The organism is Sphingomonas sp. H160509, assembly GCF_024124765.2.
Lineage (GTDB): Bacteria > Pseudomonadota > Alphaproteobacteria > Sphingomonadales > Sphingomonadaceae > Sphingomonas.
Genome location: NZ_JAMXSR020000005.1, coordinates 1 through 45830 on the forward strand (window position 1 = coordinate 1; position 45830 = coordinate 45830).

Below are 45830 nucleotides of genomic sequence, written 5' to 3' on the forward strand. Positions count from 1 at the left end.
GCAATCACTGATCCGGCAGCAGGCCGCAACTATGACCGGGGAGGCTTGAGGGTGGCGGGGATCGGGCACAACCGGCCACCGGAGCCGATTACGGCCCCTTCCCCCCCTCTTGCCCGCTGGCGCAGCCTGTTGCCGCTGTACGCACTGGAAAGCGCCCTGTGACAGCGACGTGCGGGACTTCGATTATTGGAAGGCTACGGGCAAAGGGCGGCGCGTGAAGCAACCCACCGGGGCCTGTGACCGGGTCCGCATGAACGAGCGCAGCGCCCCCGCATTTTCGGCCACGTCGGCTAATAGCCAGTGTTTCAACTATCAGGCCCCGCCGATCGCGCCTTGCGCGCCGACCGGGCGCGGGTTCGTCACGATCTACGAAGCCGGGCGGATCGTCTGGCAAGGGACCGAGGGCGAGGAACCGGCCGAGTTCCGGCAGGAGGAATTACAGCTATGATCGGGACCGCTACTAGATCGCAAACACAAAGCCCTGTAGTGTTTACCTCTATTGACGCCCGGTTGATGGAGCATGAGGGACCGAACATGGACGGCGAGCAGAAGATGACAGCGGCCGAGTTCGACGCCTTGTTACCGCGTCTAGGCCGGTTGACCGTCGATACCGTCACGATCGCGCGTAGCGTGCTGGTGGACGGTCAACGACCGTTTGAGGCAGCTACACAGTTCGGGACCAGCCGCCAGCGCGTCAATTCGATCCTAAAGCGCGTTGAGCAGGCCGTTCGTGAGATTCCCGCGAATTGGAAGCGCGTTGACGTTTGGCTTCCGCCTGAATTGGCGGCGCAGGTTGAGGAATGGGCGCAACGCGCCCGCGCAGATCACGCCGGGACGGATAGCGGCAGTTCTGGCGCTTCCGCCTGATCGCGTTTGCGCCCGCCAAGCGTGCTCGCGGGGAAATAGTTGTAAAGGGTCGCACTGGCGACCTTGAGGCGTCGCGCGACTTCCGCGATCGGCACGGGCGGTTCGGCATCGAGCAGCGCCCGCGCAATCGCTAGATCCTTTTCACCCAGCTTGCGCGGCCGACCGCCCTTCCTCCCTCTGGCCCGAGCAGCATCGAGGCCCGCGCGTGTTCGATCGCGGATCACGTCGCGCTCAAACTCGGCAAGCGCGCCGAACAGATTAAACATGAGCCGACCGTTCGCGGTCGTCGTGTCGATCGCTTCGGTCAGCGATCGAGATCCCGATGCCGCGCGCTTCCAGCGCCCGCACTGTTTCGATTAGCTGGGATAGCGATCGGGCGAGCCGATCGAGCTTCCAGATCACCAGCGTATCGCCTTCGCGCATGTAATCGAGCGCGGCAGTCAGCACCGGACGACCGGCACGCGCTCCCGACGCGGTTTCTTCAAACAGCTTCGCGACACCGGCCGCGTTTAAGGCGTCAATCTGGAGGGCCGACGTTTGATCGGCCGTCGAGACGCGCGCATATCCTACGAGTTGACCCATACGGCTAGAACCCTCGTAAACCCGTCGCGTGCCGCACCTTTCTAACGAAAGGTTTGCGGTACGTTTAATGAAGGGTTTTACGCCACCCCCGAGCCGAAACCAAGGTGTAGATATCAGCGCTAATTGGCACGGTTCTGTCAGGGGTAAATGTCACCCTACATCCGCTTCGTCTGCCCTCTCACTCGCAGGAAAATGACGGTAAAAGGTCGAGAGGCCGACTTGTAACACCTTCGCGACCTTGGCGGGCTTGTCTCCCGCCGCCAGGAGTTTGCGTGCCGTATCTACCTTGTCCGGCGTCAGCGCCGATTTCCGGCCACTACCGATACCACCCTTCTTCCGAGCCGCAGCCAAACCGGCGATCGTCCGCTCCTTTATCAACTCGCGCTCCATTTCGGCTACGGAGGCGAGAATATGGAACAGTAGCCGTCCCGAGGCCGTGGACGTGTCGAAACCGTCTGTGAGTGATCGAAAGTCGATTTTCCGTGCCGACAGGTCCGCAGCCAGCGTAATAAGGCCCTGGATCGAGCGGCCGAGGCGGTCGAGTTTCCAGACTACGATGCAATCGCCGGCACGCGCGAAGCGCAGGGCTTCCATCAGCCCCGGCCGATCGGCTTTCGCGCCACTCGCCTTATCGGTGAACAGCTTTTCGCACCCGGCTTTGTTCAGGGCGTCGGTTTGCAGCGCCAAGTCCTGATCGGCCGTTGAAACGCGCGCATAGCCAATCAGCATCTTTCCCGTTTTCCCATCGAAATTGGCAATTTCGAGAATCTTAAATCGGGAACAGATTTTGGGAAAGCGAAACCCACAGGCGTCCGTCAGCGCGATCGAGGCGGCGAGATTCCCGCCAGACGTTCGTTTTTGGGAAAGGGCGGGTTGAACCGAGGTCCATCGGTTTTAAGCCGATATTCAACAAAACTTGGCAGTGCATGAGTTGAATTGAGGTCGCCATGCTATTTAGATTTTTGTCTTCCTGTACCGTTATCGCCTTGGTGTCATGCAACTCGGCGCCCTCCAGTCAGCCCAACGCCGAGAATGCCGCTCATTGCGTGGCAGCGTTCAACTACGCAGGGTATTGGTATGCTCAAGGCAACAGAGATGAGCGCGGCATAATCGAGATGAAAGCCCGCTCTCTTTTTGAGATGGACAACCTGACCAAGTCTGGTCGGATTGAAATGGCAAAGCTCGAATCTTTCGAGCTTACCAAACGATACGTCAAAGACGGGAAGGCGATGACTCGCCTTTTAGCTGACTGTATGACTAAGCAGAATGGTAGCGCTGATTTTGTGGCGGAGAGGGATCGGCTTTGGGAGCGCGCTTCTCCACCAGTTTAACGCGGTTGCTTAAAACGGAAAGGGACAAAACCAGCTACGGTGAGTTACCTTTCATAAAGCCAACTACAGGCGTAGGATGGCTGTCGTCGTATACCGGGAGCAGTCATGATCGCCGCTATCCTGCTACAATCCGCGTCGGCATCTACACTGCCAAGTGATGCCTGGGTCAGAGTATCGGCTACAGTTGGAAGTTCTCAAAGCGGCACGACCATCGACTTTATTAAAGACCCGTTAGACACCGAGAATCACGAATACACGCTACGTCTTATTATTAAAAATGTCGATGGCTCGACCAATACACGTTGGGCTACAAGCCGTACTTGCAGCGCAGTGCGGAGGCTCGTTGACAATCTAAGCTCAGTTCCATTTCCTACCATCACATCGCCTAGTGACGCGACGGAACTAGTAATCGATGGCGTCGCCTACTCAGTGGTATTTTCTGCACGCTATGGGTCACAGTTTAGCGGGCCGCTTGAATTGCACTCTAACATCGGTACACCACTCGAAGCTTGGGTTAACAACGCCATTGCCACTGCTAAACCGTGCTGGTCGGGCTATCGTGCTCTGAATATGCCGCGATAAGCAGATAGCGAAGATCCCAAATTATCGACTCCAAAAGCCGTCGCGGTGTTGGCTACAAGGCGCGGTCATTCCCATTTCTCGATCCCTCGCGAAAAGGCTGGGTCGGACAGGAGCGCCCAATGTCGGACGCTTGGGTCACAAATAGGGGCTTCCGAAAGCAGCCATTCGTTCAAGACGATCTTTACCATCCCAGTCATTCCTGATGAAAAAATCAAAAGTATTGCATAAACAATAGGGCAAGGCAGTCGGTCGGCTTCCGCCCAAGCTCGGTCGTAGGACGTCGAGCGCGCGCGTTTGGGACTGAATACACGCTGCCTTTCGCTGTGTGCATGACGTGCCTCGTTAGTGTTGATCTGCCAAACGATCAAATATGTCGCTAGGGTAGTTTACCGCACTGTACTGAGCGATCTCAACTTTTGTCACGGTATCTTGGGCGTGCGTTATCCTCACGCCAACAACGCCCAAAAAACCAATTTTTTTCTCGCAAATATACCGGTGACTAACGTTATCTGCCGCAGGGCAAGAAAAGCCTTTTCCACTCAGAGTTTTGTTGAGTTCGTCTAGGCTCAGGCCGGGTTTAACATGTTCGTGAACCCATAGAATGTTTTGCATTATTCCAGACATTCGTTCCCGGTCAGACTCATAGAGTCGATACTGAACCGCGATAGCTACGAACGATACCGCTGCCAAAACGAACCCTAACCACTTCACGCCCAATTCCTTCCGCCTGAACGAAACAGTGATAGCGCGAAAAAGCTAACTCCAGCCCCCTTTGTTGGTGAACGTTTGAGACGGTTGGCAACGCGGCGGCTAACCAGCTTCGCACGTCAAACGCCGCCATTCCACTTTCCTTCCCAACCCGGACATTCCCGAAATTCGATCCCAATCGAGAACGTCTCCACCTTCTCGATTGCCGTTCCTTTTCGAGAACGTCATGTTAGCCGCAAACCTCAATTGTACGCCATTCGTGACTGGTGAGATTGTCTCGATAGCGCAGATTTCTGGGAGGCTCTTTGGCGGGAATCGTATGGCCCGCCTAGCGCCGCTCAATGATGTAATGTCGATTGCCGATAGCTGGGATCAGGAGACAACGTTATCTTGCTGCGTTGAATCCCTCCCCCAAGGAGACGAAAAATGAAGCGGCGTTGGATGATCTCACCTGTGCTGTTGGTAATGACCGCCTGCGGTCAGTCAGGCAGCGAATATGTCGGCAAATGGGAACGAGGCAAAACAAGCCACGAGAATGGCTTCTCCGGCGCTCAAGTTAATGTCGTCAAGGATACCATGACGATCGAACGTAACGGCGATGGTTTCCTTTTAAATAATACTCGGGTCCTCACGCAAGGCGGCGGAAAGCCATTCATCTATCCCGACAATAAGCAGCCAGCGATTTACAAAGACGGTCAGCTACAAGTCGCCGGGGGGCTTGCGGCTTACGTCATAGACAAAGCATCCGGGCATCTTGTCGCACCGGACGGCGGGGGAGAGTTTACAAGGACTAAGTAAGAGAGGGCCTAGCCACGTCCCACACTCCGTTCCCGATCAACAATCGATTCCGAGAATGCCCTCACCGTCTCACTAGCGGTTTTTATGCGGGAAAGCCGGGTCGATCGTCGTTCTCGTAAGAAAGATCGCCACGCCGGACTATGACGGACGGCAGGCTGCGAAAGCTAGTTGCGAGGTCGAGCAAGGGCCGACGATCATCTGTTACGATCCGTTAAGCTTGACTGTATACAGGGTTGAGAAGGTTATGACTGCCGAACTCACGGGGAAGCTTTATGCTAAGCGCTGTCAACGCACGAAACTCGTTTCAGCTTACTAGCGTAAGTAACAAGGTGAACTCGGACAGGTCATTTGGAAATGCGCTGTCGAGCGCGATTGCATCTTCGAACTTGGGCACTGGCGATACTGCTCAGATATCTGCCACGGCGAAAGCGCAAGCGACTAGGCCCGCTTCACCGCAGTTTAATAACAGCTATTTTGAGCGACTGAATGCGATGCCTCGTGCTGATATGGCGGTACTAGTCGGTAAAGACGCCGACGCGCTGAGTGCGTCGCAGGGCCTTCCGAGTGGCCAATACGACTTCACATCTCTTACCACAGGGCAGGCTTGGCTAGTAACCTATAACCTAAAAAATAATCTTGGCGCGCCTCTCGACGCTATAGTAGCCTTTGATACCAATATTCCTACAAACTGTGACGATGCAACTGTCTATAACATGGTCGAGCCGATCAAGAGTTCTGCTCAATATGAAAAGGAAGCTGGCAATGCGGGGACAGCGGATTGGCTAAGGGCGGCACTTACTATGATGGCCACGTTTTCTGCCGATAAGGCGTTAGATGGGCCATACGGACTTTATAACCCAGTCAGCCAATCCAAATAGATCTTACCTAGTTATATTCGGAGTAAGGTCGGGAAGACTCTGCTATCATATTCAAAGCGCAGGTATCGTTCGAGATTACTAAACCATTCCCGAAATTGGATCCTTTTCGGAAAGGACGGATCGATAGCAAACGGCCGATGCCAGACCCGCCGCTAACTTGCGGGCGGTGTCGGGTCCCGTGCATCTTCAAAGGCTTGGATTAAATGGGCGAGCGTGGCGGCGCTGCTGATTGGAAAAGGGTAGTTGAGGAAGGTCCTCTTCAAAGAACGACCAGGAGCTGCGCGCCATTCGACTACAGGCACGGTTCCGCCCCCTCGCGTGATCATGCGATCAAGCTTATGAACCTGTTTCCATGGGAAAAAGCGGTCCCTTAGTCCCGCTCGTATTTGAAAACCGTCCGGTCTGAAACTCAGAACGGGCGGACGCCATGCCTTGAGTAGCAATGACAAAACGAAAATTAGTAAGCCGAGCAGGATCGTGCCGAGAGTGCCGTAAAACGACCAGTCCGACGTTTTTCGACTGAATAACGCTAGGAGGAAGAGCACTGACACAAGGCCGAATGAAGCCGACAAAGCGATGTATGGCCAACGTGGTGCCACCACATTTTGGGGAAGGTCGCGGTTCATAGTGCTTCAACTACGGCAAAGCGCTTAAAGTAAGGTCAAGGACGCGCACCTGGGCCTCAATACTATCCTTAGGTTTCTGCCGCCTGCGACACGGCGCTGCTTCCCAAAATTCGATCCATTGTGGGAATAGCCGAGGTATAAAGTTTTATGACCCCGCCTTGCTATCAGGATCGATCAAACGTCCTTGTAATATCCTAAGCTGTGCCAGCCATATGCAGCCTCTATTTCGGATATCAGGTACTTTATTTTTCACAATTAATTGGTCGATTTCGGACAAACTGAACGGCTTGACGCTTATAAATTCTTCATCCGAATCACACTCAACACGGGCGGTGCAGGTTGATAGATCCGTGGCGATAAAATAGTAGTTATTGCCTGTCATATGAACACTATTCACATGCGTACTGATTAACTCCAGATGGCCGGCTTCTAAGCCGGCTTCCTCTCGTAGTTCCCTAGCCGCTGCTTCATGGGGCGTCTCGCCAAGGTTGATAGCGCCGCTAGGCACTTCAAATGTCGTGCCGAGCAAATGGCGGCGCTGCTCGACTAACACGATCTTGCCATCCGTCGTGACTGGCACGACCAACACGCCCTCGCTAGTTTCCTCGACCACCTCTCGTTCGACAATCACCGTGCCAATTTCTACACGGTCCAAGCGGACATTTATAAAGCGGCCTTGGTAGACGGTGGTGCTGTCTTTTAGCTCATGCGTCATGGGCATCCTCCTAACGGCAAGCGGATTCGAGCAATGACGCCATCTAATGCGGTTTGCCTAGCCAGCGCTGCCTTTCCCGTTTTGCGATCCTTTTGAGAAGCGCGCGGTTAGCCTGCCAGAGCCATATCGATCGCCGCTGCCGCATGGAGGGCGGTTGTGTCGAAGATCGGTACCTGACTATCTTCCGGCCGAACCAGCAGCATGATTTCGGTGCATCCTAAGATCACCGCCTCCGCTCCGCTCTCAACGAGGCGGGCAATGACCGCGCGGTGAGCATCACGCGACGCCGGCAAGATCTTACCAGCGACCAACTCCTCATAGATGATACGATGAACGGTAGCGCGGTCGTCGTCGTCCGGGACGACGACGTTAAGGCCGTGCTGATCGGTGAGCCTTCCCTTGTAGAAGGCGTGTTCCATCGTGAACGCAGTGCCCAGCAGTCCGACCTTCTTGAGGCCGGCCGCCTTGATGCGTTCGGCCGTGGGATCAGCGATATGAAGCAGGGGAATACCTACAGCCGCCTGAACGTCGGCGGCCATCCGGTGCATGGTGTTGGTGCAGATCAGCAGCACGTCCGCACCACCGGCTTCGAGGCGTCGTGCCGCATCGACCATCTGCGTCGTCAGACCCTGCCAATCGCCCTTGTGCTGCAAATCCTCGATTTCCGCGAAATTGAACGACCACAGAAGGCAGCGGGCGGATGCTGTCGGGCCAAGCCGGTCTCGCACGCCCTCATTGATAATGCGGTAGTATTCGGCAGAACTTTCCCAGCTCATGCCTCCGATCAGGCCAATCGTCTTCATGCCCTAGCACCCCCGCTTTCGTGTACCGTCTAATCACCACATATGAGTTTCGAGAACCCCGTCACGTTCTCTTTTTTTCGATCGATTCCGAGAACGCCTGCGCTGTCTCGCCTGCCGTCCTAATCGGGAATGGGACTCGATGACCTATTTTCCAATTCGTTCAGGCACCTATGGTAGAGACACGATCAACACCTAGCGCTGCCGGAGCAAAAATGATCTCGACACGCCGCGAAACTATTGTGGGGCTGGGTACTCTGCTCGCTTTGGGCACACGTGCCGAAGCGGCTCCGTCCGTTACCGCGAGTTTTGAGGGAAGGCAGATTTCAGCGGGTGAGAACCGCCCCGGTGTGCCAATGGGCAGCACGAATGACGCGCTGCTGGCCTTCTATCACCTGCGCCTCCCGCCGGACCAGATTGCGGGCAAACTGAAACTGCCGAGCGCGGAGGTTGAACGGCGAACCAATGCGCTGGTGCAAGAAGGTTTGGCCCGACGACTGCCTAATGGGCAGGCTCGTCCAACTGCCCTTGTCGTGACTAGGGCCGAACAGCCGCGTTTCCTATACGCCCAACACAGCGTCGTACGCGCCGCTGCCGACGCTATCGGTACCATCCTTCCCGTCGTGCGCCGTCGTTATGCGACGCTCCCCGGCTTCGCCCACGTACCTTTCGCCGATGCATCGCTTCTCGTGCTGAGCGACGGGTTGCTCGATAACTGGCAGATCAACCGGGTTGAGGAGGGATACATTAAGGTGTTGCGGCCCCAACGTGGAGGAGGGCGCTACTACTATGCCGTTTTCGAGACGCGTCCTGGCGATCCGGTCGAGTCATTCGGCATCTACGGCAACCATGGGCAGGGTGTTGGTGATACGACACTCTCTCTTTACGGAAATCAACGCTACAGCGGACCTACCAATCTGGTCACGCTTGAGCCCGGTGACCTCACTAGCCGGTTCGGCTTTCCACCCGGCACCGGTGTGCAAGCGGCACAGGAAGAATTGGTCGGTGACCTCTTGCAGCGCTGGCGTGACCCTTCCGCTCCGGTGAACAAAGCGAGGGCTGCTGGACTTCGCTCCCTCGGACTCCTCGCGGCGAACGGGCGAACGGCCATACCCGTGCTGGGGCCTGCCGATGATGCTGGGCTGGATGCGATGGCCGCTGCATTTGCACCATCGCTCCTTGCTATCCTTGAAAAGCACCGGTCGGCGCTGGAAGCGCAGTATCGCAACTCGCCCTATGCTGCCGAGGGGGTGAGCTTTCCCGAATATTTCATCTGGTGGTATCACGTGTTCTACACGGACGTAACGAACGAACTCGCGCTCCGGAGGATGATCGTCATGCCGCGCAATGGGACACTGACCTACTTGGTCACGAGCCGACCGGCGCGGTGTCGCAACCTAACGGTTACGATAGCCGGTATCGACATTATTCCTTCCCATTTCAGCGTTCGGGACGGGTTTCGGGAAGGCTCATGCTTTCCCGATTTACCATCCTTACGAGAAAGGCTGGTCGAGAGTAGCTATCTCCTTGCGACCGGCGCGAGCAGGTATCCCGAGTTGTGGAATTCAAAAGTGCGGCTTCTTCTTGCCCCGGCGCAACGTCTTAGCCGCTACCCAGATGAATAGGATCATAGCGAAAAGAGCTATGCCACCCATTGCCACGATCTGGACCCAGAAGATGGTCGGAGAGCCGCCTACCGTCGCCCCATGCGCTCCTTCTCCTGAATTCAGCGCCCTTGTGATCCAGGCGATGCTGCCGACCAAGATCGTCAAGGCAACAAGGTTCATCGTCAGTCGTGGATGACGCGAGAAAAATCCATCTTGGGTGGCAGGCCGATCGTTCATACGTCGATCGTACATACTGTTAGTAAACGATCAGCTACCCAAACAGCCCTGACAAACAGCGACGGCGGAGGGAACGCAATTCCCACTTCTCGATCGATTGCGAGAACGCCGGTGGCTTCCCGCTGACGGTTCCTTTGCGAGAAACAAGATTGCCTGCTTAAGCCCGCTAGCGAAGATAATTTGGGTCGTGACATCAGGACCCCGCCAAAACATGCTGAAAGCGTATATTAACTTCACGTCGCTAACTCACGTCCGGGTAAAATTGGGCGTCCTATGCATCTCGATTATAGCGACATTACCGATCGGATTTCCGAGGCTCCACGGTGGTGGCTTGATGGCGTCCCACGCTATTGTGAATTCTCGCCGGATCAAGTTTCTATTTACGCAAAAGAGGCAGCTTTGCTTCTAATCGAAGGGCAGAACCCCGAAGGCCGGTTCGAGGTCGGTGTTTCTTCACCTTCATTTACATTTCGTACCAGTTTACGTGCTTCGCTCGTCGCGTATGGCGAACTTTATATTGGCGATCCGCCAAATTACAAAGGCCGGGCTACGCCGCATATGAGCACGGGAACAGTTAGCGTTATACAATATTGGAGAATGGACGATCGTTTCGGGTGGAAGCGGGACAGCACTTTTGAAGTCCGCATGCTGGATGATGATTCAGACACGCCCCTTCTACCAAACTACGTGGCCCTAGCGAGGAATCAGGCGGGGCCGGCGTGGGAGACAGCTATTACAGCACGAGATGCGCTGACGCTTCGTAGTATGTTAGCCAGCGTGGGTTGTCCTCTTTGTGATGAAGCAGCACAGCTGCTGATTATGAAATCCCTAACGGCTCAACTCGACCGAGAGCTGGGGCGTATCTGGTCCGAAATTGTGGTAAAATAACGAGAACCACACGACCTGCACACGGAGGTCAACAGTTCTCGTTTCACCGAACGAGACGGGTTTCGGGAAAGCCTGCGCTTTCCCGTTTCATGATCGATTCCGAGAACGCCTGCGCCGGCTCGCTGGCCGTTCCCTTTTGGGAATGGTGAGTTGGGCACGAAGTTGTCCAGCCGAGACTTAACCCGGAAATAATCTGCCGGTTCTATCGGCATTGAACATGATCGATCGCCAAACGAGAGCAAGCGCGTCAGCGGTCCTCAGCGGATCCTTGGTTTTGGCCGTTGTCCTTCTGGGGGAAGGAGGACCGTTCACTTCCGAATGGATATTTCCCGGATTGCTCATGCTATTCAACGGTTGGGCTGTGACCTTCAACTTGCTGACCTTCGCTATCGGCCGCAGCGAGGAGGCGTTTACGGTCAACCATATGAACGATGGTGACGAGCCCGACCGTCCAATGTCACCTCGGCTAACAACCGCAGTAATGGCCGTTTTTGGATCAACGGCGCGGTTTTGCTAGCAACCGTCACCGGCTGAAACGCAACTTTGCGGTTTTAGTATAAGCAGATCAATCCTCGAATTTTATCACCTCCGAGTGGTGAGTTTCATAATATATTATTTACCGATACTTCATAATACTTGAAAATGCTCAAAATATCATAGAGGCAATATGCGCTTATTTTTTATCTTGGCCTCCATTCTAGCCTCTTCTTGTAGTTCTACTGGCTATTCGTCTGCCGATCGCCAAGTAAGTGACTGCTTTGCTATGTCGATCGTCTACAAAAATATGGCAGAATTCACGAATGCGCCATCGGAACAAAAAAGATCTATGGAAGTCTTAAACCGCCACTACACCAGCGTCTTTCAAAATACCGTTGCAAGACTTAGCGAAAAAGATGGAGACGTGAACGGCTACAGCGCAATGACGAAAAAGACTATGAGGCAGGTTGCGGACGCACCTTTGGAATGGAAGGACCGGTTCATTAACTGCGCACCGCAGCGGACATAATCCTTAACGCAGCCCCTTCTCGATGGCCGCTTTGCTTACACCTATCGTAAAAGCAGTCCATCCGCATTTGTCTCCAACCCGGTGATTCCCGAAATTCGATCGAGATTTGGGAAAGCCGGACCGATAAAAACGCACAAATGCAGGCATTGACGGCACACTCGGCAATCGACAGCTTAGAGCTATGAAGTACCGTTTTGCACCCGAGACATTCCTGATCCTGCTCAGTGCCTGCGTATTGGCCCCAGCGCTGGCAATTAGCGTCGATTCCCAGCCTGTACCGGATCAACAGACTAAGCCACTTCCGCTTTCTAAAAACGAACTTATATCGACTGCCGCTGAAGTTATGCGCGCCTCAAAGCAGATTTCCCAGGTCTGGCCCGGTTACTGGCCTGAAGACCAAGCGTTCATCATCAACGTCGGAGGCATGGGAGCGCTTCTGATCTCTCCAGGTCCGAAGCCTGCATCATTCAAGCCTCTCTCAGCCAGCGAGCTGCCGCCCGAGATCAAGGGGAAAGCCTTCTTTCACGATGGGGGACTCAGCGATGCGCAGAGGCCTTTCGTCCCTGGTTATCCGATTGGGGAGGGGAAGACCGCGATGCTTGTGAATGCGCAAGGTCGAGATGCGGCAAAGACAATGGCGCTTATGTTACACGAGCAATTCCACGTTTATCAACAAACGGCGTTCAAGGGACGTGAGAAGCAGTTCGTCGACCCCTTAGCCGTGAAAGACAGAGTTGCATTCGCCGCTACCGCCAACGTGGAGCGGGGTATTCTTGTGGAAGCCTTGAACACAAAATCTGTTGGTAAAAGACGAGACTTGATTGATCAATATTTTTCAGTGCGTCGGGAGCGAGAGCGCACGGTAAACCCTGATGTAGTAAAGGTCGAACAAGGTTTTGAACGATTGGAGGGAACGGCTAGGTACGCAGAAGATGTAAGCTTTGTTGCCATCAGCGGCGGCGATCAATTAGCTATAAAGCGAGCATTGGTGAGTCAGCTCAAGGAAAAGCTGGCAACTAAGGGTGCCTATACCTCTACTTGGTTTCAAAGCCGCAATTATAGTACGGGAGCGGCTCTCACTTACTTGATAAGCTATTATAACGCGAGAGACTGGCGGACTAAAATCGAGGGCGGCGCCAAGCTCGACGCGTTGCTAGAGTCTCTCAACGGGCCCGTTCCCGCACGGCGAGCGGCGAAGCTGGCTAAGGCGGCGCGGCTGCACTTCGGCTATGAAGCCATGCGCCGCGACCTCGAACCGACCATCCGTTTGGCCGAAAAATCCGAGCTCAAGAGTGTGCCGGAGTTTCTTGCTCTTGACGCCTATCAGGTTGTTTTTGAGCCCGGCGCTGAAGGAGCTGGCGCGGACTCGGGCTTTAGCGCGAGGAACATGGCCGATCTCGGACCTACCACAACGGCATTGCCGCAGGCGATGGTCTTCAACGTGGCCGGTTCTTCGTTTTCGCTTACCGCTCGGGATCGGCCCGTGCTCATTGAGTTCCGGCGTTTTACGGTACTTCTTCCCAGCATGCCTCAGATCGACGGAATCGGCGCCTTATCGCCGGGCGAACATCATTTAAAAAAGCTACGCGTGTTTACTACCGGCTACGAGTTGAAGGTAGACGCGCCGGTGACGGTTAAGGTCGAACCTCACCGCTTGGTCGTCCGCTTAGGCAGCGCGAACTCCTAAGCTTGAGCGCTGAATGCACCGTCCCAGCCGCATGTGATGAAAGCGCCGCACTGGTAAGAACAATCCGCTTCTAACGACCTTTCCCATTTCTCGATCGATTCCGAGAATCCCGCACCGCTCCGCAACGTGCCATTTATCGCTGACAGACCGTGCCAATTAGCGCTGATATCTACAACCAAGGCGTCGAATTGAAGCCTCATTAAACGACCGTTTTATGAAGCTGGAACCGTTGAACCAGAGCTTTGCCCGAGTGTCGCCTTTGGTCGCGACACCGGCACCCAGCGACATTGCATTGCGGAATAGGTGTCGTGGCCTGTAGCCGGGGCATCGCCAGGGCGGGCCGCTGATGTATCGTCGTACATCATCCGACGTTCTTGCATCCGACAGGCCGCGTCGAAGTCTTCCGCCGTGCCAATCGCAGCCGCGAAGGTAACAATTAGAAAGACTGTGCCGACAACAGCGAGCGGCGTTGCAACGATCCAGCGTAGGCGTTGATCTAAGGTAGGTCGCACGTCGAGTTGATAGAATGCGAACGCTGCCGAGGCGATCAAGAAACCTCCCCATGCTAGGCCGGATCGGTTCGCATGAGGGAAAAGGGGTTGAAGGCAGAAGGCGAGAATGATTCCCGCCATCGCTAGCCCTCCGGTACGGGCCTTGAACGTGTCCGCGTTTGCAACTTCACTCATATTTGTACCTCCGTGGACGAAAATGCGGCATGATCCAGAAGTTACAAGAGCAAAACAACAAGATGCATTTTGTATTTTGCTATTAATTGTAAGTCGTCGCGCAAACGGTTTGCCTTACGCAACAAACGTACATTCTGAACATTGTCCAATTATACTTTAGTTTCTATCCGCAAATTGTTGGTTTTGAGTAGGGCTGGCGCATCCCTACGGGACCGTGGCCCCTAGTCGCTTCGCTCCCCAAGCCCCTGCGGGTCTTGGCCCTTCGGGTTTGGACCCACTTGCGGGTGCCGGCGTCGCTGGCAGATCGGCGTTGCCGATCGGGCTGCGGCACGGTCGGGGGTGTAATCTTCTCTCTATGTGATGTGGTAGTTTGGCATGGGTGCGCGCCGGGCCTCAAGGATGCACGGCACCTCCAATTTGCTTCGCAAATCGGTTCCTCCGTGCCCCGCTTCGCGGCCGCTTCGCGGTCCTTGACCCCCGACGCCGGAGCCCATGCCGTTTGGTCACTTCACAAAACGAGAAGGAGAACCAGATGCATATCAAATTGTTCAGAGCGTTGAAGGCGGCTAATGTGTCAGACGACGCAGCAGCCGAGGTTGTGGAAGCTATTGAGGAGTATATCGCGGTGAAGGTGCAGGAAGCGAATAAGGGCCTAGAAAGCAAACTCACGGCGCAGACGTGGGTAATCGGCTCTGTCGGTTTCGTCCTCGCGATTATCGGACTAGCGCCGGGCTTCATCAAACTGTTCCAGTAAGTCCCGAGGGGGAGGCTTCGGCCTATCCCTTTTTTTGTGTCGCTCGATCGGCAGCATTGCCGGTCGCTTCTACGAAGCAAGGCAGACCGGCCAGACCGGGCGCGATCTATCAAAGGTTGGCCCTCGCCATGCTCCCCATGCTCCGCCTGGTCTTCGACTAGGCGTGCGCGTGGGTCCGCGTGGCTCCGGTCCCGGCTTCGCCGCTTTTGACAGATCGCACCCGGCCCGGCTGATCGGTTGGCGTCGGGACGAAGGGCGTCTTTTACGCCCCCTCGCCCTTCGGTCGATGGGTTCTCCTTCGCCTGCGGCGCGCGTCGAACAAAGGGCGGTGCAGGCAGAAGGGGGGTAAATGTCACCGGCCGAGGCTTGCACAGTGCAAGCCCAGCTAGGAGGCGATCGTTACCGGCAGGGGGGGTCTAATTCACACTGGGGGGGGTCCTGATTCACACCGGCAAAGGGGGGTAAATGTCACCGCCCGAGAGTAAATAAAAACGCCGCTAAGTGTTTACGGCTATTGACGCAAACACCGTGCGCGCGTAGTGTTTCTAAGTCGGTTCGATCGAGCCGCCCGGCACCCCGCGACGGCAATCGCGACAGTCCCGGTTCAGTCCATGCAGGGGATACAATCATGTTTGACGCAACCCAGCCCGAAACCCCCCTCTCCGTCGTTTTTTCTTCGACAAGGCCGAAGTGCTGCGCGACTACGAAGCGTTCACCGTCGAGCCTACGACTGTTCGGACGCAGAGCGGCGAGCAATTTCCCGCATGGTCGATCGTCGCAAAGCATCGCTTCACCAGCAATCGCGGCCCCGTCGCACAGTTCGACGTTCAGCTTTACGCCGAGGTGTTCTGCGAAATGGCGGCGATCGTCGCGACCCACGTCTAACCGGGATCGGGGGGGCGGCATCGCCTCCCCGGCCTCGAATGAATTGCAGGGACCGGCTTGCACAGTGCAAGACAATCGCGATCAGCCGGGCAATCCGTCCGTAAATAACAGCCGCGAAAGTGTTGACAGGTGTTGACGATCCCAAGCTATTCCCTTAGTCTTTCTTTGTCGGCACCAACGATCCGGCCCGGTTCAGATGCGACGGCAAACGCCAACGATCCGGCCCGTCCATGCAGGGACACCACACGATGAAAACCCTAGTTGTAATGAACGAAAAGGGCGGGGTTGGGAAAACCAACATCGTCGCACATGCCGGATGGTATTTTTCCGAACGGCTTCGCACGCTTGTTATCGACCTCGACCAGCAGGCCAATTTGACCACAACCCTTGGCGCGAATCTCGCGACGGTTGAGAGCGTCGAATTGTTCGCAGAGGTGACGCAGGTTCCCAGCGTAGGCGCGTTGACTGTGACGCGATCGACCCGCGACCTATTGGGCGTTGAGGGTGCCGACCGCAGTTGCATCGAGACGTTCCGCGACAGTCTGGCGAGCATGGCCGACGACTACGACGTTTGCGTAATCGACACACCCCCGGCCCTCACCAATCGGACCTTTGGCGCGCTCCTATCGGCCGACGCGATCTTGGCACCAATCGGGATCAACGATTATTCCATTCAGGGCGTGGCCGAGTTGCTACGGGCCATTAAGGGCGTGTCGGCACACTACGAGCGTCCCCGAGCCGCTTTTTCTTGGCCTTCTCCCGTCGATCTACGACCGCAAGAGCAAGCGCGAGCGCGAGCTATTCGAGAGCCTTGCCGAGCAGGCGGGAAAGCTACTGTTCCCCGGCATGGTCGCCAAGCGCGACGCCTACGCGAAGGCCGCAAGCGAGAGCGAACCCGTGTGGAGCATGAAGGGCAGCGCAGCCCGTGACGCAGGAAACGAAATCCGCGGTGTGTTCGATCACGTCGCGCAGCAGATGGAGTTGGGCGCATGAACAAGCCAGTTACGAAGCCCACGAAGGCTAAAGCGCAGATCAGTGCCGGGGCGTTCGGCGCGCTTCGCGCAGCCAGCGGTGACGACACCAGCGGCGAGGCAATCCGCATCCTTCTGTCCAACATTGACGAAGACCCGAACCAGCCCCGCAAGCACTTCGACGCCGACGAATTGCAGAGCCTTGCCGACACCATCAAGGAACATGGCGTCGTGCAGGCAATCGTGGTGCGTCCGCCGGTTAATGGCCGCTACACGCTTGTTGCTGGCGCCCGGCGCTGGCGTGCATCCAAACTGGCAGGCGTGGCAGATATTCCCGCTATCATCCGCAAGATCGAGAACGACGACTTCGCCGCCCAGGTCATCGAGAACCAACAGCGATCGAACCTTACCAATTCCGAGTTGGCAGATGCGGTTGAGCGGTTCGCGGGTGAAGGCCGCACGACGAAGCAGATCGGCGCGATTTGCAACTTGAAGGATTATCAGGTTGCCGCGTTCCGTAAGGCTGGCGAGTTTCCGTCCGAGTTACGCGCACGCCTCGACACGTCCGACATGCGCGGCCTGTATGATCTTTATCGGCAGTGGGTGAAGACGCCCGACGCGGTTATCGCCGCCCTCCCCGACGTGTCCGAGCCTTTGACGGTAACGGACGTGCGCCGGATCGTCGGGACCATCACGGGCAAGGTTGAGGGTTTCGCCGCCTATCAGGGCAAGGGCGCAGCGCCAGCAGCCGAACCACAGACGCCAGCCCCGGCCCCGATCGCAACCGAGACGGATACCAACCCCGCACCGGCCAATCCCCCGGCCCCGGCCACGGAGGACGAGGGGCAAACGTCGTTCCTCTCTCCGCCCCCCGGAAAAGGCCAAGGACAGCGAACCGCCCTTGCACAGTGCAAGCCCTGCCCCCGCGCCCGCGTCGTCGTCAGCAGCAGCCCCAGCTACGCCTAAGCCGGTTGCCGAGCAGCAGAAGCCAGTGACCCCCGCGCCGGTTGCGGTTGCCCCGGTGTTCATCGTCAGTGTTGCAGATGGCACCGAGGGGCGGTTGATCGTGGACAAGAAAGCCGAGACGCCCGGTTGGGCTTTGGTCGCTTTCGCAATCCAGACCGAGGAAGTGGACCCGGCCGAAATTACGTTCGTTCGGATCGAGTAGAGGACATGGGGCAGGCTATGGCACGAAAAGGATCTAGCCCGCCCCCGGCCCGCCCCGCTTCGGCGCGGCGGGTTCTTTTGCTTTGTGCTGGCGATCGTCGTCGGGGTGCCGATCTGGCTTGTGATGGTCGCAGCTACCGCGCTCTTTGCGATCATCCGACCTATTGCCGCCCCAGCATCCGGCCTTGTGATGGCGGGTAGCGCAATCGCCATTGCCTACTGTGCCGCAAAAGGGTGGTGGCCCGAGGCCGGGCAAAGCGCGATCATAGCCGTAGTGTCGGGTGCTGTGTTCTTCGCGACGACAGCGCTTGCAGATCGGCTTGGGCTGGAATCACACCCCAGCTTCCCCGCGCCCCCGTGGTGGTGGTGGATTTGATATGCGCGACCCGGAACTGGACGAGCTACGCGCCAAGGTGGATTGCCGCACGGTCCTAGAGCGCGACGGCTGGAAACTGGACGCGCCCGAAAGCACGACACACGCCGTCAAGTTTCGGAACGGCCCGGCGCAGATCATTATCGTTACCCATGAGGGACGCGGGTGGTTCGACCCGATCAACGACCAGCGCGGCGACGTGTTGGCACTCGCCCAGCGTTTGACGGGCGGTAACTTCGGCCATGCCCGCCGCGCGCTTCGCCCGCTGGCAGGGATCGCGCCGACACTCACCCCCCACCTTTCGCGATCGGTCCCAGGTGGCACCGCTAGACGCCGGAAAAACGTGGAGCCGCGCGCAAGCATTGCAGCCGGGTTCGCAGGCATGGCGGTATCTATCTGGCGAACGTGGTTTGCCCGCAGCTACGATCGCACGCGCTAATGATGCCGGGCTATTGCGGGAGGGTATCTATGGGACCGCTTGGTTTCTGCATCGCTTTGCCGATGACGCCCCGGCCGGATGGGAAATGCGCGGCCCGAAATACAAAGGGTTCGCGAAGGGGGGGTGACAAAGCCTTGTTCTGGATCGGCCAGATACGAGCAGCGCGACGGGTAGCGGTGACAGAAAGCGCGATTGACGCCTTGAGCCTCGCGACGATCGAGCAATGGCCCGAGGGCACCGCATACGTTTCGACAGGTGGCGGATTTGGACCCCCGACCGCCGAGACGTTCAGCCGTTTGCTTCCGTCGTCTTGCCGGTTGGTAGCTGCAACGGATCGAGGCCAAGGCGGCGACATACTGGCAGAGCGTTTGCGGGAAATGGCGGCGGGATCATGCGCCGGGTTCGGTCGGGTCAGATCGAGCGCCAAAGATTGGAACGACGAGCTACGAGGTCGGATCGAGTAGCGGAGGCTTGCACAGTGCAAGCCGTGTCATTTTGTGCAGACGACGCCCTCCCCTGTTTTGCCCCTTCCTACGGCCCTCTATGGGTGAGAGCGGTGCGGGGCAAAACGGGGGATGACGACGCGCACCAACAGGGGGAAAAGTACGCGCCGTCGAAATGCGAACGGGCAACGCGGCTAGACGATCCTTGCACAGTGCAAGGCCGAGAGGGTGTCGACGGAAAAGCCCATTGCCTCCCTCTTGCCCAATCCAACCCTAGAACCAGAAGAAGAAGATAGTAGGTATTGGGACTAGGGCAGGATATGTTGGGTGGTAGCAAGTTAGTAACTAAGGCGGGCCGTGGCAAAGCGTGAGGACCAGACAACCGTATCGACGCACATCGACAAGGCGCTTGCCGAACGGTTCGCAGCTATGGCGCGGCAGTCGGATGGCGGTACGTCGGCTGCGCTACGTCGGATTATTACCGAGGCGGTCGAAGGAAAGCCGCCGGTAGCGCCGCGTGGGGCAGGGGCAGGGTTGCAGATCGGAGTACGGTTGAAGCCCGGCGAGCGTGTCGCATTGTCGCAAGCGGCGCGTGAGCGTGGCACTACTCCGGCGAACTGGCTGCGCTCGCTCGCGATCGTTCACCTTGCCCGCAAGCCGCAATGGAACCCGGCCGAGGTCGAGGCTCTACGCGACCTGTTCGGCGGGCTTCGGCAGATCGGAAACAACGTCAACCAGATCGCCAAGGCGTTGAACGTCGCCGTGCAGAGCGGGGTGTTCCCGCCTCACCAGCACATTGCGACGGTAGAAGCGGCCGAGATAGTGCGCGCTGAAATGCGCCGCGTGGTCGCGATCATGACGGGCAATTTTGACTATTGGGGCCTCCCCCTGGACGAGCGCCCGACCGCTTCACCGGGGGCGATCGAGGCCGAGGACGAGAGGGCGCGCGTCGCAGAGGTCAAACGCAGATCACGCCCGAGGAAACGACCTACCCGGTTCAAAGAGGATGAAGCCTGATGTTGCTCCTATGCCTAGCTATCGCCCTGCATGACGTTGACGGGCCAATACGGTGCCAGACAGGCGAGACGATCCGGCTGGCCGGGATCGGTGCAACCGAGTTGGACGGCTCGACACGGCCGGGACAACCCAGCGTGCCCGGCGACCCATTCGCCCAGCGCCGGGCGATGGCGGTTGCGATCGGGGGCGGCGTAGGAGCCGACAATCGGCGGTTAGAGGGCAGCTTGCGCTTCGCGCGGCCCGTTCAGTTATCGTGCGAGGTGACTGGCCGCAGCTATACCCGCCTCGTTGCGTGGTGCCGATTGCCTGATGGGCGGGATGCTAGTTGCGTGGCGATCGGTGCCGGTGTTGCGGCCCGATGGGCGCGGTTCGATCCGCAGCAGCGATTGGCGCGGTGCCGACGATAGCCTTGCACTGTGCAAGGACATTGCCCCTCGCCGGATTGCTAAGTTCGCGTTATGTTCTCCCGCTTAAACAGACGATTATGTTTGCGTAAGAAGGGAAGCCCATGTTGCCGATGTCACGGCCAATTCCGATCGCGGAGGTGCCCGAAGGGCTAAAACTCCGCATCGTGGCATCGGCGGGAGCGGGATTCCCGTCACCGGCACAAGATTACGAATGTGACGCGATAAGCCTTGTTGAGTTGCTACGACTCGACCGGGCAGCGTCGTTCGTTTTCCGCATATCGGGGTGGTCGATGTTCGACGCCGGTATCTACGATAAGGACGTGGTGGTGGTCGATCGAGACACCACGCCGAGCAACGGGCATGTCGTCATAGCGATTGTCGATGGCGGCTTTGTTTGCCGCCAGCTTGTCGTGCGGGACGGTGCGGCGCTGCTAGAGCCGCGCAACAGTCAGCAGACCTACCCGCCGACACCAGCCGACGACGTTGAGATATGGGGCGTCGTCCGCGCGTCCGTCCGCGACTTCCAGAGGTAGCGGCATGTCGTGGGCCATAGTCGATATCACGAATTTTTATGTTTCATCGGAGAGGGTCTTTGACCCTTCGCTTCGCGGCGTGCCGGTGATCGTCCTCAGCAATAACGACGGATGCGCGATCGCACGGAGCGAGGAAGCCAAGGCGCTGCACGTCAAAATGGGCGACCCCGTTTTCAAGATGCGCGATCGGATCGCGCGGCACGGCATCCAGCTTCGGAGCAGCAATTACGAACTCTATGCGGACATGAATAAGCGGTTCAACGCGGTCCTTGCCGAGCATACCGATACGATCGAGATCTACTCGATAGACGAGAGCTTTTTTCGCCTGCCCGTTCTGGCGAACGGCATGGGCGACGTGGCAAGCGCGCACCGTGTCCGTGCCGCTATCCTGCGTTCGGTAGGATTGCCAACCCGTGTGGGGCTTGGTCCTACCCGCACGCTTTCCAAGGTGGCGAACGCCCTCGCCAAAGCGACCGAAAAGGTATGGGGCGGCGTCGTGGACCTGCACGACCAGGCACTACGAACCCGGCTCTTTTCGCAATGGCCGGTCGGGGAGGTATGGGGCATCGGCAAGGCACTTGAGGCCCGGCTGCTACCGTTAGGCGTCCGTACTACGGCAGACCTTGCTGCTTTGCCGCCAGCCGTTGCGCGCGACGTGGGAACGGTAGTGCTGGAAAGGCTGGTGCGGGAGTTGAACGGAATCGAGTGTTCGGACTTCACCGTCGAACCCGAGGCGATGCAAGGCACAGCCGTAACGCGCCAGTTTGGCGAGCCTGTCACAAGTCTGGACGAGCTGCGCGAGGCAATGGCGCGACGCGCTGCGCGAGCGGCCGAGAAAATACGCGATAAGGGGATTGGTCGCGTCGCGGATCATCGCTTTTGCACATGGCAGCCGATACCGGCCTAATCCGCCGTCAGCATCGCGATCGGCTCGATTGTCACCGCCGAGCCATGACCCCCCGCGTCATTATCGGCATGGCGTCTCGCATGGTCGAATCCATGTTTCAGCCGGGCGGGGTTTATACAAAATGCGGCGTGCTGCTGGAGGATTTGCAGCCAGCCGGGGCAGGGCAGGCCGACTTGTTCGCCGCGCCCGATCCGAGGGCACCCGCCCTACTGGCGGCGATGGACGGCCTTAATGCGCGCTTCGGCCGCAACACGATCGCGGTAGCAGCGCAGGGCTATGGGCCGCGCAGCTTCGACACGAAGCGCAGTCAGAAATCGCCATCGTGGACGACCAACATTGCAGAAATCCCGATCGCGCGATGACGCCTAAGCCGCGCAGATCGCCGCCCGTCTTCGGTCGCGCATGAGTACCGCTCGATTTGAAACGACGATGGATTACGCCCGGCACCGCGCAGATATGCGTATCGTTTGCCAGTGCGGGCGGACGATCAACGTCCCATTTGCAAACGTGTTGAAGCTGTTTGGCGGTATGCCCCAAACGATGCCGGAAGCGGCTGCACGGCTAAAGTGCAAACGCTGTTTTCAGCGTGGGAAAGTGACCGTTACCCCTGTGCCAACAGTGCATAGGTAAGACGAGCCGTTGCCGATCGCGGGGGCGTCAGGCATCTTCACGACATGACAAAACCCGACCCATTCGAGCAATCGGCGCAGATCGTAGAAGCCTTTGCGGAGTCTGAAACCGACGAGCGCGTTTTAGACCTTCTAAACCGGATTGCCGAGGCGATCCGGGATCACGCAATCGACAGCTAGGACCGTCCTATGTGCAACCGCGCCCGCATGTCCGGGGAACCCGAAACCTATTGGGGATCGGCTGCGAAGCTGTTTCGGCCGCGCCCGCGTGACAATCATTTTCGGCCGAGCGAGCTTCGCCCGAAAAGCCGTAACTACGTCGTGCGCGAGGAAGCCGGGGAACGCGCATGGGACGTGATGACGTGGGACGTTACCGGCGGCAAAGCACCGTGGCCGATGACAAACGTCCGCAATCTCGCGCTGAAACAGTGGCGGGCGTTAGCCGAGAAGCCAGAAAATCGCTGCATTATCCCGTTGACCGAGTTTTGCGAGTTCACCCCAGAGGCGCACGACCTGGACGACGGTAAGAAGCCCCTCAAAGGCGAAATGTGGTTCGCGGTGCCTGATCTTCCGGTGTTCCCTGTGGCCGGGTTCTGGCAACATACGGAGGCTGGCGACAGCTTCGCGATGGTAACGTGCGATCCGAATCCGCTTGTCGCGCCGATCCACCCCAAGGCGATGATAACGATCATTGATCCGGCCGACGTGGATACGTGGTTGCGCGGTAGCTATGACGATGTGGTGAAGCTGCAACGGCCTTTTGATCCGGATCGAATGACGGTGCGCGGGCCAGTATTCCCCACGCGGAACAAGGGAACAGGCTAACCGCCTTCGTGCTTTCGAGTAGCTTTGACGCAGACCGGGCTTGCACAGTGCAAGCCCGTCGCGCCTAGCGGCCCTTGGGGCGCGTAGGAGCGTCGTTAGCGCGATCCGGTCTGTCTGGACGCGAAGGATCGGAAACCCGCTGTGCGGGCGTTGCTGTGCCAGCAGGCGGCATTGGCGAATCCCTGCCGGGGTGTTGCTCTAGCACCTTCCGCAATTCGACCGTCATTGCCTGCCGGCGCGTCAGCGCAACCGGCATGTCAGCAACGAACCGGCGAATGTCTTTTGCAAGCTGGCGATCGGGGCCGGGGCCTTTCTCTAGTTCGTCAGCATGGCCGAGGTAGGCGCGCTTGATCGAGTCTTGCCGGGCCTGAATATCCCGGCTCCAATCGTGCGGGGCAGGGGGCTTTGGTTTTGCCGCCTCGCGCTGCGCGTCTCGTTTTGCGATCGTCCGCACGCGCGGTTCTACGCCGCGTTTTTCGGCATGGTGTACCGCGATCGGGTTGGCCTTGCGGACGTGCCCGCGCGCCTGCCGTGGAGTCGCTTCGGCCTCTACGCCTTGTCGGCGGAGTTGGTGCGCGAAGCGTTCGCGGTATTGCTGTAGGTCCGCAGGACCGGGGGCGAGGCGTTTGCCGTCATAGCCGACAGCCCGCACCGTTACATGGACATGCGGATGGTCCGTGTCGTCGTGGCGGGCCATCAGGTAATCGTACTTACCGCCGAACGTCTCTTTCGCCCATGTTCGGGCCGCAGCCTCGACACGATCGGGAGGCGAGCCGGGCGGCATCGAAAGAATGACAGCGACGCTTTGCGTCGCGTTGGGTCCGCTCTTGCCGCGTGCGTCCGCAGCGTTCGCGAGCATCCAATCTTCATGCAGCGCTCGCAGCGCGGCGCGATCGGTGATGCGATCACCGTCCTGTGTCTCGCCCTGGAGGCGACCGTTGCGGGTGATATAATCCATATGGGCCTTGAGGTGCCCCGCGCTGCCGCGCGATCGGCCGGTGATCTTCACCATCACTTCCGGGGCCTTGCCGACGATCCGGCCCAGCCGGGCTTTACCCGACGAGGAAAGGGAGCGGGTTTTACCGCCCCCCTTTCAGCTTCACGTCTTTGCCGTGGACCGAGTTAGGCAAACGCCAAATGTGGTCGTCACTATCGGCCATCTGCTACCGTTCCTTAGCGCGACAGCTTGCGCGACGGTTCGGTAATGCCGGCATTGCGCGTCGGCTCTTGAGCCTTAGCCGGTTCGGCGCGTGCCGGTGCCGGTTCGGGTGCCGAGGCGGTACGCTTCTGTTCGGCCGAAAGCACAACGGGGCCTTCTGCCTTCTCCTTTTTCACCAGTTCGGTAGCGACAAAAGCCTTCATTTCAGCCTTCGCTTCGGTGTTGTGCTTGTTCATTTGCCGGTCGATTTTCTCACCCATCGCAGCGAGGACCAACCGGCCGTCAGGCGATAGTTCCTTGCGCGCTTCCACCAGCGTCTTGCGGTTGTCTGCGAGCGTCGGGGGAGCCTGATCGCCCTTGGTCGGCGCAGCCTTATCCGCGCCCTTCTCTTGCGCTTGAGCGGGCTTCTCGCCGGGCTTTTCAGGCGTGCCAGTACCAGCCCGAGCCGTTGCGTCTCTCATTGCCGGGTCGAGTGTCGATGCGGTCGGGTTGTTCGGCGTCACTGGCGCCGCTGGCGTCGCAGGCGTTGGAGGGAGCGGAGCGCGGACTTCGTTCGATAGGCCGCGTTCCTCGCGACGCCGATCCGCTTCCTGCCGGTCCGGATCACTAGGCCGGTAGCCGAGTGCTTCGATACCCCGCGTCTGCGCCTCGATCCATGCTTCCCGCTTAAACTCCGCGGTGCCCTTCACATCGACCGATTGCCAGCCTCGCGCGCTGGCAATGTCCATCATCGCCTTAACGGTATTGAGGTCTTCGCGCTTCGTGCTGATCGTAAATTCGGTGGCCTTCATCGCTAGGCCCTGTTGCTTGTAATCATCGAAATAGCGGCGCTCGCCGCCCTTATCGTCGATGAAATACGCCTTCGCGATGTTCTCCGGTTCGGTTGTGTAGGCGGCAGGCTTTTTTGCCGTTGCCGCGATCGACCACGGGTTGAAGGCGTGCAGCCGCATCATCGAGCGTCGCTTGACCGGGTTTCGCGTTAGGAGCGGTGCCCCGATCAATCACGGGTTGCAGTGTTGCGGCTGCATCTTCCAACGACGTTCGCCCCGATTTGGCAGCAGGCGGTGGAGCGTCAGGGCTTGCACTGTGCAAGCCTTGTGCGCCCGTCGAGCGGACAGGATCAAAGACTTGCGTAATCTCATTGTTGGGGCGCGTCGCATCGCGCAGGCGGTCAGCAATTCCCATGATCGGCTCCCGAGGTTGGCAAGGCAGAGATAACGGATTGCGCCCATGCCTTCGTTTGGGCGGTGTCAGCGTCTGTTAGTGTACCGCTGTCGCCGGGAGTTCCGGTCGGCAGCGCGTCTATCAGCGCCGTCAGTTCGATAAGCGTCTCACGCACTACGCCCTCACGCGCGGTTTTTACGCGCGTGGGGAGCAGGAAATGAACGCCCGCAAGGTTTGGAAATGTCATGCGGCTTTTCCCCTTCCACGGTTTAGGGTTTCGACAGTCGGCACGGCGTTTACGATCGCCGCAACATGCGCCTTGGCGTCGCCAAGTGCGTATTGACTAAGATCAATATCGGTCCCGAGGATGGAGCCGATTAGTCCGTCCGCTTGGTGCGGTTTGAGTTCGGGCGCAGGCATCGGCAATTCGGGCGACGTCGCCGGCAGCGGCAAGCGCGGCGCACTGTCACCTGTTCCAGCGCCGTCAGCAGCAGGAGCCGCAGCAGCAGCTTCGTCGCCGCTATCCGTCGCCTTCTTACGGGTCCGCTTTTTCGGGGCAGGTGCCGCAGCCGCAGCAGGAGCCGCAGCAGTTTCGGCAGGCGGCGCGGCCGGTGCCGGTGCCGGTGCCGGTGCCGGTGCCGGTGCCGGTGCAGGAGGGGGAAGCAGGGGCGGCAGCGACCGGTTCCCCCTGCCCTGCGATCGGCTCGAAACCCTTGCCCTGGTCTAGTCGCACAGTGACTTCGATAGGCTGGACAACAGGTGGCGAACGAAGCAGCCGCGTAAATGTGTTGTCGAGGTAGTAGCGGATACGCTTTGCACTGATCGGATACATGCCCGGCCGTATCAAGATTGCGTCTGTAGGATCGAGACGCACGATCTCTTGCGGCAGCAGCAAGGCGCGGCGCTGATCCGTTTGCGTCACATTCAGCTTATCCCGACGCATGACACGCCAGAAGCGCGGGCCTGATCGGCTTGCAGCTTCTACCGTATCGTAACCGAGACGTGCCGACAGTTCTTCGGAAAGTTTAAGGTCTTTCGTACCGAACACGACTTCTAGGCCGCAGTTATCAAGGATCGCTTCGGCCTTGTCGGGTCCGTACAGATCGCGGTCGCGAAGCTGTGCCTTACTTTGCATGATGAGCATTATTCGGATGTTGTATCCGGCGACAAAGGCAAATGCGTCAGCAAGCACCGGCATCGGGCCAAGCAGTGGAAATTCGTCCAGCAGCAAAAAGAACTTGATGCTTCGCGGCCGGATCATGTTGGGGCAACGTCCGCACCGTCAGATCAATTAGCTGTTGGAAGAACAGCGCCAGCAGCGGGCGCAGCCGAGCAATGTTGTCCGGGGTGACGCCGATATAGATCGCGTGCAGGGAGTTACGCAGTTCGCGAAGGTCGAAATCGCTTTCAGCCGTGGCGGCGTCGATGCGCGGATTGAACCACAGCGACAGCTTGGCGGTAATCGTTTTGCGGATCGAGTTTACGAGGTCGGCCGAGCCTTTCAGGTAATCCTCTAGGGCCTTCACCGTCGCTTCGGTGTAGGGCTTGCCCGCCTGTCGGCGCGCTTCAATGCGCTCGAGCATGGCTTGCGCGCCGTCCGAGCTAGACAGCAGACGCAGCACTTCCCCGATCGTCAGGGGCATTTCCGGGGATTCGGCAAGAAAGCCAGCAGCGCCGGTAAACGCCGATCGCGCGCTATCTGTCCAAAAGGCTTGATCGCCCGAGACGTGCGGGAAGATCATTTGCGCGATGCGCTGAATATCCTCGAAAGCGTCGATCGTATCCCGGCGCACATAGGGACAGCGGATTATAGCGGGCCGTCGCGCCATTGGGGGCGAGCGGATCGAACAGAAAGACCTTTTGCCCGGCCGCTTCACGGATGCCCGCTGTTGCGGCCCAATTCTCTTTCTTCACGTCGAGACAGACGAGCGTGGACTCATAGAGAAGGCAATTCGGGATGACCAAACCGACGCCCTTACCCGAGCGGGTCGGGGCATAGCAGGCGACGTGTTCAGGCCCGCCGTAGCGCAGATAATGGCCTTTACGGTCCTGCCCGACGTACAGACCCGCAAACTTGCTGTAGAACCCTGCCTTGACCAATTCCGCCTTACTGGCGAACCGCGTCGCGCCGTGCAGTTCTTTACCACCTGGCAGCTTACCGCCGCGAAGTAGCGCAGCCGCTGCAATGAGGATCGGAAAGGCGGTAGAGACGCCAGCCGCAACCTTGAGCCACAGGCCAACACTCGGATGCGAGAAACCGTAATAGCTGGCGTATTGGTAGAATTGCAGAAACGGAATCGTGTCAGCCGTAAGCATCCCGGTCGCGCCGAGAAAGATAGTTGAGGCGAGGACATTCCAGATCGCCGCGATTACCGCCAACACAAATAGGCCCGCCAACGCTTTCGCCGGGGCGGGCCAGTTTGAAATCCCTTGCATAATGCCTCCCGTCAAAGAGCTATTGGTGAACCGGTATGATGTCGGCAGGCTCGAAATGGACTTCCTCGATCGCGAAGCCTTCCGGCCCCTTGTGGCAATGCACCACCACGTCGACCAAATCGTCTAGCAGCGTCCGCACATCGGCATCGGCTAGATACTTGCCCGCGTCGTGCTGTTTCACCATGAGCCGCAGAGCGTCGAACGCGCCTTTTGCGCTTCCCGCGTGGCATGTCGTAATCGAACCCGGATGCCCGGCCGCGACGCTACGAACGAACGTGAACGCGGCACCGTCGCGCAATTCCTGCATCAAGATGCGGTCGGGGCGCATACGCAGCGCCGCTTCAATCAGATCCTCCGATGCGACGCGCGCAAGGCCCTGATTGCCCTTGGAGTAGAACAGATTGACGATGTTGCGTTGTGGCAGGCCGATGAACTCGGCCGTGTCCTCGATCGTCACTAGCCTTTCATCGAGCGGGATCGACTGAATCAAAGCCTTTGCGAACGTCGTCTTGCCCGAGCCGGTATCGCCGGTCGCAATGATCGTCTTTTTCGATCGCACCGCGAGAGGAAAGAACCGCTCCCAATCCCGAGCATCTTTCAGCGCCAACAATTCGGCATCGGCCGGATGCACCCGCTTGGAGGCAGCAACCGTCCGTTTGAACAGGCCACCAGCCGCCAGCCCCGCGATCGTCGGGGCAAAGCCCGAGGGGCGGCGGATCGTCAGGCTGAACCGGCCCGCGCCGACCGCCGGGGGCGGCAGATTTGCACGCGCTGACCGTCAGGCAGGACCGAACCGCAAAGCGGGCGTTCCGGCCCAACGTCCTGTTGCGACATGGACGCGCAAAGCGTCGCGATCATATCGAGGCGCGAATAGGTCAGGTCGGGGAACTCGTGCCACTCCCAGCCCGAGCGTCGTTCGACGCCGACTTCCCCGGCCGGTTGATGACAATTTCGGTCACATCGTCTTGCGACAGAAAATCCGCGATCGGACCCAGCAGCAGACGAAGGGTGTTTTCACCCGGCCTCATTACTGTCCGCCCCCGACGTAGCGCGGCTGTGCTGGCACCACCTGATAGACGGTGCTGAAATCCAGATCGCGAGCAACGAAGATGCTGACCAATTCGCCCTGGTTCTTACGAACCGTGGGGGGAATGTTGGACGAACCGCGCACGACCTCGCCAATGACACTCGACGTTGACCCGGTGTTGATCGTCGTCGTGCCCGACTTGGAAACCGCCGCCTGCCCGGCCTGCAATCCGCCGTCCACGACAGACATAAGCAGCGCCGCACCGAACTTCTGGAAGAAGTGACGATCGACAGCACCCGACAGACCCGAGCGGCCGAGAGGATCACTCGCAGGGCTATCGAGATTGACGACGACACCTTGCGGCGTTTCCGCCCGCGTCCACACGACGAACATGCGTTCTACGCCTTGGCGCACCCCGCCTTGAAACTGGCCTACGACCTTCGTTCCGCGATCGAGCAACGTCAGGCCGGTCTTACCCTGAATGTCCTGCGGGATAATGCACGTCACGAAGCCCGGCAGCGTGGATTCCATCGCAGTTTGCAGCGTGCAGGGAATAAGCGTGCCCGTCGTCAGCAGATAGGGTTGGTTGCGAAGCACGTTCGCCCGAACGCCACTAAGCTGCGTCGTCTGCATACGAGCGCCAAGGCTATCGCCTCCCTCCTGCCCGCCTTGACCACCAGCGCCAGCGCCACCCGGTCCGCCTTGCTGGAACCCGGCCGGGGAGAATCCCCCGCCCTGCCCCCTGCCCGGCCGAACCCATTGCGCCACCCATACCGCCGATCGCGCCGCCCACGCCGCCACCCGAATTATAGACGAGCAGCTTTGCAGCAGGGCGTGGCGTCGGGACTTGCGCCATCTGTGGCGAACCTTGCGCGCCTTGCGCCGGGAAGCCCGGCGGTAGCGGTGGTGCGGTATCGCCCGGTAGCGGCGGTGGCGTCGTCACAGCAGCGACCGGCGGGGCCTCATATCGGACTTGCGATTGCACCGGCAGATCGGGAGCAACGGCGGGTTTCAGGTTGGGTTGCGCCGAGGTCAGGAAGATCGCCCCGACTGCGAGCGCGCCCGCACCGAGCATAAGCCCGACGCCGACGTTTTTACCCATGCCGCTTTTGGTGCCCGCCACGTCCGAAACATGACGCTCGCCATCGAGCGTTGCGGGGCCTTCGGCGGGGGCGGGTTGTGTGGTGCGCGTGTCGGTCACAGGCCGGAACTCCTAACTGTGCGTGCAAGGTCGGGCGTGCCGGTGCCAGTACCGGCGTTGCGGCCGATCGGATCGAACCCTTGGTTTAGAACGCTGATAACTTCCTGCCCGTCGCGCAGGACGAATTGCCGCGCCGTTGTCTGCACAACGGCCAGCTCGTTGATTATTGTGTACGGCACGATCGTTTCCGAGCCGTCAGGCGCGAGAGTGTAGATCGTTGGTATCCGCATATTGCCGGGGGAAGCGGAACGCCGTTTGACGGCCATTATCGCTAACTTCGGTCGGTTCGAGCATGACCGAGCCACGCGCGACATAGCGCCAGTTCCGCGGCCCTTCGGCCCACGACAGCGCCAACCGCTGTTGCGTGATGCGTTCCAGATCGCGGGCCGCTGCCTGTGCTTCCGCAAAAGCCTGCGCCGCGCGTGCTTCCTCTGGATAGGTGAAGTTGACGGCATAGATCGCGGAGGCCGCACCACGACGAGCAGCGACCAAAAGGAACTGATACGATCGCGTTGAACCGTCAGGCCGCTTTGTCACCACTTGCGCGTTCGTCGGCCGACGGATGGCAGTGGGCTTGAGGAAAAGAATGTTGCCGGTCGGTTGTGCCAACCATGCGTCAGCATCACCGATCGCAACGGCGGTAATTTCCTCGCCCAGCCCGAACGTAATCTGTGTCGAATTGGTAGGCGTGCTGATTACGCGGACCACATTCATAGCGTTGTAGGCGACGACCTGGACATGAGCGTCATACCCAGCCGAGCGGGGCTTTTTGCTCCGCAAAGGCCGGGGTGGTCAGCAGCGCGGCGGCAACGACCGCCAAGAGTGGGCGGTTCATTGTGTGAACTCCTGATCGGCCCGGTACGACGTAACCACGAAGCCGAGCGGGTTGACGTTGAGAGCAGACGACGAGAGCTTGTTGACCGAGAAGTCGAACGCGATCGTCGCCACCATACGCTTTTCAGGCAGCGCGACGCCGCCCCGCTTCTCGATCTGGACGAACCGGACCTGCCCCAGCTTCGGGCCGAGCATCGAGGTCGAAACCCACCGAACCGACGACGAGCCATCCCGACCGAGGATGACTTGCGGACTGTTGGGATTGGTCCCCCGGAAGCCCTGTTGATATTCGTTCTGGACGCCCGGCGAAGACATGAGCGCAACGGCATTGAACGCCGTTTCCGCTTCGGCCGGGCTATAGGTCTGACGGAGGCGGACGTACTGCCACAGGAAATAGCGCGTCGTCGCGTCGCTTGCGGCCATCTTGCCGCCCGTCACGTCATAAATGCGCTCGACCGACCCACTGGTGTTATCGACGCGGAAGACGAGCGGCACGACAGTCTTGAGGGGCGCGAGAGAAGCCGTTGCAGCCATCCCGGCAATACCGGCAACAGCACCGACCCCAGCAATAACGTAGGCGATTACCGCGCTACGCCGTGCCGACTTCACCTTGTCCGCCTCATAGCTGGCGACCTGTTCAAAGTAGGCCGACATGATGGCCGGATCGGCTGGCAGTTGTCGGGCCTGAAATGCCCCTTCCGGGGCCTTGTTGCGCGATAGCATGTTCATGCCCCTTCACCCGGTAGAGCGGCCGGGGCCGCTGGTTGTGCAGCCGGAACGGCCGGTTGTTGGACTTGTGGCGACCGCACGGGCGGCAGCGGTGCGCGAGGTCCGCGCAGATCGTCGCGGGTTGGTGTCCACTTGCCTGCATTGAGCGGGCGATACTTGCCCGATACTTCGGCAAGTTTCGGATGACCGCCGGCGCAAGCCGACACCGCCAAGGGGATAAGCAGTAGGGCGAGCCGTCGAGTCATGGTGTGTTCCTTAGTGAAGACGGATTCCGGACTTTGTGTCATGGGTTCAGCCTCCCCGATCGGAGAGCGAACCGCCGGTTGTCGGACGGATGCGGGAAGCGACAGAACGGTATCCAGCAGCAGCCATGCGGCCACCAAAGCGGCCCACCGCATCGCTTGCGCCCAAGACACCGCTACGGCCGGTCCTGCCACCACCACCGCCGCCAGCACCGCCACCACCACCACCGGCCGGGCGGCCGGTTGAACCAATGGTTGCCTGCATACCCCGCGCGATAGCGCCGGTATGGAAGGTCAGACCGCCAGACAGTGACGACGCGAGGCCGGGCAGTTGCAGGGCAACGAACGCCGCAACGGCAAAGAAGATGATACCGGACAGAAGGACTTGGATGCCCTCAATGTCGCTTGTCGCCGCCTTGGTGGCGACGGTGCCAACGACAATCTGTTCGGTAAGCAGGATGATGTAGAGCAGCACGATCGTAGTGATTTGCAGGATCACGCAGGAAATCAGCGCCCCGATCCAGCGTTCAAAAATCGCGCGCGTTGCGGGGAATAGAACAAGGGGAATAATCAGCGGCCCGAGCGCGATGTAGAGCGCAAGCGTCACGCGGGAAATTAGCCAGATCGCGAAGCAGAACACGTTGGAGATAATTGCCGCCATCCAAAACAGCAGCACCGCAATCTGCGGCCCAATGTCGTGCCAGCTTAGTTTCTTCCAAACTTCCAGACCCGCGCGCCAAGCCTTGATCCATCCTTGATCGAAGCTGTTTGCGCTGACCGTACCGGCCCCTCCCGATGTGAGGGCTTCCGTCAGGCTAGTCGGCAGCGTGATGAAGAAGAAGTTATAGACCCATTGCTGATAGATGCCCGATCCGGTCAACAGCCAGACGATGATTGCCATTTTCAACATGCGGGGCAGCAGCACCGACATGGGAGCGGGTGCCTCACCGCGAGCAATCAGGAATCCGGTCAGGGCAACGTACAGTACCAACGCAATCTTGAGCGGCGCTGCGACGTAGGCGAGAAAGGAGTTCGATACGTCGGTTACAGCGGTCACTAGCGGCGTTTCCACTTGTGACACGATGTAGGCGAACATTTGCCACTGTACGTCTTCCATCGGGTCTATCTCCGAGCCGCTTTGGCTTCGATTTGCAGCGAACGCAGAGCAACGCCGCAATATTGAAGTTGCGGGTTCCTCTTGCAGACTAGAATCTTATTCGCCCGCGCCTCGGGATCATTCGCCCAAAACCCAGTTGTCGCCGGGTTAATGGAACCGGTGCGCGAGCGGGCTTCGCGGAGCGCGATCGTTACCGACGCCTGTTGAGCGTTGATGCAATCCGGGTCTTTGCGAAGACGGCCGGGATCATCCAGACAGGCGAGAACGACTTGCGAACGCGCGGTCGGGTTGTTCGCGTACCACGTCACCGTTTGCGGCGCTGACTTGGTAGTGCCCGATGGAGCGGCCGGGGACGAACGTGGAGCCGAAGTCGGCTCCGCGTTCGCTACCGTCATACCGATGCCAGTGCCGATGCCGACACCGACGAGCAAAACCGCCACGAACGCGCCGAAGCGCGGTCGAGGGGCTCGCACAGTGCAAGGATTGTCCACGCTCAACCTCCGCGTGCCTTGGCTTCTGCGATCATGCCTTCGACACGCTGGCGGCGCTGTTCGTCCGAGCGTTGTTCGGCGTTCCGCTCCTGTGCGGCCTGCCACATTTGCAGGGATTGCGCCTGCACCTGTTGGGCTTGGATATAGGCTTGCTCTTGCTGGATACGGGCCGAAATGTCCGCGACCGACTTCGCATCCTTCGCGCCCGCAAGCTGGCTTTCCAGCCCTTGCAGTGCGTTGATGCGGGCCGTTGACGACTGATAGAGGCTGTTAGCCATCGCCTGTTGGTTGGCGATGCTTTGCCCGTTGCGCGTCATTTCCTTAGCGGCGAAGTCGTCGCCGGTCGGCGTGTATACGCGGTTCTTGTCGAGGAACTGTTGAGCCTGCGCGTTCAGTTGTTCGCCATTCAACAGGTCCTGTACGCCACTGCCGGTAGGCAGCGCCTGCCGTAGCTGCTGCGTGTTGAACTGCTGACCAAGCTGGTTCAACGCCTGATCGGGAAGGTGCGAAACAGAGTCGAGCGTGGACTTCGCAGTCGCAAGCTGTTCCTGCATTTTGGCATATTGCTGTTGAAGCTGGCGGACCTGTTCCAGCGCTTGAGCATAGTTGGACGGATCATAAACGACCCCGCCGAACTGTGCGGAGGCAGGAGCCGCCACACAGAGAACGAGTGCAGAGACACCCGCTAGAATAGACTTTCGCATCATCATCTCCTTCTCTCCCTCAAAGCCCAAAATTAGGCCGACGCTTGTCGCCACTGTTCGCGGAACAACGGCAACCAAGCCGCCGGGTCCGGTCCAACATCGGCAATCAGACGTTCCACAAGGCGAACAGTGCTTGCCCGACCGGACAGCACCGACACCAAATCATCGAGACCCGCTAAGTCGAGTTCGCACGCAACGGACGTAGTGCCCTGCTTGAGCAGGAACCGGCGTCCGCCCACCGTCAGGTCTTCACGGACAGCCAGGTATTCCGGCTGTGTGAGACCCAGCCCGTCGCGATAGTCTTTCTCGCTCGCACGGCTGTTCGGCATGAGGATTTGCGTGGGGCATTGCTCGATGATCGAATGTGCGATCGGGCTTCGCAGCGCATCGGCTGGCGATTGCGTTGCCAGCAGCACCAAGCCGTTCAGCTTTCGGATCGTCTTGAGCTTGTCGTTCACAATGTCCCGGAAACCGGGATCGAGCAGCACTTTCCAAAATTCGTCGATCGCGATCACGATACGGCGACCATCCAGCAGCGTTTCAACGCGGTGGAACAGGTAGGAAAGGATCGGGCCGCGCGTCGTGGCGTCGTCAAGGAACGAGGTCACATCGAACCCGAGGAACGGGGCATCGAGCGAAACAGTATCCGCATCGTTGTCCAGCACCCAGCCCAGCGAGCCGCCCTTGCACCAGCGGTCCAGCTTCGCGCCCGGCCCTTCCGGGTCCGACTGCCCGAGGAAGGCCCGCAACTCGCCAAACGAACGGGCTTCCGGCGGCAACTCCATAACGGCCTGCACGCCGAGCGAGAGCCGACGCTCTTGCTCCGGGGCGAGTTCCTTGCCGGGATCGAGGCCGACGAGCGCCTTGACCAACTGTGCGATAAACTCGCGATCGGCAGGAGACGAGGACAGCGCCTTGAGCGGCGCAAGGCCGGTCGGTTCACCCGATGGCAGGACAAGGTACGTCCCCCAACAGCACGGGCGAGAATATCCCCGCCGCGATCCTTGTCGAAGAAGACGACTTGCGCGCCCTGCCGTTCAGCCATCGCGAGCAGGAAAAGCGTGATCGTCGTTTTACCCGAGCCAGCAGGCCCGGCCACGAAGACGTTGCCGAGGTCGGTAACGGTGCCCGTGGGCGCATGGAGGTGGAAACGGTACGCGGTGCCGCCCGTGGAGCGGAACAGCGTCAGCGGCGCACCCCAATGGCCTCGCGCCTTGCCGGTCGGGTAATTGTGCAGGCTCGCCATAGCGGCGAAGTTTCGCGAACTGATCGCGCCGGGCCGAACGCGCAGCTTCATGTTGCCGGGAAGCTGGCCCCAATAGGCAGCTTCCAAAGCAAGATCCTCACGCGCCACGACCGCGCCACTTTCGGCCAGATCGCGACGGGCACGCCCGGCGACTTCGGCCAACCGGGGCAAGCTATCCGCGAACGTCACGAGGGTTAGATGATGATCGCCCATCGCGAAGACGTTGGACGCGAGCATGTCGGATGCTTCCGACAGTGCGGCGGTTTGACTTGCCGCCTTGTCGTTGGCGGACACCATCTGATTTTGCTTCCGGCTCATAACGCCTTGGGCGACCTGTTTATTCAGGAAGCCGAACGTCTGCGTCAGAACCAAGCGATAGGGCGCGGCTAGAACGGCATCGAACATGCCCGGCCACGTCGTTGCGGGATACTCGCGCAGCGCAAACGCGGCTGCATGGGACGACCCGCTAACGCCTCGAATCTCGATCGCTTCACGGCCGACGATCACGCGATCGGTGTAGATCGCGCCGCCCAGGTGGCCGTTGACCAAGGGCACGGACTGGTGTTCGCCGGTCAGGATCAGCTTGAGAGCTTCGGCCGCTTCGGAGAACATCACGCCGTTAGCTTCGCGCAGCATGAGGTGCTTGGCACCGTAGGCGTGCAATTCGTAAAGCAGCGTCGATAGAACTTGCGCGAGTTGATCGAGCGCAGCCGGCGACGCCGCCCGGTTCCGATCGCCACGCTTGCGGCGGGTGAACAGGGAAAGCACGTTGCCGTCCAATACCTTTGTTGAACCCGTGGGGCGCAGCAGGACGGACAGGAACAATTCGTTGCGGTAGAGCCGGTTGCTCAACAGTTTTTCGCGGTACGCAGCGTCAAGATCGCGCGCGAACTCGCTCTTACATTCCGCATCGGGGTAAATGGAATCGTCGGCCATCGTGCGGACGACGTGCGTTGCGAGAACAAGCCGCTCCGAACTAATGTTGCGGAGCAGGATATTCCGTTGCGCGTGGCGGCTGTTGACCTCGCCGGGATCGGCCAACTCAAACTCGATACCGTCGAGCCGCATCATAGCCAAAAGCGAGCCGTCATCGAGCAGCAGCACCCCTTCGGATGCGTGCCCGATGAACGGCACATAGGTATCCGGTTCCCGCTCCCGCGAGGCACCCTTGATCTTAAACATGCGTGCGGACCTCTCGCGGTTTGCGGGCCGGTCGGAGGGGCGTCGGGCTAACCGACGAACCGCCCCAAAGATCGGTGTTACGGGCGCGGGCCTTGGTTTCTGACCAAAGCCTGATCGTCTTGAACATATTATAGTCACGGCTGACGAGGGCGCGGATCGTGTAATGAACGACTACGCCGATCACCATGTAAAGAGGATTGCCCATCATCACGAAGACTACCGAAGTAACCATCGCGTTCAGACCCATCGCCTCGATTGGCACGCCCTGCCACATGGCAGGGCGTGTGCAGGCAAGAAACAACGGGTCTTCTGTCAGACCTTGGTTTTCCAATTAACCGGCTCCGCCGCCAGTGATCTGACCGACGATCCAGCTTGCCGAGAAGATCAACAGCACGCCGATGATAACGGTGCCGAGGGTCCGCATACTGGCCGCGCCGAACATCCATGCAATGCCGGTGCCGACGATCGCGATAACCGCAATCAGCTTGCCGACGTTGCCGGTGATTACGTTGACGATGTTCTGCAAAAACGTCTCGACGTTGCCAGCGCCGCCCGCAGACTGTGCGTAGGCTGGCGAGGCAGCAAGCAAGGTGCCGACGATCGCGAACGTCGCGAGCGTGCGGGTGTCCATGTTGCGAGCCGATTTGAAGCACCGGGCGGCAAGCGCCGAGGGTGCGCCACTGATACGCATATGAGCCGACGCCGAGGCGGTCGCCAGACGTGTCTTAAGGGATTTGGACATGGGGGGTTCGCCTACAGTTGGAGGGGTTAGAGGGGTTGGCAGGCCAGCAAAGCGAGCGCCGAGGCTTGCACAGTGCAAGCCCGCAGCGCCGCCAGCATCGGGACGGCCCGCCGGGCGTCCCGATGAAGGGGAAATCGGATGCGCTTCACATGCCACTTTCGGAGACTCCGGCAGGGGCAGCTTGCAGCATGACAGGAACAGGACCGACAGGACCGGCAGGCATTGGAGCCTGGAGCGACTGTTGCGGTTGTGCTTGAGGCTGGACCGGCACCATTTCGCCGTTTTCGCGGCGATACCGCGCCGAAGCGTACATATCCCATGACGGGGGGCGCAGGAGGTGGCGCGGGGGGCTGAACGATAACCGCCCCCTCCCCTCCCTCTGGCCCCGCTACGACGACGGGAGAGCCGCCGAGGCGGATAGCGGGCACAACCTGTTGCGCTGCATACTGGACGCGGCGGACATAGCCGTTCGTGAACCCGCGTTGTTGATTGCCGGTGTTGTAGTGCGAGAGTGCCCGCAGCAGCGTGACTTGGCTGTCCTCGCTACCGGCAGGCCGGTAGCCCTCCACCAGTACGCGCGAACCGCCCGCCATGCTCTTGCAGGCGTCGAAGGCGTCAGCAACGGACATACGCAGTCCGCGCAGGTTCTTGGTGTTGATTTGCATCACGCCAAGATCGAGCGAGTGACCGCGCGCGATTAACGCATTCGCGGTCTGCACCGCCTGTTCCAGCGACGCGGGGGGCGTAGGATCGGTGAGCCGTGTTGTCACCGATCGCCAGCGTATTGAACGAGCTTTCAGCCCGCGCAACCGATGCGAGCGTATCGACGTGAACGGAGGGGCCACACGTTAGGGCCAGTTGGGTGAAGGCTGCGATCGACAAGATCATGCCGCAGCCCTCGCGCTAACGTCAGTCGTCAGGCCGTGGCGGCGTACCGTCGGTTTCGAGGCGGTCGAGTAGAGCGGTTGAACTTGGCGCGTTTGACGCGAGCGCACGATAGCGCGGCATGTCAGGATCGCCCTTGACGTAAACCGGAATGACGCCCCGATAGCCGAAGTCTTGGCGAATGAGGACAAGCAAGCGGTCAAGATCGCGGTAGGTGCGGTCTTCCTTGTCGCCCCATGTTCGTAAGGGAACGAAACCACGTCGCCAGCTTGGGCGAATGAACGCCAAGTGTTCGGCGTTTGGCTCTGCGCTTGAGGATACGACGAGGACGTTACGAAGCCTGCCGCCTTCGGCAATGCAGTGTTTGATTTCGCCCTCGACAAGTCCCTTTGACAATGCACGCCCCCAATAGACGACCGCTGCGCGATCGTTTCAGTCTGGACACCGGCAGGGGCTTGGGTTGGCACTCTCCCGGCATCGTTACACGACGGAGCAAGCCGGGACGCACGGGCCTTTACCGGCACACGCGCGAAATCCCTCTCCGTCACAGGCTGCATAGCAGCAAGCGACCCGGGATTGCGAGTTTCAAGGTTAACTATCTTGGCGGGCTGCACTGGAAAAACCTCCGTCGTCCGATCCGTCATACTTCTAGCCCCAAAGGCGTTTTTAGCAAAACACCTTTTTCATTTTTTCATGCGCCTGTCATGTTCGCGCTTTGTTCCTGTGACACTTCCGTTACGTAATCCAACATTGCAAGCCGTTTTTGGCGAAATAGGACAGATTTATCCCCGCGCGCGCGAAAGGATCATTTTCGATTATGTTCCGGGTTGCTTTTGGGGTTTTCATAAAAACACCAATGCGCGTAGGGCGGGCGCAATTCGTTCATCGGGGTTTAAGCACACACGTTTCCACCCCCGGCACAGCAATTCCGTCTGGAATTGACGTGGACGCGTGTTCAGGCGATTGTGCAGCCTGTTTTCGATGTTTTCTGAAAGAAGGATTCGGACGACCCGGAGTAACCGAGGCCAGAAAATGAAAAAGCCCCGGCGGGAACCGAGGCTTTTTCTGTAAGGCCAGCTAGCCGCTGACCAACAATTTGATGTGCAAGACGGAAGGTAGTGGCTGCGCTGATCGCAGTCAATACCGCCGAACAGCGGCGTGCGGCCTTTCTCACTGGCTCCTTCACGAACGAAGGAGATTGCCATGTTAGAGATTGAAGCGAAGGCGACAGGCCGACGCAGAATTACCGCCGCCATGCTCGCCGCCCAGGTCGCGCGGCCGAGCTATTGGGATGCTACGAGAAAAGGGACCGTGCTTGCGGCGTTGAAGCGCGCGGCTGATCCCCTTGGGATCGCGCGTCGTGTGGTCGAACTGATCGACACACTGATGGCGCATACCCATGCGGCCGATTGGTCGCGAGGGTGCGGGGTAGTGCCCTGCTGGCCGTCTAACGCCGTCCTGCAGGACGCGATGGGGATAGGATCGAGCCAGCTAAAGACGCTGATCCGGCTTGCGCTGGAACTTGGTCTAATTGAGATCCACGACAGTCCCACCGGCAAGCGGTACGGCCACCGCGACGCCGAGGGCCGATGCACGCGGTTCTTTGGCTTTGACCTCTCCCCTCTTGCCCGCCGCCTTCCCGAGTTTCCAGCGCGTCGCGGCCGATCGCAAAGCCGCTTGGCAGCAGGGCCAGCGACTTCGCGAGGACGTGAGCGCGCTCCGCAACAAAGTCTTGGCGCTGGCAGACGCAGGCCGCGAGCAATGCGCGGCGGGAGATTGGCAGCGCATCGAGGACGATGCCCGCCAGCTTGCCGCGTCACGCGGCACCAGCCGCGAGCCGGGCCACCTTGCCCGGATCGTCGCCGAACTGGACGAGATTTACCAAGGCGCGCTTGAGGCGCTTACTCCATGCGGAACTGTGGATAGTGACCCCGTGGGGCCGGAAAATCGGCCCCTACATACAACTACAAACCAACTCCCTAACGCTAAAGCGAATACAATTGAGGACGGGCCTTGTCGGCCCGACGCATTGAAGAAGCCTGAATCCTCCCGAGAGGATTTCACACGGAAAACGGTTTCGCCCGGCCTGAAAGGACAGATGGGCGAGAGGGAAAGAAGGGACGATGACGCCTTGCGAGGCTTCGACGTTTCGCCCGAGTTCGTCGTGAAGATCGCGCCGATATTCGCGCCGTGGATAGGCAACACGCGGCCGACGTGGAACGTGTTGCTTGATGCAAGCACCTATGTTCGTTCGGAATTGGGTATCTCGCAACATGCTTGGGGGCAGGCGTGTACCGTGATGGGCCGGGTCGAAGCCGTTGTGCTGCTGGCGACGATCGCAGCGAGGCATGAGGCCGGGGCGATCGGGTCGCCGGGTGGCGTCATGCGAAGAATGGTCGAGCTGCACCAGGAAGGGAAGTTGCGGCTAGATCGGACGTTGTTCGGGCTTGCCGATCGGCTGAAAGGGCGAGTGCATTGACTGACGAACCAACGGTGCGACCTGATCTAACCGGGCAGAAGCCTAGCCAAAACTATAACGCGATGTTGTTCAACGTCGTCCACAACTTCACTAATTTAGAGTCCATGTTGCGATACACGTATCGGGTGAAAATCGGCATTAGCAAAGAGAAGTTCGATATCGTCTTTGGGCTTCCGGCCCTCGGCAATATGCTATCGCGACTTATTAAGCTGTTCCGGTTTGAGCCTCACCCTACACGGCAAGATGCGATCATTGGCGCACTGGTTCAGCTTCAAGACCTGTCACGCCTCAGAAATTGGATGGTTCATGCTGGCGGGCATGCATTAGAAGACGCTAATGAGTTTCTTGTGATGCTAAATCCTAATGAACGATCGGTTCAAACTAAGTCAGACTTTCACGTATTTCCAATATCAGCTTTTCTAGATGTAAGCCGTGATTTGAACATGATAACTGCAATCGTTGCGGCGATTTGGGACGAAGACTTTCCGCTAGATGCACAATACGCGCACATGAACTTTGGCGAGCCTAAATCATTGTATGAGTGGAGTTTCAAGCTACCGGGCATCGAGAAAGCGTAAGCCTGAAATCAGTGAGGCTCGACAGCCGGCAAGCCATCGAGCCTCGCCGCAGTCGTCCATGCAGGGACCGGGCAGAGCGCAATAATAGCAGAATCGAGGGCGAATTACAGGTGTTTTGAAAGGGCAAAGGTTGGCGCCTGCCGCGCAAGCGCGGCACCGCGGCCCCTAGTCGCTTCGCTCCCCAAGCCCGCAAGCGGTCTTGGCCCTTCGGGTTTGGACCCACTGGCGGAAATTAGACGGCGCAGACGCGCCGTAGCGGGAAGATGGGGGGCGCGGCCCCCTCTCCCCAGCAAGGACTATCAGCCCGGCCGAGGCTCAGTCGCTGCGCTCCCTGCGCCCGCACCACCCGGGCAGATACCCCTTGCCCCCTCACCCCTCGCTGTTCGCCACGAGGCAGGGTTGCAGGCGGGGCCTGCACCCCAACGGACTAGGGAAGGTGACAGGATGACCGACGTTATCGAGCGTGACGAGGTAGGCGCAAAGCTGGCGGATCATGGGCTTTGCACCGCCTACCAACTGCAAAACGAACTAACCCACATCGGCCCGCGCGAGCGGGCATCACTTCCCCAGCCTTGGAATCTCCCGTCACGGCTGTTGCAATCGCCGGTCAGTATGGCCGCGCCGTTCAACGGACAGCCGCGCCGGTTGGGGGTTCGTCATCCCCTCTTAGCCCAGCATCCTTTTGTTCAGCAGATCGAAGCCGCGTTAGGTTTCCAGCTTGAGCCGTGCGGTATCCCTAACCGTTCCGGCATCCGATGCGATCACGGCCAATGGCACCACGCGGTTGACCTTGTGAGCGCCGGGCATTGGCGCGACCTAATCGAGACGCGCGACCTCACCAGCGCCGACCACATCGCCGGGGCTGTTGCCTATGGGCTGGACTACTCGAACCACGAAAGCAGCCGCAAAGGCCACATCACGACCGCCGAGGCTCGAACCATCATGGCCGCGATCGAGGCCGACGAGCCAGCCGACGCTATGGCGTTGCTCCGCATTTTCGCCGCGCCTGTTCTGTCCAGTCAGGGCGAGAGCAAGAAGGGATGGCCGATCAATACCCGCTTTGACGCCGACAGGAACGCGCGGACGTGGGGCCGCATTATCGGGATCGAACGCGGTTGGTTCGATTATGATCGTTCGGGCCATCTGCAATGGGCCGAGAGCGGCCGAACGCGCTACGCAGCCGGTGACGGCCCCACTTATACCGAGGCGAGCGGACAGGCGGCGTTCGCGTTCTAACGGCGCGCGGGGCTTGCACTGTGCAAGCCCCAAGCCCGCCGCGCGTGGAGAGCGGGCGAGGGGCCAGACCGGGCGCGATCTGTAAAAGGTTGGTCCTCGCCATGCTCGCCATGCTCCGCCTGGCCTACGGCTAGGCGTCCGCGTGGCTGCGCGTGGCTCCGGTCCCGGCTTCGCCGCTTTTGACAGATCACACCCGGCCCGGCGGTTCTGATGGTGTCGGGACGAAGGGCGTCTTCTACGCCCCCTCGCCCCTGCGGTGCGATGGGTTCTCCTTCGCCTGCGGCGCGCGTCGAACAAAGGGCGGGGCAGGCAGAAGGGGGGGTCCGATTATCACCAGCAGCGGGGGGTAAATGTCACCACCCGAGAGTAAATAAGGTCTAATTAAAGTGTTTACCGCTATTGACGCAAACACCGTGCGCGCGTAGTGTTTCTAAGTCGGCTCGATGAACCGGCCCGGCACCTAGCGGCGGCAACCGCGACGGTCCCGGTTTCACTCATGCAGGAGTTTTTACCATGCAGCTTTCCAGCCGTTTCGCCGCCAAGTCGCCCGCCATCCGTTCGGCCGTGCCGCTGACCAATGACGAAATCGCCCGCGTTGTGCCCTCGATCTTCGCAGAGGCGGCGCACGATAGCCGCTCCGATCGGTACACCTACATTCCCACCGTCAACGTGCTGGACGGCCTTCGCAAAGAAGGGTTTCAGCCGTTCATGGCGTGCCAGACGAAGGTTCGGAATCTCGACAAGATCGACCACACCAAGCACATGATCCGCTTGCGTCACGCCGACCAGATCGCGGGAAGCGAGGCGAACGAAATTATCCTTCTCAACAGCCACGACGGGAGCAGCAGCTATCAGATGCTTGCGGGCATGTTCCGCTTTGTCTGTCAGAACGGCATGGTTTGCGGCGACACGCTCGCAGACTTCCGGGTGCCCCATAAAGGCGATGTTGTCGGGCAGGTGATCGAGGGAGCCTTTACCGTCCTCGACAGCTTCACGCAGGCGACCGAACAGCGCGAGGAAATGAAGGCTCTAACCCTTCGCCCAGCCGAGCAGACGGCCTTTGCCCGTGCGGCCCTTACCTTGCGCTATGACGACGAAGAATCCGCCCCGATCCGTGCCGACCAGCTTTTGCGCGCGAAGCGCACCGCCGATCGCGAAGGCGATCTTTGGACGACGTTTAACCGCGTGCAGGAGAACATGACACGCGGCGGGATTCACGGACGCAATGCCACCACCGGCCGCAACGTCACGACGCGGCCGATCAACGGGATTGACCAGAACGTGAAGGTCAACCGCGCCCCTGTGGGTGCTTGCCGAGGAAATGCGGAAACTTGCTGCCTAACCCTTCGGGGGTGCCCCAGCGCCCCCCGTTTCCTAGCCTAAGCGCCCGGCGAATGAGGGCGGCAGAGCCGCCCGCGCAATTTGATTGAGGACCGGCCAGACCGGGCGCGATCTATCAAAAGGTTGGTCCTCGCCATGCTCCCCATGCTCCGCCTGGTCTTCGACTAGGCGTGCGCGTGGGTCCGCGTGGCTCCGGTCCCGGCTTCGCCGCTTTTGACAGATCGCACCCGGCCCGGCTGATCGGTTGGCGTCGGGACGAAGGGCGTCTTTTACGCCCCTCGCCCTTCGGTCGATGGGTTCTCCTTCGCCTGCGGCGCGCGTCGAACAAAGGGCGGTGCAGGCAGAGGGGGGGGGTAAATGTCACCGGCCGAGGCTTGCACAGTGCAAGCCCAGCTAGGAGGCGATCGTTACCGGCAGGGGGGGCTAATTCACACCGGGGGCGTCCTGATTCACACCGGCAAAGGGGGGTAAATGTCACCGCCCGAGAGTAAATAAAAACGCAACTAAGTGTTTACGGCTATTGACGCAAACACCGTGCGCGCGTAGTGTTTCTAAGTCGGTTCGATCGAGCCGCCCGGCACCCCGCGACGGCAATCGCGACGGTCCCGGTTCAGTCCATGCAGGGACGCCAGACAATGAACGTCAACGACACCCGGAAAGCTATCAAAGCCCTTCCTCACATGACCGTCACCCGCAACGATGGCGAATGGCGCGTCACCGTCCTGTTTCAGTCGGTAGCCGCTCGCAACCCGGCAAAGTCGGACCGTTGGTGCCGCGAGAAGCAGGAAAAGCTGGCCTATTACACCAACGACGCAGAAGACGCGCTCGGCACTGCCCGCGATATGTCAAAGCGTTGGGAGGCCGCGAAGTGATCGGCGCGAACGATAACCAGCGTCGAGCCGTCACCGGCTCCGCTTCATTCCTCCCAGCCCAGCCCCACAAGCCGGGCACCAGCCCGCTTGTGATCGGTTCGCGCATCCGTTGCACCCTGCCCCATGCAGGCGACGGGATCGTTTACGCGATCACGGGCAACGCGGACCCGGCGAATGTCCGGACGCTTGGAAACGGGATCGTCGTGCAAGGCGGGCGCGCGTTCGTCGACGTCGTTTGGTCGAACGGCAATCGTTCGCGCGGCGTGCCCGAGGCGATCGTTCGCACCGTCCAATGGACGGTTTACGATAGTGTTGCGGACCATAACGAGGTGAAAGCAGCCCCTCGCATTTGCCGACCAGACCGAAGCGCAGCAGCGTGACGAGGCGACCACAGCCGCCCAGGCACACGCGGCCGAGGTCGAGCGCTTGAAGATAGCGCCCGAGCTGGCCGCGCTCGAGACTGGCGACGACAAGTATTCAGGCAAACTCGCAGCCAAGAATCTACGCAAGCAGCTAAAGGCCGCTTTCCCCGGCGTCAGGTTTTCCGTTCGCAATCCATATCACGCCAGCGTCAATGTCGCTTGGACTGACGGCCCCACGACCGCCGAGGTCGAGCCGATCGTAAGCCCGTATAAGGGGGGCAGCTTCGACGGGATGGAGGATAGCTATTCGCAAGCGAAATCCGCTTGGAGTGAGACGTTCGGGGGGCCGACTATATCAGCACCGCGCGGGAGTTTTCGGACGCCCTGCTAAGTCGCGCGATAGTCGCGGTTCTGGATCAATACGGCGACCGTTTCGAGACGCGGCCCAAGGTCAG

At 59.6% G+C, this 45830-nt stretch carries 54 protein-coding genes and 3 pseudogenes; 31 read left to right on the plus strand and 26 right to left on the minus strand.

Features of this window, described 5'->3' with window-relative positions:
* Window positions 1-250 precede the first annotated feature (250 nt).
* Together NHF48_RS23945 and NHF48_RS23950 are read left to right on the plus strand one after the other, a co-directional pair.
* Window positions 251-448, plus strand: coding sequence for a hypothetical protein (locus NHF48_RS23945; RefSeq protein ID WP_263817186.1), 198 nt, complete (start codon window positions 251-253; stop codon window positions 446-448).
* Window positions 445-867, plus strand: a complete 423-nt coding sequence (locus NHF48_RS23950) for a transcriptional regulator KorA (protein WP_263817187.1) — start codon at window positions 445-447, stop codon at window positions 865-867. The genes NHF48_RS23945 and NHF48_RS23950 overlap by 4 nt, the downstream gene beginning before the upstream one ends.
* On the opposite strand, the pseudogene NHF48_RS23955 reads toward NHF48_RS23950, so the two are convergent.
* The 3 genes and pseudogenes from NHF48_RS23955 to NHF48_RS23965 form a co-directional block, all read right to left on the minus strand.
* Window positions 825-1449: pseudogene (locus NHF48_RS23955) on the minus strand (recombinase family protein). The gene NHF48_RS23950 and the pseudogene NHF48_RS23955 sit on opposite strands and share 43 nt — an antisense overlap.
* A gap of 150 nt (window positions 1450-1599) precedes the next feature.
* The gene (locus NHF48_RS23960) at window positions 1600-2178 is read right to left on the minus strand and encodes a recombinase family protein (RefSeq protein ID WP_066721943.1); all 579 of its coding nucleotides are present in this window, start codon (window positions 2176-2178) and stop codon (window positions 1600-1602) included.
* A 40-nt stretch (window positions 2179-2218) separates the two neighbouring features.
* Window positions 2219-2449 carry a hypothetical protein gene (locus NHF48_RS23965; RefSeq protein ID WP_253072848.1) on the minus strand — a complete coding sequence of 77 codons (231 nt, stop codon included), beginning with the start codon at window positions 2447-2449 and terminating at the stop codon, window positions 2219-2221.
* A 46-nt stretch (window positions 2450-2495) separates the two neighbouring features.
* Here NHF48_RS23965 and NHF48_RS23970 point away from each other — a divergent pair, with 46 nt between their 5' ends.
* From NHF48_RS23970 to NHF48_RS23980, 3 genes are all read left to right on the plus strand, one after another.
* On the plus strand, window positions 2496-2780 hold the full coding sequence (locus tag NHF48_RS23970; RefSeq protein ID WP_253072849.1) for a hypothetical protein: 285 nt from the start codon (window positions 2496-2498) through the stop codon (window positions 2778-2780).
* 1716 nt (window positions 2781-4496) lie between these two features.
* Window positions 4497-4868, plus strand: a complete 372-nt coding sequence (locus NHF48_RS23975) for a hypothetical protein (protein WP_253072850.1) — start codon at window positions 4497-4499, stop codon at window positions 4866-4868.
* A 386-nt stretch (window positions 4869-5254) separates the two neighbouring features.
* Window positions 5255-5746: a hypothetical protein gene (locus NHF48_RS23980; RefSeq protein ID WP_253072851.1), complete on the plus strand. Its 492-nt coding sequence runs from the start codon at window positions 5255-5257 to the stop codon at window positions 5744-5746.
* Between the two features lie 771 nt (window positions 5747-6517).
* Here the strand turns inward: NHF48_RS23980 and NHF48_RS23985 are convergent.
* Window positions 6518-7087 carry an NUDIX domain-containing protein gene (locus NHF48_RS23985; RefSeq protein ID WP_253072852.1) on the minus strand — a complete coding sequence of 190 codons (570 nt, stop codon included), beginning with the start codon at window positions 7085-7087 and terminating at the stop codon, window positions 6518-6520.
* Between the two features lie 107 nt (window positions 7088-7194).
* Window positions 7195-7890: an aspartate/glutamate racemase family protein gene (locus NHF48_RS23990; RefSeq protein WP_253072853.1), complete on the minus strand. Its 696-nt coding sequence runs from the start codon at window positions 7888-7890 to the stop codon at window positions 7195-7197.
* A 212-nt stretch (window positions 7891-8102) separates the two neighbouring features.
* On the opposite strand from NHF48_RS23990, the gene NHF48_RS23995 reads away from it, so the two are divergent.
* From NHF48_RS23995 to NHF48_RS24010, 4 genes are all read left to right on the plus strand, one after another.
* Window positions 8103-9512: a hypothetical protein gene (locus NHF48_RS23995; RefSeq protein WP_253072854.1), complete on the plus strand. Its 1410-nt coding sequence runs from the start codon at window positions 8103-8105 to the stop codon at window positions 9510-9512.
* A 492-nt stretch (window positions 9513-10004) separates the two neighbouring features.
* Window positions 10005-10619 (plus strand): hypothetical protein, encoded by a 615-nt coding sequence (locus NHF48_RS24000; protein ID WP_253072855.1) that lies wholly within the window; start codon window positions 10005-10007, stop codon window positions 10617-10619.
* Window positions 10620-11286: 667 nt separating this feature from the next.
* A complete protein-coding gene (locus NHF48_RS24005) occupies window positions 11287-11625 on the plus strand; it encodes a hypothetical protein (protein ID WP_263817191.1) in 339 nt (112 codons plus the stop codon).
* A gap of 181 nt (window positions 11626-11806) precedes the next feature.
* Window positions 11807-13312 (plus strand): hypothetical protein, encoded by a 1506-nt coding sequence (locus NHF48_RS24010; protein ID WP_253072857.1) that lies wholly within the window; start codon window positions 11807-11809, stop codon window positions 13310-13312.
* Between the two features lie 212 nt (window positions 13313-13524).
* Here the strand turns inward: NHF48_RS24010 and NHF48_RS24015 are convergent, their stop codons facing one another.
* A complete protein-coding gene (locus NHF48_RS24015; protein WP_253072858.1) occupies window positions 13525-13944 on the minus strand; it encodes a hypothetical protein in 420 nt (139 codons plus the stop codon).
* A 586-nt stretch (window positions 13945-14530) separates the two neighbouring features.
* On the opposite strand from NHF48_RS24015, the gene NHF48_RS24020 reads away from it, so the two are divergent.
* From NHF48_RS24020 to NHF48_RS24070, 14 genes are all read left to right on the plus strand, one after another.
* A complete protein-coding gene (locus NHF48_RS24020) occupies window positions 14531-14752 on the plus strand; it encodes a hypothetical protein (protein WP_151990636.1) in 222 nt (73 codons plus the stop codon).
* A gap of 690 nt (window positions 14753-15442) precedes the next feature.
* Complete coding sequence (locus NHF48_RS24025; RefSeq protein ID WP_253072859.1) at window positions 15443-15637, plus strand: hypothetical protein; 195 nt, start codon at window positions 15443-15445, stop codon at window positions 15635-15637.
* Between the two features lie 230 nt (window positions 15638-15867).
* Entirely contained in the window at window positions 15868-16566 is a 699-nt protein-coding gene (locus NHF48_RS24030) for a ParA family protein (RefSeq protein WP_263817197.1), read from the plus strand.
* Between the two features lie 60 nt (window positions 16567-16626).
* Entirely contained in the window at window positions 16627-17574 is a 948-nt protein-coding gene (locus tag NHF48_RS24035; RefSeq protein WP_253072861.1) for a ParB/RepB/Spo0J family partition protein, read from the plus strand.
* Between the two features lie 25 nt (window positions 17575-17599).
* On the plus strand, window positions 17600-17776 hold the full coding sequence (locus NHF48_RS24040; protein ID WP_253072862.1) for a hypothetical protein: 177 nt from the start codon (window positions 17600-17602) through the stop codon (window positions 17774-17776).
* Between the two features lie 376 nt (window positions 17777-18152).
* Entirely contained in the window at window positions 18153-18587 is a 435-nt protein-coding gene (locus tag NHF48_RS24045) for a hypothetical protein (protein WP_253072864.1), read from the plus strand.
* A complete protein-coding gene (locus NHF48_RS26420; RefSeq protein WP_446741250.1) occupies window positions 18559-18714 on the plus strand; it encodes a DUF3991 domain-containing protein in 156 nt (51 codons plus the stop codon). Before NHF48_RS24045 ends, NHF48_RS26420 begins: the two co-directional genes overlap by 29 nt.
* Window positions 18650-19051, plus strand: coding sequence for a toprim domain-containing protein (locus tag NHF48_RS26425; RefSeq protein ID WP_446741251.1), 402 nt, complete (start codon window positions 18650-18652; stop codon window positions 19049-19051). Before NHF48_RS26420 ends, NHF48_RS26425 begins: the two co-directional genes overlap by 65 nt.
* A gap of 336 nt (window positions 19052-19387) precedes the next feature.
* Window positions 19388-20047, plus strand: coding sequence for a plasmid mobilization protein (locus NHF48_RS24050; protein WP_253072865.1), 660 nt, complete (start codon window positions 19388-19390; stop codon window positions 20045-20047).
* Window positions 20048-20555: 508 nt separating this feature from the next.
* Window positions 20556-20987, plus strand: coding sequence for a LexA family protein (locus tag NHF48_RS24055; protein ID WP_253072866.1), 432 nt, complete (start codon window positions 20556-20558; stop codon window positions 20985-20987).
* 79 nt (window positions 20988-21066) lie between these two features.
* Window positions 21067-21894 carry a Y-family DNA polymerase gene (locus tag NHF48_RS24060; RefSeq protein ID WP_446741252.1) on the plus strand — a complete coding sequence of 276 codons (828 nt, stop codon included), beginning with the start codon at window positions 21067-21069 and terminating at the stop codon, window positions 21892-21894.
* 80 nt (window positions 21895-21974) lie between these two features.
* Window positions 21975-22256 (plus strand): DUF4113 domain-containing protein, encoded by a 282-nt coding sequence (locus NHF48_RS26430; RefSeq protein ID WP_446741253.1) that lies wholly within the window; start codon window positions 21975-21977, stop codon window positions 22254-22256.
* A 312-nt stretch (window positions 22257-22568) separates the two neighbouring features.
* Window positions 22569-22703: a hypothetical protein gene (locus tag NHF48_RS24065; RefSeq protein WP_263817199.1), complete on the plus strand. Its 135-nt coding sequence runs from the start codon at window positions 22569-22571 to the stop codon at window positions 22701-22703.
* A gap of 9 nt (window positions 22704-22712) precedes the next feature.
* The gene (locus NHF48_RS24070; protein ID WP_253072867.1) at window positions 22713-23348 is read left to right on the plus strand and encodes an SOS response-associated peptidase family protein; all 636 of its coding nucleotides are present in this window, start codon (window positions 22713-22715) and stop codon (window positions 23346-23348) included.
* A 64-nt stretch (window positions 23349-23412) separates the two neighbouring features.
* On the opposite strand, the gene NHF48_RS24075 is transcribed toward NHF48_RS24070, so the two are convergent.
* The 20 genes and pseudogenes from NHF48_RS24075 to NHF48_RS24170 form a co-directional block, all read right to left on the minus strand.
* On the minus strand, window positions 23413-24357 hold the full coding sequence (locus tag NHF48_RS24075; protein WP_253072868.1) for a relaxase/mobilization nuclease domain-containing protein: 945 nt from the start codon (window positions 24355-24357) through the stop codon (window positions 23413-23415).
* A 164-nt stretch (window positions 24358-24521) separates the two neighbouring features.
* Complete coding sequence (locus NHF48_RS24080) at window positions 24522-25457, minus strand: LPD7 domain-containing protein (protein WP_253072869.1); 936 nt, start codon at window positions 25455-25457, stop codon at window positions 24522-24524.
* A gap of 221 nt (window positions 25458-25678) precedes the next feature.
* Entirely contained in the window at window positions 25679-25918 is a 240-nt protein-coding gene (locus NHF48_RS24085; RefSeq protein ID WP_253072870.1) for a hypothetical protein, read from the minus strand.
* Between the two features lie 288 nt (window positions 25919-26206).
* The gene (locus tag NHF48_RS24090) at window positions 26207-26932 is read right to left on the minus strand and encodes a type IV secretory system conjugative DNA transfer family protein (RefSeq protein ID WP_253072872.1); all 726 of its coding nucleotides are present in this window, start codon (window positions 26930-26932) and stop codon (window positions 26207-26209) included.
* On the minus strand, window positions 26853-27413 hold the full coding sequence (locus tag NHF48_RS24095) for a type IV secretory system conjugative DNA transfer family protein (RefSeq protein ID WP_253072873.1): 561 nt from the start codon (window positions 27411-27413) through the stop codon (window positions 26853-26855). The genes NHF48_RS24090 and NHF48_RS24095 overlap by 80 nt, the downstream gene beginning before the upstream one ends.
* Window positions 27367-28068 carry a type IV secretory system conjugative DNA transfer family protein gene (locus tag NHF48_RS24100; protein ID WP_263817201.1) on the minus strand — a complete coding sequence of 234 codons (702 nt, stop codon included), beginning with the start codon at window positions 28066-28068 and terminating at the stop codon, window positions 27367-27369. The genes NHF48_RS24095 and NHF48_RS24100 overlap by 47 nt, the downstream gene beginning before the upstream one ends.
* A 58-nt stretch (window positions 28069-28126) precedes the next feature.
* Window positions 28127-28867 (minus strand): P-type DNA transfer ATPase VirB11, encoded by a 741-nt coding sequence (virB11, locus tag NHF48_RS24105; protein WP_342454793.1) that lies wholly within the window; start codon window positions 28865-28867, stop codon window positions 28127-28129.
* A gap of 267 nt (window positions 28868-29134) precedes the next feature.
* A complete protein-coding gene (gene virB10 / locus NHF48_RS24110) occupies window positions 29135-29767 on the minus strand; it encodes a type IV secretion system protein VirB10 (RefSeq protein WP_253072875.1) in 633 nt (210 codons plus the stop codon).
* Between the two features lie 13 nt (window positions 29768-29780).
* Complete coding sequence (locus NHF48_RS24115) at window positions 29781-30335, minus strand: hypothetical protein (protein ID WP_253072876.1); 555 nt, start codon at window positions 30333-30335, stop codon at window positions 29781-29783.
* Window positions 30332-31049, minus strand: a pseudogene (locus NHF48_RS24125) (TrbG/VirB9 family P-type conjugative transfer protein). The gene NHF48_RS24115 and the pseudogene NHF48_RS24125 overlap by 4 nt, the downstream one beginning before the upstream one ends.
* A gap of 117 nt (window positions 31050-31166) precedes the next feature.
* Window positions 31167-31823 (minus strand): virB8 family protein, encoded by a 657-nt coding sequence (locus NHF48_RS24130; protein ID WP_253072879.1) that lies wholly within the window; start codon window positions 31821-31823, stop codon window positions 31167-31169.
* A 366-nt stretch (window positions 31824-32189) separates the two neighbouring features.
* On the minus strand, window positions 32190-33257 hold the full coding sequence (locus NHF48_RS24135) for a type IV secretion system protein (protein WP_253072880.1): 1068 nt from the start codon (window positions 33255-33257) through the stop codon (window positions 32190-32192).
* A gap of 5 nt (window positions 33258-33262) precedes the next feature.
* A complete protein-coding gene (locus tag NHF48_RS24140) occupies window positions 33263-33697 on the minus strand; it encodes an EexN family lipoprotein (RefSeq protein WP_253072881.1) in 435 nt (144 codons plus the stop codon).
* Window positions 33698-33750: 53 nt separating this feature from the next.
* Window positions 33751-34452 (minus strand): type IV secretion system protein, encoded by a 702-nt coding sequence (locus tag NHF48_RS24145; protein ID WP_263817205.1) that lies wholly within the window; start codon window positions 34450-34452, stop codon window positions 33751-33753.
* Window positions 34453-34484: 32 nt separating this feature from the next.
* Complete coding sequence (locus NHF48_RS24150; protein WP_253072883.1) at window positions 34485-35117, minus strand: TraG/VirB4 family ATPase; 633 nt, start codon at window positions 35115-35117, stop codon at window positions 34485-34487.
* On the minus strand, window positions 35057-36880 hold the full coding sequence (locus tag NHF48_RS24155) for a VirB4 family type IV secretion/conjugal transfer ATPase (protein WP_253072884.1): 1824 nt from the start codon (window positions 36878-36880) through the stop codon (window positions 35057-35059). Before NHF48_RS24155 ends, NHF48_RS24150 begins: the two co-directional genes overlap by 61 nt.
* Complete coding sequence (locus NHF48_RS24160) at window positions 36873-37211, minus strand: type IV secretion system protein VirB3 (RefSeq protein WP_253072885.1); 339 nt, start codon at window positions 37209-37211, stop codon at window positions 36873-36875. Before NHF48_RS24160 ends, NHF48_RS24155 begins: the two co-directional genes overlap by 8 nt.
* Window positions 37212-37511 (minus strand): TrbC/VirB2 family protein, encoded by a 300-nt coding sequence (locus tag NHF48_RS24165; RefSeq protein ID WP_076068093.1) that lies wholly within the window; start codon window positions 37509-37511, stop codon window positions 37212-37214.
* Window positions 37512-37648: 137 nt separating this feature from the next.
* Entirely contained in the window at window positions 37649-38467 is an 819-nt protein-coding gene (locus NHF48_RS26435; protein WP_446741254.1) for a transglycosylase SLT domain-containing protein, read from the minus strand.
* A gap of 64 nt (window positions 38468-38531) precedes the next feature.
* Window positions 38532-38795 carry a hypothetical protein gene (locus NHF48_RS24170; protein WP_263817208.1) on the minus strand — a complete coding sequence of 88 codons (264 nt, stop codon included), beginning with the start codon at window positions 38793-38795 and terminating at the stop codon, window positions 38532-38534.
* Window positions 38796-39761: 966 nt separating this feature from the next.
* Between NHF48_RS24170 and NHF48_RS26440 the strand changes: the two are divergent.
* The 8 genes and pseudogenes from NHF48_RS26440 to NHF48_RS26445 all read left to right on the plus strand — a co-directional run.
* Window positions 39762-40100 (plus strand): annotated as a pseudogene (locus NHF48_RS26440) (helix-turn-helix domain-containing protein); the annotation flags it as partial.
* 31 nt (window positions 40101-40131) lie between these two features.
* Complete coding sequence (gene repC, locus NHF48_RS24175; protein WP_263817211.1) at window positions 40132-40986, plus strand: replication initiation protein RepC; 855 nt, start codon at window positions 40132-40134, stop codon at window positions 40984-40986.
* Window positions 40983-41564 carry a hypothetical protein gene (locus NHF48_RS24180; RefSeq protein ID WP_253072888.1) on the plus strand — a complete coding sequence of 194 codons (582 nt, stop codon included), beginning with the start codon at window positions 40983-40985 and terminating at the stop codon, window positions 41562-41564. Before repC ends, NHF48_RS24180 begins: the two co-directional genes overlap by 4 nt.
* A gap of 444 nt (window positions 41565-42008) precedes the next feature.
* Window positions 42009-42800: a hypothetical protein gene (locus tag NHF48_RS24185; RefSeq protein WP_253072889.1), complete on the plus strand. Its 792-nt coding sequence runs from the start codon at window positions 42009-42011 to the stop codon at window positions 42798-42800.
* Between the two features lie 564 nt (window positions 42801-43364).
* Window positions 43365-44183, plus strand: coding sequence for a DUF932 domain-containing protein (locus NHF48_RS24190; protein ID WP_446741255.1), 819 nt, complete (start codon window positions 43365-43367; stop codon window positions 44181-44183).
* A 593-nt stretch (window positions 44184-44776) separates the two neighbouring features.
* A complete protein-coding gene (locus NHF48_RS24195; protein ID WP_253072890.1) occupies window positions 44777-45013 on the plus strand; it encodes a hypothetical protein in 237 nt (78 codons plus the stop codon).
* Window positions 45010-45393 (plus strand): hypothetical protein, encoded by a 384-nt coding sequence (locus NHF48_RS24200; RefSeq protein ID WP_253072891.1) that lies wholly within the window; start codon window positions 45010-45012, stop codon window positions 45391-45393. The genes NHF48_RS24195 and NHF48_RS24200 overlap by 4 nt, the downstream gene beginning before the upstream one ends.
* A 46-nt stretch (window positions 45394-45439) precedes the next feature.
* Entirely contained in the window at window positions 45440-45766 is a 327-nt protein-coding gene (locus NHF48_RS26445) for an LPD29 domain-containing protein (RefSeq protein ID WP_253072892.1), read from the plus strand.
* Window positions 45767-45830: the final 64 nt, after the last annotated feature.

What these genes read in the sequence shown, in the direction of transcription:
- NHF48_RS23945 (WP_263817186.1), top strand. Translation starts at nt 251, where the DNA reads ATGAACGAGCGCAGCGCCCCCGCATTTTCGGCCACGTCGGCTAATAGC.
- NHF48_RS23950 (WP_263817187.1), top strand. Translation starts at nt 445, where the DNA reads ATGATCGGGACCGCTACTAGATCGCAAACACAAAGCCCTGTAGTGTTT.
- NHF48_RS23960 (WP_066721943.1), bottom strand. Translation starts at nt 2,178, where the DNA reads ATGCTGATTGGCTATGCGCGCGTTTCAACGGCCGATCAGGACTTGGCG.
- NHF48_RS23975 (WP_253072850.1), top strand. Translation starts at nt 4,497, where the DNA reads ATGAAGCGGCGTTGGATGATCTCACCTGTGCTGTTGGTAATGACCGCC.
- NHF48_RS23985 (WP_253072852.1), bottom strand. Translation starts at nt 7,087, where the DNA reads ATGACGCATGAGCTAAAAGACAGCACCACCGTCTACCAAGGCCGCTTT.
- NHF48_RS23990 (WP_253072853.1), bottom strand. Translation starts at nt 7,890, where the DNA reads ATGAAGACGATTGGCCTGATCGGAGGCATGAGCTGGGAAAGTTCTGCC.
- NHF48_RS23995 (WP_253072854.1), top strand. Translation starts at nt 8,103, where the DNA reads ATGATCTCGACACGCCGCGAAACTATTGTGGGGCTGGGTACTCTGCTC.
- NHF48_RS24000 (WP_253072855.1), top strand. Translation starts at nt 10,005, where the DNA reads ATGCATCTCGATTATAGCGACATTACCGATCGGATTTCCGAGGCTCCA.
- NHF48_RS24005 (WP_263817191.1), top strand. Translation starts at nt 11,287, where the DNA reads ATGCGCTTATTTTTTATCTTGGCCTCCATTCTAGCCTCTTCTTGTAGT.
- NHF48_RS24010 (WP_253072857.1), top strand. Translation starts at nt 11,807, where the DNA reads ATGAAGTACCGTTTTGCACCCGAGACATTCCTGATCCTGCTCAGTGCC.
- NHF48_RS24015 (WP_253072858.1), bottom strand. Translation starts at nt 13,944, where the DNA reads ATGGCGGGAATCATTCTCGCCTTCTGCCTTCAACCCCTTTTCCCTCAT.
- NHF48_RS24020 (WP_151990636.1), top strand. Translation starts at nt 14,531, where the DNA reads ATGCATATCAAATTGTTCAGAGCGTTGAAGGCGGCTAATGTGTCAGAC.
- NHF48_RS24030 (WP_263817197.1), top strand. Translation starts at nt 15,868, where the DNA reads ATGCAGGGACACCACACGATGAAAACCCTAGTTGTAATGAACGAAAAG.
- NHF48_RS24035 (WP_253072861.1), top strand. Translation starts at nt 16,627, where the DNA reads ATGAACAAGCCAGTTACGAAGCCCACGAAGGCTAAAGCGCAGATCAGT.
- NHF48_RS24045 (WP_253072864.1), top strand. Translation starts at nt 18,153, where the DNA reads ATGCGCGACCCGGAACTGGACGAGCTACGCGCCAAGGTGGATTGCCGC.
- NHF48_RS26425 (WP_446741251.1), top strand. Translation starts at nt 18,650, where the DNA reads ATGACGCCCCGGCCGGATGGGAAATGCGCGGCCCGAAATACAAAGGGT.
- NHF48_RS24055 (WP_253072866.1), top strand. Translation starts at nt 20,556, where the DNA reads ATGTTGCCGATGTCACGGCCAATTCCGATCGCGGAGGTGCCCGAAGGG.
- NHF48_RS26430 (WP_446741253.1), top strand. Translation starts at nt 21,975, where the DNA reads ATGGTCGAATCCATGTTTCAGCCGGGCGGGGTTTATACAAAATGCGGC.
- NHF48_RS24065 (WP_263817199.1), top strand. Translation starts at nt 22,569, where the DNA reads ATGACAAAACCCGACCCATTCGAGCAATCGGCGCAGATCGTAGAAGCC.
- NHF48_RS24070 (WP_253072867.1), top strand. Translation starts at nt 22,713, where the DNA reads ATGTGCAACCGCGCCCGCATGTCCGGGGAACCCGAAACCTATTGGGGA.
- NHF48_RS24080 (WP_253072869.1), bottom strand. Translation starts at nt 25,457, where the DNA reads ATGCGGCTGCACGCCTTCAACCCGTGGTCGATCGCGGCAACGGCAAAA.
- NHF48_RS24085 (WP_253072870.1), bottom strand. Translation starts at nt 25,918, where the DNA reads ATGACATTTCCAAACCTTGCGGGCGTTCATTTCCTGCTCCCCACGCGC.
- NHF48_RS24090 (WP_253072872.1), bottom strand. Translation starts at nt 26,932, where the DNA reads ATGATCCGGCCGCGAAGCATCAAGTTCTTTTTGCTGCTGGACGAATTT.
- NHF48_RS24095 (WP_253072873.1), bottom strand. Translation starts at nt 27,413, where the DNA reads ATGATCTTCCCGCACGTCTCGGGCGATCAAGCCTTTTGGACAGATAGC.
- virB10 (WP_253072875.1), bottom strand. Translation starts at nt 29,767, where the DNA reads ATGCAGACGACGCAGCTTAGTGGCGTTCGGGCGAACGTGCTTCGCAAC.
- NHF48_RS24130 (WP_253072879.1), bottom strand. Translation starts at nt 31,823, where the DNA reads ATGTCGGCCTACTTTGAACAGGTCGCCAGCTATGAGGCGGACAAGGTG.
- NHF48_RS24135 (WP_253072880.1), bottom strand. Translation starts at nt 33,257, where the DNA reads ATGGAAGACGTACAGTGGCAAATGTTCGCCTACATCGTGTCACAAGTG.
- NHF48_RS24145 (WP_263817205.1), bottom strand. Translation starts at nt 34,452, where the DNA reads ATGCGAAAGTCTATTCTAGCGGGTGTCTCTGCACTCGTTCTCTGTGTG.
- NHF48_RS24155 (WP_253072884.1), bottom strand. Translation starts at nt 36,880, where the DNA reads ATGTTTAAGATCAAGGGTGCCTCGCGGGAGCGGGAACCGGATACCTAT.
- NHF48_RS24165 (WP_076068093.1), bottom strand. Translation starts at nt 37,511, where the DNA reads ATGGACACCCGCACGCTCGCGACGTTCGCGATCGTCGGCACCTTGCTT.
- NHF48_RS24185 (WP_253072889.1), top strand. Translation starts at nt 42,009, where the DNA reads ATGACCGACGTTATCGAGCGTGACGAGGTAGGCGCAAAGCTGGCGGAT.
- NHF48_RS24195 (WP_253072890.1), top strand. Translation starts at nt 44,777, where the DNA reads ATGAACGTCAACGACACCCGGAAAGCTATCAAAGCCCTTCCTCACATG.